Below are 57,671 nucleotides of genomic sequence, written 5' to 3'. Positions count from 1 at the left end.
CAACTACAGAGCTGACAGACTGGATTAATTTTCCGCGTAAACCCATTTTTAACGCCAGTCGCCGCGCATAGAAAGGAGAAAATTCCTGTTCAACCACAACGTGATGCATTTTTTGCCCCGCGGATTCCCAGTCGATATCCGCTTCTGTGCCGCCTAAAAGCACTGGTCGGCACACAGCAGTATCTAAGACTACTGCTAGATAAAATTCTTTTTCCCCTATATATTGGGATTCTCCTAGTATAACTTCCGGTAACTCGCCCCAAATTGGCAAATTAAATATAGTCTGTGCCGCTGCGATCGCGTCAATTGTTGTTTCTACAAACCTGACCCCACCAGCTTTCGCCCTTTCTCCCGTGTATACTTGGGACTTCAGTACAATCGGGTAGGGAATTTTTAACCTTTTCAAATCTGTAGGATGGTCAATTCGTTGGGAAGGCAATACGGGAATGCCTATTTTTCCAAACCACTCTTTAACTTGGTACTCCAATAGCTCCATATACTTGCACCCTATATTTACACTTCCAAAAGCATTTTGCCGGTGCTGGTTTTAACTGTTTATAGCACTAGAATTACATAATTAAGCTGCTTTCGTGTTATTTAAAGTAATTTATTCATTATGTATTAATTCTATCGGATTACATCCAGAATGCCAATGTATTTTTTTAGATGGGAATATGAATACTGTAATATAAAAAGTTATTATTTACTCATTAATTTAGTAAGTAAGTAAAAAACTCTGGTGTTGCCGTTGCCAAAAAGACTGAAACAATGGAAGTAGAAGCTATATTCATATATAAACTATGCCTGAACTTCCCAAAAGTCTGGAAGAAGCCATCGCTCAATCTCGCATGGCCACCCAAGCCGCCCTTACAGACGGGTACACTCGCTTACAAGTTGATTTTCTGTTCCCAGAACTAAAACTGATGCCCGTGGCGGCGGAATTTTTGCCCGTATTTGCCAAATATGATTCCCGTCTGAAAGTTTTCTTTGCCGATGCTGGTGCTGCGGCCCTGGCTAACCGTGATTGGCAGGATACACCATTTACAATTTTGGATATCGGTACAGGTAGGGCGGCCTCCCTACAATCGAAAATTCACCCAGATGATGAAATTTTCTTATTTATTTCCCCCTCCTCTGTAGAAGTTCCCCAGGTGGAAAAGTTATGCGAAGAGATAGGCGATCGCCCTTTTGTGATGTTAAATCCCCGCCTGGAAGATTCTGGGGTTGTGGGTATTGGTTATACAGCTAGGCAAACCCGCCAGCGTTTTATTAGTACCATTGAATCTTGTTACTACCTGCGTCCTGTGGATGATACCACTGCTGTATTTCGCTGCTATCCTGGACTATGGGAGGTCTGGGTAGAAACAAATGGCCAATATGAAAAAGTGGCGGAATTACCCAAAAGACCAACAGGTGATGAGTTGGATATGATTGTCATCCAAGGACAACCACAAACACTTAAGGATGGTGTACCGCCGAAAAAGCCGAGTGTGTTGAAGAGTTTACAACGCTTCTTGAAGGCTTTGAGTAGTTAATCTCAAATCAGAAAAATCAACCACAGATGTAGATTGTCTGTATCTGTGGTTGATTTTCAATGTAGTAACTCTTCTACCTGGTGCTGATGCCACAATTTTTTGTAAAGACCATCTGTTTGCAATAGTTCTGAGTGATTGCCTATTTGGACAATTTTGCCCTTATCCATCACAAAAATCCGGTCAGCCGCCGCGGCCGCCGATAACTGATGAGTGATGAAAATTATGGTTTTGCGACTGCCTTTACTGGTAAGATTACGTATAATTTTTGTAGCAGTTTGATTATCTACACTGGAAAGGGCATCATCTAAAATTAGGATTGGAGCCTCCACCAACATCGCCCTAGCTAAGGCGGTACGTTGTCGTTGACCTCCAGAAAGAGTTATACCCCGCTCCCCCACAATGGTTTCATATTCCTGGGGAAAATTCCTAATTTCGCCATCAATTTGGGCTATTTTAGCAACATCCTCTATGAGTTGTAATTCACCGACTGGGTCACCGTAGCGGATATTATTCTTAATTGTAGTGCTAAACAAAAAACTATCTTGAGGAACATAGGCAATGGACTGACGTAAATCCGCCAATGATATCTTAGTAATATCGACATCATCGAGGAACAATTGCCCCGGTGGAATATCTAACAAACGCGGTAAGGCATTAGCTAAAGTTGATTTACCAGAACCAATGGCCCCCACAATGGCCAGTGTTTCCCCAGGAAAAATAGTAAAGCTGATATGATCTAAAGCCGCAGTACTGGCACCAGGGTAGGTATAACTGAGATTAATGGCCCTGATTTCTCCTTTAATCTCATTCTTGGGCAAATGTACAGTATCCGGTGCGTCTTGAATTTTCGGTGTTACAGACAGAATAGACTCCAGGCGGTCAATACTCACTTCACCACGTTGATAAGCTGTAATCGTAAAACCTAATAAAGCTGTGGGAAACACTAAACGTTCTACATAAATCAGCAGGGCCAAAAAATCTCCTACAGCCAGAGTTCCCGTAGAGATTTGTAAGCTTCCCAGCCAGATGATTACCAGAGAACTGAGATTAGCTAAACCACCAATTAAAGGAAACAGTATATTGCGGCTTTTAGCCAGTTGTAGGTTAGCCGCCAATAGCTGCTGGTTCTTTTGACCAAACGCTCGACGCTCATTGTCTTCTTGGGCGTAGATTTTAATTAGAGCAATACCGCTAATGTCCTCTTGAATTAGTTCACTTATGTCGGATAGTTCTTCTTGTACTACAGCTTGCTCCTTACGGAGACGATTGCTAAATAGATGTACTAACCAGAACATGAAAGGATACACAGCCAAAGAAGCTAGTGTAAGATTGACACTAATTGTCAACATTATTGGTAGGGTGAGAGCATAGGCAAAGATAGTATTTGCTAAACTCAGTACAGCAAAACCCACCAACCTCCTCACATTGTCTACATCACTGGTGGCCCGATTAATTAAATCTCCAGCAGTATTAGTGACAAAATAAGCGGGTTCCAGCTTGAGTAGGTGTTCAAAAATGCGTTGTTTCAGGTCAAATTCTACCTGTCGCCCCACCCCAAACAGCCAAATCCGCGAAGCCATACGGATGAGCCACATGGCGGAAGTGAGCAAGACAATTGGGACGACATAATATAATATTTGGTTGAAATTAAACCTAGCCGAAAGTTGGTCAACGGCTGAACGAATCAACCAGGGAATATAAACACCCAGCCCATTGACAGATAATAAAGCAAGAATGCCTAATGTAGTTTCCCGCCAATGGGGACGTAAATAAGCACCTATTTTAGCCAGTCGTCGAGATTCTGCCATTAAAGCGATATTGCAACTTAATTATCCTGAGGATCAACTGCTGATAAATCTCTTATGTTATAGGAATTTCAGCAACCCGCCCTATCCTACTTTAGCGAATAGAGAAGCCAATCAAGCAGCAAGTCAATATTTTTCAGATTAAACCACAGATGCCGACGGATAAATAGGAGCAAATATCTGTGGTTCATTATTCGGTGATTCCTATTTTTGCACTTTCAGCTTTAGCGAGGTGCTTGGTCACCACGCAAGAAAAAGTAAATCTGGTTGAGATAACTTTCCCATACTTGGGTTGTCAGTTGCAGGGTTTCCGCACTAGGTACAAAGTCCTCAATTCGCAAGCCGCGAGTGCTGTCTGGACGAGTTTGGGCTAGGTAAGGTAAAACATTCACACCCAAAGAATTAAAGGCTATATTTGTATGACTTTGTTCTTGATTGAACAAGATATTATTCCCCACCACATCAGAAATTATCGGGGGTGCAGTTGCTGGTCCCAATGCCACCAGAGCCTCTACAGAATTAGTATTGGGTTTCATGGATGAAACTACTCTAGAATCCTGAATAAATTCCTGTGTTGCTAAGTTGGTATATCCTAATGTTGCTATGGGTACCCTGACCAAAAAGTAGGCGATCGCTGGTGTACTTGCTAACAGTAAAATTGTCAGCGACCAACCGAGCAAATAACCGCCTGGTTTTTCTATCCCGCCCCCCTTAATCTTCTGGGCGGCAAACATCATTAGTAAAATAGAAGCGCCCAAAGGCTTGAGGGGAAATGATACTACCTTCCACAAAGATGCCACAGCTGGTTCGTTAGGGTTAATAAACGACAAAGCTATGACAATCAAAACAACGACTAAAACTAATCTCCCGATAAAGGTTCCGGAAGGATAAAACCTCTGAAACAAGGAGTATACAACAGTGCCAATCAGCAGCCATAGCAGTACTCGGCTTAGTAATAGAAACATAGATTAACTCTCAAATTTTTTGGTGCTGTAAGCCAGTTTCAAATAGGAGTTTCCCCCATGAGCAACTGACATACACGTAATGATCAGTCTAGAGATTCACCGACAGAAGATGTATTTTATCGTCAAATTGTAATCGTACTATTACTTGAGAGCAAATACACCCAGCCTAAGACCTCGTAGTGATTTTAGTCCAATTTTTTCATACTGCCTCTATTATTTGTGATTTTTCGGATCGATAATGTGGCATCAGTAAACTAAATTAATTCAATGGTTGTCAATTCCCAAGGAGAAACTATGTCTTCTGCAAGGCCGAGCATCTTAGTCACGGGGGGAGCTGGATATATTGGTTCTCATACTGTGTTGGCTCTTAAGCAAGCGGGTTATGAAGTTGTCATACTTGATAATCTGGTTTATGGGCATCAAGATTTGGTAGAAAAGGTGTTGCAGGTAGAACTCGTAGTGGGGGATACAGGCGATCGCCCTTTGTTGGATGCCTTATTTAAAACCCGCAATATTACTGCTGTTATGCACTTTTCCGCCTATGCCTACGTAGGTGAATCGGTGACTGACCCGGCTAAATATTACCGTAATAACGTTGTAGGTACTTTGACGCTGTTAGAAGCGATGCTGGCTGCATCTATTAAAAAATTTGTCTTCTCTTCCACCTGTGCGACCTATGGAGTACCGGAAATCGTACCTATACCGGAAAACCACCCCCAAAACCCCATTAACCCCTATGGGGCTAGTAAGCTGATGGTAGAGCGGATTCTTTCTGACTTTGATGTGGCTTATGGTTTGAAGTCAGTACGGTTTCGCTACTTTAATGCAGCTGGTGCTCATCCGAGTGGCTTACTAGGGGAGGATCATCAACCAGAAACCCACTTAATCCCCTTGGTGCTGCTCACAGCTTTGGGTAAAAGAAATTCCATTTCTATTTTTGGTACAGATTACCCCACCCCTGATGGTACTTGTATTCGTGATTATATTCACGTCAGTGATTTGGCAGATGCCCATGTTTTGGGTTTGCAATATCTCTTAGAGGGTGGGGAGAGCGAAGTTTTTAACTTGGGTAATGGTAATGGCTTCTCCGTCAGAGAAGTGATTGCAGCCGCAGCAGAAGTTACTGGTATGAGTATACCAGTGGCAGAATGCGATCGCCGCCCCGGTGATCCCCCTTCTCTGATTGGTAGTGGTGAGAAAGCCAGAAAAATGCTCAATTGGCAACCTCAATACCCTGGGATTAAAGATATTGTCACTCATGCTTGGCAGTGGCATCAACAGCGACATATGTATATGTAATTACAGGGGTTTCGCGGTAGTTAGGAGGTATTGCAATACCTCCTCTTGAGGTTACCTTACCCGAAGTATCATAAATCCAATAGCCAAAGTCATAACAATTACCAGTACTAGCACGGTAATACTTAACCGTGACCTGACATTCACATCTTGAGTGGGTGTATTATTGGTTTGTTTGACTGCATTTATAGCTGTTCCCCTAGCTACAGTCACGTCAAACTCAAATTTAAATGGTTTAAAACTGCCCTCAGTGGTAGGTTTACCGATTAGCTGTAGCTGATACCGTCCTGGCTTAGGGAACATAATTTCAGCACCGGGAATACCTTGATAACGTTCAGCCGTCACCGGTTCTAAATCGGGTGCTATGAGGGCTGGTTCTCCGGGTACATAAGGTTGAGCATAAATCAATAATTCACAATCACACTCTGTCAAAGGAAGCACCTGACCACCTTTACGAGTCAAAGCAAACCAAGCTTGGGTAAGTTCCCCAGCACGAGGCTGGTCATTTGGTTCCATGTGGAGAGTAGCACCCACATCTTCAGCTATTTGCACTTGATGAGCAAACAGAGGATGAGCTGTAATTATTGATATAACTAAGCAAGTCAAAAATAACAAGTAATAGATAATTCTTGGTTTGTTACCATACCAGTAACTAGGATTTGCTAGGGGGTACATAAAACTTTTGTATATTTAACTTTGACCAGAACCAACTTGAGCGCACCAATAACACGCCCACGGTAAGAGTTCCTAGTAATACTACCGCTAATTGATTGCCCCATGTTAACTGCAAGGAACCTAAATAATGGGAACCAATCAATACAGCATGAATAGAACTTAAAAGTAAAGCTGGTAAACTCAATAGATGAATCTGTCGCCAAACTTTACCCAAATATTTTTGCAGTGATTCAAAACTTGTCAAGGCTGCGGGGGTAATTAACACTAAAGCTGCAGCACCCGCAGCCATACCCCAGCGAAAATCCGGCGGTAAGAACCAGAACGCTGCCAATTGCCACTGCAATGAATGTGCCATCATGTGGGTGGTATGCACCACAGCCAGGACAAAAGCACCCACACCCAAACCGCGACGGTAACGCAAGGGTGAAGCCCACAGGCGGCTTATAGGACGGGCAATTAGTGCCAAGATTAAGCAGAGTAAGGCGGCGTGTCCAGTATAATCTACCATGGTGTCGCCAGTCCGTAACAAAGTTAGTACGCCAATGGTGAGTGTTACCCAGCCGCCTAAGCGAAATAATTGACTGCGCTGGTCTTTATTTACCAAGGAGGTGGAAACACCCACACCTAGCATAGTGGGTAGGGTTCCCAGTCCAAAAGCCAGCATAGTTGCTGCACCCATCCATAAGTTTCCTGTTTCCGCAGCTTTAATCTGAGCAGCATATAAGAAACCACAGGGCATTAAACCCCAGGTCATGCCTAAAAGTATGGGTGTCCACCATCTGTTTTGATGGGAAAGTTGCAGCATCCCTAGACTCAGACGCTCATGTAAACTTCCTTTGAGTAACGGATGTAATACGGGGATGCGCGGTAGTAAATCCGGTGTTACTTGTCCTAAACCAAACCAAATCAGCATTAATCCGGTAATAATTGCCATCCAACGCCGGAAATCACTACCTACACCGGCAAACTGACCACCTTGGAGTAAGACAGAACCCAGGGACCCTATACCAGCACCAACTAGGGCATAGCTGAACATTCGCCCTAAGTTTAACAGGAAATGAAATTTTAATTGTTGTCGCCAGGTATTGGGTATTTTTTTTTCTGGTGTCGGTTGGGGGGGAACTGTTGGTCTGGGCTGCTGAGATAGGGAAAAGGCCACGGTTAAAGGGCCACACATCCCAAAGCAATGCCCAAAACTGCCCAGTAACCCCAGGATGGTGATCAGTGACAAATCTAGCATTATGATAAATTCCGCAGGCACTCTTCTAGTGCGGAAACTTACCGTAAGTTCTGGGATTTGTCAAAAGACGATCTGTCAAACTTGGCTGACGGGGTGAGAGAATATATTAGGTTGGTTGGTGCTATGGGGTATCTTTGGAGGGGGCGTAAGATCCCCGACTTCTTACATAATTGAAATAATCTCATATAATTTGTGCAGAAGTCGGGGATCTGTGTGACTCGAAGATCATGTATTTGATTATGTTGACGATTAGGCAGATCCTTCCATGGAATATCAACAAGCTCACGGAACTAGAAAAGCTAGGCTGAGATTTTCGTAAAGAATCCCGTATTTGTGGCCGTCTTGATTAACCCAGCCATCCAAGTAACTCCTCTTATGACCCGTCTAATTTGTGCTAGTACCGGTAAATCAATTAATCTCCTGACTGAACTGGCTAATAGTGGTGAGGCTAAAGTTTGGCGGACTGATCACAGTGGTTATTTAGCTAAAATTTATCACCAGTCCACACCGGAACGAATGCAAAAGTTAGCGGTGATGCTCGACTATCCACCCCCTGATCCAAATCGCCACATCAATCATATTTCTTTCCCTTGGCCTCGGTCAGTCCTCAAAAATGCTCAGGGTGATTTGGTGGGGTTCTTAATGGAGGAAATTCGGGGGGGAAAAGAAATTTATGATGTGTATCACCCTCTACGGCGCAACAAAATATGTAAACTACCGGCTGATTGGCGGTTTCTCCATTATACAGCCCAGAATATTGCCTCAATTATAGGGGCATTACACGATAAAGGGTATGTGTTAGGTGATATTAAGCCGCAAAATATTTTAGTCAATGATCAGGCTTTACCTTCAATTATTGATACAGATTCTTTTCAGGTGCGTCATCCTCAAACTGGTAAAGTTTACCGTTGTTTGGTGGGAACCCCTGAGTACACACCACCGGAGTTAATTGGTCAGGACTTTGCAACCATTGAGCAAACAGAAATCCATGACCGATTTCGCTTGGGGATGATTATATATAAATTATTATTCAGTAATCAAAATCCATATGCGGGGAGGTGGAAAGACCCAGGGGAACCACCAGAACCGGGTGAATATATTAGTCGGGGTATATGGCTATATTCTCACCATCAGTTACTGGAACCCGTAGATAGAACCATACCCCTAGAAATTCTCCATCCACAGGTAAAAAGTTGTTTTCTCAGATGCTTTAATGATGGGTATAAAAATCCTGATTTACGCCCCAGTGCACAGGAATGGTTCCAGGCCTTAAGAGTTGCTAGTCAAAGTTTAATACTCTGTAAGCAGATTGACAGTCATTACTATAGCCAAAGTTATGGTAGCTGCTATTGGTGCGATCGCGTTAGTAAAATTGGGGTTGAGATTTTTCCAGGGAGTGTAAAAGTCCAGCCGTCCCCTCCTAATTATGCACCCCAGAGCCAACCTGTAACCAGTGCAACGACTCAAACATCCCCATCAGCAAAAGTTACAACCTCACCCAGTGGTAACTTTTCACCCACAACCCTCACTGGTCATTCTGACTCGGTTGGGTCTGTAGGATTCAGCCCAGATGGTCAAACCCTAGCTAGTGGGAGTGGGGACAAGACTATCAAACTGTGGGATGTGAGGACCGGTAAGGTTCGCCACACCCTCACCGGTCATTCTAGCTGGGTTTATTCTGTAGGATTCAGCCCGGATGGTCAAACCCTGGCTAGTGGGAGTGGTGACGAGACTATCAACCTGTGGGATGTGCACACAGGTGAACTTCGTCACACCCTCACCGGTCATTCTAGCTCCGTTTGGTCTGTAGGATTCAGCCCAGATGGGCAAACCCTGGCTAGTGGGAGTTCTGACAAGACTATCAAACTGTGGGATATGAACACAGGTAAACTTCGCCACACCTTCACCGGTCATTCTAAATCGGTTTGGTCTGTAGTATTCAGCCCAGATGGTCAAACCCTGGCTAGTGGGAGTGATGACAAGACTATCAAACTGTGGGATGTGAACACAGGTAAGGTTCGCCACACCCTCACCGGTCATTCTGGCTATGTTAGGTCTGTAAGATTCAGCCCGGATGGTCAAACTCTGGCTAGTGGGAGTTGGGACAACACTATCAAACTGTGGAAAGTTGGGGCATTTTCTGCTACTTCGGTCAAGACAACCCCACCCCAGCGCCAACCTGTAACCAGTGCAACGACTCAAACATCCCCATCAGTAAAAGTTACAACTTCACCCAGTGGTAACTTTTCACCCAGAACCCTCACCGGTCATTCTGACCGGGTTTTCTCTGTAGGATTCAGCCCGGATGGTCAAACCCTGGCTAGTGGGAGTGAGGACAACACTATCAAACTGTGGGATGTGAACACAGGTAAGGTTCGCCACACCCTCACCGGTCATTCTAACCCGGTTTATTCTGTAAGATTCAGCCCGGATGGTAAAACCCTGGCTAGTGGGAGTAATGACAAGACTATCAAACTGTGGGATGTGACCACAGGTAGAGAGCTACACACCCTCACCGGTCATTCTAACCGGGTTAATTCTGTAGGATTCAGCCCCGATAGCCAAACCCTGGCTAGTGGGAGTGATGACAAGACTATCAAACTGTGGGATGTGACCACAGGTAGAGAGCTACACACCCTTACTGGACATTCTGGCTTGTTTTCTGGTGTTAATTCTGTAGGATTCAGCCCTGATAGCCAAACCCTGGCTAGTGGGAGTGATGACAACACAATCAAACTGTGGGATGTGACCACAGGTAGAGAACTACACACCCTTACTGGACATTCTAACTGGGTTAATTCTGTAAGATTCAGCCCGGATGGTCAAACCCTGGCTAGTGGGAGTTGGGACAAGACTATCAAACTGTGGGATGTGCAAACAGGTAGAGAGCTACACACCCTCACCGGTCATTCTAACTCGGTTTATTCTGTAGCATTTAGCCCCGATAGCCAAACCCTAGCTAGTGGGAGTGAGGACAAGACTATCAAACTATGGGATGTGCAGACAGGTAGAGAGCTACACACCCTTACTGGACATTCTGACTCGGTTTATTCTGTAGCATTTAGCCCAGATGGTCAAACTCTGGCTAGTGGGAGTCGTGACGAGACTATCAAACTGTGGCAGTTAAGGTACCAGTGAATCAAAGTTCATCTACAATCAGGGTTATTTCTACCCAAAAAAAATGGGCTTTAGCTGTGGCTGATTACATCCAAGCTATTGCCATTAATCCTAATTACCTTTTATCTTACAGCGATTCACAGCGATCGCAGTCTTTTAGACAATTACTTAACAAATCTTAATAAACCCAGGGAGAACCTGTAACCACACCCAGGAAACCACATCCCCGACTTTTATGATCATCTGTGAGCAACTGAGAATATTTTGCGCAAAAGTCGGGGATGTTGGTGAGGTCAACTGGTGGTTGAATCTTGGGAAGCACCGCAATGATGACAATGTGGTAAATATTTGTAGGTCAAATTGTGGCAATTGGGACATTCAACATATTGATAATAACCACAATGGGGACAGTAGGCATCATGATTGCGGATTTTTTTCGCACAGTTAATACAGCGTGATTCCTGGACTCTCCTGACTGCTTGGGCTTTGGTATTTAAAATAACTCTTTGAAAAACCTGGATAATGCCAAAACCTACTACGGGAATTAACAATATGTAAACATAACTAATCAGGAACAGCAACCCGCCGAGTATTCTGCTGACGATATTAAATATAAATTGAAATAATACCCCAACTTGCAGAAATTCAAAGACTTTGAGAATTAAGGGTATAAAAAATATTACCAGCAAATGCCAACTAATTAAAGATATTAACCCATATTCTCGTCCTTCAGAAAATTTATGAACTGAAAAAGCGATTAGAATTAGCGGTATCAAAAACAAAGACTGCAAAATCAGTTGAATACTGGGATACCAAAATAAAGCCCGCTGATAATTTACTTCTACCGGTTTAAAATTATTATCCTGCTTCAGAAACTCTATAAAATTAGTGCTTTCTGGTTTAGTAAGGATTTGAGTTTTTAATTGAGTAATTTCAGCTTTTAGTGTAGAAATTTGCCGGTTATTTGCATCTAAATTTTGTTTAGCTTTGGCTGCATCTACTAAGTTAATTGACTGATCCCTGGGTAATTCAGCAATTTTTTCTAAAAGTGTGGCGGGGTATTCAGCCCGAATCTGGCGATTAGTTTTTGCTAATTGATCTACCTTGGCGTGTTGCTGCTGAATACTTTTAATAATTTCCCTGTTTGGAGGGTTGTTAATTTTGTCTTGATATCTGCTATATTGTAAACAAGTTGGAGACACTTTACCTAAATGTCTCTGTTCTACTTCTTGGTAAATTTGCTCTTGGGTGGGTTGATCAAGACTTTGGGATAATGAACTGTTGATGATGTTAAAGTCTTTATCTACATTGTCTTGGTTTCTGTAATCTTGCCATGGTGAATAACAGGGATAAGCCTGGTATGGGCTGATATACCATGTACTAATATCACTCAATCCTGTAAAGACGTTGATCAATATAAAAATATCAATCACTATAATCACTACTAAACTGACTTTATTTAGTGGTTGATTGTTGACTTTTCTAGACTTACCCCAAAACTGGCGAATTTTATTCAGCATATTGTTGTTCAATATAGTAGGTGATTTTTAATGTCAACTATCACATCAGTACCATATATCTGATTTTATGGTAATTTATGTTACATTATTTAACCTTCTGTACTGCCAAGATAGGATAAATGAATATGCTTACGCAAATATGGCTGATTAATTTTTAGACTCTATTCTATGGTAATTTGATTTCTGGGGTGATTCAGCTTATTTACATTTGGGTGCAGTTATGAGGAAATTAATCAGACGTATTTTGGTATTGACTAGAGATGAAAATTTCATGCACGTGATTGAAAACGTGGAGGTGATAGTCTCTAAGCTTCTATCTATCTTTATGGTATTAGTGATTTTGGTGGCGATCCTAGATTTAGGAGTTTTTATAATTAAGGAAGTATTAACTACCCCCTATGGCTATATTAATACGAAATTATTTCACGTCTTTGGGCTATTTTTAAATATATTAATTGCTTTAGAAATATTAGAAAATATTACAGCTTATCTGAGGAGACACGTTTTTCAAGTAGAGTTAGTTATTGTCACCTCCCTAATTGCTGTATCTAGAAAAATTATTATTTTAGATTTAGAGAAGGTGCGAGGGGTTGACATCATTGGTTTAGGTTTAGCCATTCTGGCCTTATCTCTGAGCTATCTAATTATTCGTTTTAGTAATTCTCGCGGAAATTAAGCTCCATGAGACATCTGGCGGATGTGGGGTTATGGAGGAAATATGGTATTTTATCATACCAAAATATTTAATTAATCCAAATATTAAATAAATATTAAATAATTGTATATTGGTCAAAAAGTATGCTGAGTTTTTCTGCAGTTTCTGTACTACCAGCAGTTTTAGCCCTGAATGAGAATATGTACTTATTGGTGATCAGGCCGGGAGATGACAAATTCTACATACTTCTTAATAAATTAACAGAGTAATCGCAAAACGTTCTAATCTAAAGCTAACTGGGTTAATTTACTGGCAGTTTTGCAGGCGGTACTCCTAATGCATAATCACACCTATGTGTCAAGCCTCAAAACAACCCAGACTTAACACATAAATAATTATCATGGGAGTTTTACAAATTCGATGAGTGTTAAGGCAAGTGGTGGAAGCTCAGTTGCGCGTCCGCAACTGTATCAAACCCTGACTGTATCAACAATTTCCCAAGCGGAACAACAAGACCGCTTTTTGGGTAGGGGTGAACTAAGCGAACTGGCTAGCTATTTTGCCTCTGGTGCAAAACGTCTAGTAATTGCGCAGACCCTGACAGAAAACTCTGAGATTATCGTATCTAGGGCTGCTAACCGGATTTTTGTGGGTGGTTCACCCATGGCGTTCTTGGAAAAGCCCAAAGAACCAGAGCTAGCAATGGCTACTGCAGGGACTAGCGCTGAGGGAAGTGTCGCCGAAGGAATGAAACTAGGGACTGTCACCTACGTTGAAAGTCGTGGCGGGTTCCTAGAAAATCTCCGTTCTATCTTTAACTCCTCTGCTGGGGGTCCCACACCTCCCGGCTTTAGACCCATCAACGTCGCTCGTTATGGTCCGAGCAACATGGCCAAGAGCTTGCGGGATTTGTCCTGGTTCTTGCGCTATGCTACCTATGCCATTGTGGCTGGTGACCCGAATATCATCGTGGTGAATACACGGGGTTTGCGGGAAATCATCGAAAATGCTTGCTCTACAGAAGCTACCATTGTGGCTTTGCAGGAAATTAAATCAGCTTCCCTGTCTTATTTCCGCAAAGATGCTGAGGCTACAGAAATTGTGTCTCAATACATGGATGTATTGCTCACAGAGTTCAAAGCACCTACACCTTCTAACAAGGTGCGTCAACGTCCTTCCGCAGACCAACAAGGGTTACAACTGCCACAAATTTACTCTGTAGCAGCAGAAAGAAGACCTAAGTTTGCTATGAAGCCTGGTTTATCAGCTACTGAGAAAATTGAGGTCATCAAAGCAGCCTATCGGCAAATTTTTGAGCGTGATATTACCCGCGCTTATAGCTTGTCAATCTCTGACCTAGAATCTAAGGTCAAAAATGGCGATATCTCCATGAAGGAGTTTGTCCGCCGTCTCGCTAAATCTCCCCTTTACCAAAAACAGTTTTACCAGCCTTTTATTAACAGCCGTGTTATTGAATTAGCTTTCCGTCACATTTTGGGACGGGGGCCAAGCAGCCGGGAAGAGGTACAAAAATACTTTGGAATCATTTCTAATGGTGGTCTACCAGCTTTAGTAGATGCTTTGGTAGATTCTCAGGAATACGGCGATTACTTTGGGGAGGAAACAGTACCCTACTTGCGTGGTTTGGGTCAGGAAGCCCAAGAATGTCGTAACTGGGGACCCCAGCAAGACCTGTTTAAATACAGTGCGCCTTTCCGCAAAGTACCTCAGTTTATTACTACCTTTGCAGCTTACGAACAGCCACTACCAGACCAACATCCTTATGGTTCTGGTAATGACCCATTGGAAATTCAATTTGGGGCGATTTTCCCGAAAGAAACCCGCAACCCCAGCAGCAGTCCGGCTCCTTTTGGGAAGGATACCCGCCGCATCTTGATTCACCAAGGTCCTGGTATTAATAACCAATTAAGTAATCCCAAGGCGCGGGGCGAAGCTCCGGGAAGTTTGGGGCGCAAGGTGTTTAAACTTGACCAAATCCCCGCGACTCTCAGCAGAAAGGGCGGCCAGGGTGTGAGCGTCAAGTTCTCGGAAAGCTCTACCCAAGCAATCATTAAAGCTACTTACCTGCAAGTTTTTGGCCGTGATGTTTACGAAGGTCAACGGCTGAAGGTGGCAGAAATTAAGCTGGAAAATGGCGAAATTTCTCTGCGAGAGTTTGTGCGGATGTTGGCGAAGTCGGATTTATTCCGCAAGATGTACTGGACATCTCTGTATGTTTGTAAATCTATTGAGTACATCCATCGCCGCTTGTTAGGTCGTCCGACTTACGGTCGTCAAGAGAATAACAAGTATTTTGACATTGCTGCTAAGAAGGGCTTCTACGCTCTGGTAGATGCTATCCTCGATACTCCAGAGTACAGCGAGGCTTTTGGTGAGGATACGGTACCTTATGAACGCTATTTAACTCCGGCGGGTGTGTCTTTACGTCAGCTGCGGGTTGGTAGTATTCGTGAGGATGTGGGTACTGGTAAGGTTGAGAAGGTGGAAACACCACGGTTTGTGGAACTGGGTACAGTTAAGGAAAACCGCACAGAACCAGATATTCAATTCCGCATTAATCAAGGTGTCACTAAGAAGCGCGAACAAACCAAGGTCTTTAAGTTGGTAGCAAATACCATCAATAAGGTGGCGGTGCAAACTGTGATTAGTGCTGCTTATCGCCAAATTTTTGAACGGGATGTTGCACCTTACATCGTCAAGAATGAGTTTACAGCTTTGGAAAGTAAGCTGGGCAATGGCGAAATTAGTGTGAAGGAATTTATTACAGGTCTGGGTTACTCTAACCTGTATCTGAAGGAGTTCTATACACCTTATCCCAACACCAAGGTAATTGAGTTGGGTACTAAGCATTTCTTGGGACGTGCGCCAATAGACCAGGCTGAGATACGTAAGTATAACCAAATTCTGGCTACCCAAGGGATTCGCGCCTTTATTAATGCCATGGTAGAAAGTGTGGAATATAGCCAGGCTTTCGGTGAAGATACGGTTCCTTACCGTCGCTTCCCCACTTTACCTGCGGCTAATTTCCCCAATACCGAAAAGCTTTACAATCAGCTGACCAAGCAAAATAATGATTTGGTTGTGCCTAGCTTTGAGACGGTTAAGCCTCGGATAGCGTCGGTAAATACCCCCATTTTAGCTAAGGCGATCGCAGATTTGGCAGCCCAAGCCAAGCAAATGGATAAAACCAAGCCGTTATTCATTGAGTTGGGTCGTTCTTTCAATGACGGTCGCGGTCAGTCTGTGGAAGTGGGTGTAGGTACAAGTCGCCGCAAACCTGCACGGATTCACCGGATGACTGTAGATGGGAACCCAGGGGAAAAACAACTAGTAATTGATGCGGCTTACTGTCAAGTGTTGGATGTATTTAGCGGTCAAGTCCCCCAAGACTACCGCCGTTCTAACTTAGACAGCAAACTGCGCAACGGGGAAATCTCTGTGCGGGAGTTTGTCCGGGAACTGGCTAGTTCAGAAATCTACCGCAAGCGCTTCTATACCCCTTATCCTAATACCAAGGTGATTGAGTTCCTCTTCCGTCACCTATTGGGACGCGCACCAGCTACCCAGGGGGAAATCCGCCAGTATAACAAGTTGCTGGCTGATAGCGGGTTAAGAGCAGCTGTAGAAGCAATTGTAGATAGTGCTGAATATGCTCGCTACTTCGGTGAAGATGTAGTACCTTATCAGCGCTACCCATCACTACCTGCGGGTAACTACCTTGGTAGTGTGCAAGCTGCTGCTGACTTGGTGAAACAATCTTGGTCTAGTTTATCACCTGCGGTCTTGACAGGTAGACCAAGCGATCGCTAGGTATTGAGGAGGGAGCCGGGAGATGATAGTTAATTTTCCCCAATCTCTCCCTCATATCTTGTATAATCAAGCTTTCCGGCAAAAATCACTGTTCAAACTAAGAATTAATATTACAAAGTATTAACAAGAGTGATAAATGGTGAACATAATGCCGGAAAATGTTTTGCGGAAGGTAGTTGATTTCTCGGCAGGTTCGCAGTGCCATAGCACTGTTGAGTCTGGAAAAACCAAAAAACTCAGCTACTGCCAAACTTAAAATCGTACCAGTTTAATTAAATTCTGGTTTCATTAGTACTGGAGGAATCCATTAATGAGTATCGTCACGAAGTCCATCGTGAATGCTGATGCAGAAGCCCGCTATCTTAGCCCCGGCGAACTAGACCGCATCAAGAGCTTTGTTTCCGGTGGTGAACGTCGCCTCCGCATCGCTCAAATTTTGACCGACAACCGCGAGCGCATTGTTAAGCAAGCTGGTGACCAGTTGTTCCAAAAGCGCCCTGACGTTGTATCTCCTGGTGGTAACGCTTACGGTCAAGAAATGACAGCTACCTGTCTGCGTGACCTAGACTACTACCTGCGCCTAGTAACCTACGGAATCGTTTCCGGTGATGTTACCCCCATCGAAGAAATCGGTGTTGTAGGTGTACGGGAAATGTACAAATCCCTCGGTACTCCTATTGACGCCGTAGCTGGTGGCGTTAACGCGATGAAGAATGTTGCTGCTACCTTGCTGTCTGCTGAAGACGCTGGTGAAGCTGGCGCTTACTTCGACTACCTCGTCGGTGCGATGCAGTAAGCTGAAGCGGTTTTTACTTCTGCTGAAACGTAAGTATTGCAATACGATTGGAAATAAGGAAATAACAACATGCAAGACGCAATTACCTCTGTCATTAACGCTTCAGACGTTCAAGGTAAATACTTGGACACTGCAGCTCTAGCAAAGCTCAAAGGCTACTTCTCCACCGGTGAACTGCGCGTCCGTGCTGCTACCACCATCAGTGCTAACGCCGCCGCGATCGTTAAAGAAGCAGTAGCTAAATCTTTGTTGTACTCTGATATCACCCGTCCCGGTGGTAATATGTACACCACCCGTCGCTATGCTGCTTGTATCCGCGACTTGGACTACTACCTACGTTATGCTACCTACGCAATGCTAGCTGGCGATCCTTCCATCCTAGATGAGCGCGTATTGAATGGCTTGAAAGAAACCTACAACTCCTTGGGTGTTCCCGTAGGTGCTACAGTACAAGCTATCCAAGCCATCAAAGAAGTAACCGCTAGTTTAGTAGGCCCCGACGCTGGTAAAGAAATGGGCGTTTACTTAGACTATATCTCCTCTGGCTTGAGCTAAGACCCAATTGCACTTAACACATTAGGTGCGGGTTGATTAAGGTCTGGAAATTAATTATGAGTGCTAGAACGTTCTACCGCTTATCTTGTGAATGAGTGTTAGCGGTCTGGTATTGATAGTTAATTTCCAGACTTGGAGTGATTGATTTAAATGTTTTGATAGAATATACACTCCCATTTTTTTTTCAAATAAAAAACTTTTCACAATCACCATAGGAGACTATAAGATATGGCGCGTATGTTTAAAGTTACTGCTTGTGTCCCTAGTCAAACTCGAATTCGTACCCAAAGAGAGTTACAAAATACTTACTTTACCAAACTAGTTCCTTACGAAAACTGGTTCCGGGAACAGCAACGCATTCAAAAAATGGGTGGCAAAATTGTCAAAGTGGAACTAGCAACCGGTAAGCAAGGTACTAATGCTGGGTTGATGTAATTAATATCAAAAAAAAACATCATTCTAGGGAGTTGTCAAGAGGTCAAGATAGACCTCTTTTTTTACTAAATTAGAGAACGGGGAACAGGTAACAAATTGGGGTGTACTTCATGAGACACACGGAAAAAGTTTAATAACAACCCTACTTTGCCAGCAGTCCAGAAAATTTTGAGTTATAAAAGTGAACAACTACCAAGTTTATGTCTAACTTTTAAGTTACCTCATCGTGAATCTACGTTTCCTGATTCCCATTTTTGATAATTCTGTCTCCACCTGGGCCTTAGAAGCCAGGTTGCTGCGCTGGGTCACATTTATCTGGCTGTTTGTGGGATTAATTGTGCTGTTTTCAGCCTCCTATCCCGTAGCTGAAATGCGTCTGGGAGATGGACTGTACTATTTTAAGCGTCAATTAGCCTGGGTTTTCTTTGCCCTGATGGGATTTAACATCATTGTCAATCTTCCCATCCGCAGAATGTTGGGAAATTCTCATTGGTTTATAGCCCTGTTTCTCCTGTTAATCTTCGGGACATTAATACCAGGAGTCGGTAAAAAAGCCTTTGATGCAGCGCGGTGGATAGCCATCGGACCCATTCCCCTACAACCATCAGAATTAATTAAACCCTTCTTAGTGCTGCAAAGTGCGCGACTGTTTGGACAGTGGGAAAAGTTGAGTTGGTCAATACGCTTAAGTTGGTTAGCTGTGTTTTGTCTAGTGCTTTTAGGTATCCTAGCCCAGCCTAACTTAAGTACAGCTGCACTTTGTGGTATGACTATTTGGCTGATTGCTTTAGCAGGGGGAGTCAGTTACAAGTATTTGGCCGGTACTGCAGTCGGTGGAGTACTATTAGCCCTGATAAGTATCAGCATCAAAGAGTATCAGCGCCGCCGTGTGATGTCATTCCTCAACCCTTGGGCTGATGCTACAGGTGATGGCTACCAACTAGTACAAAGTCTGCTAGCAATAGGTTCCGGTCAAACATCGGGGGTGGGGTTTGGACTTTCTCAGCAAAAGCTATTGTATTTACCTATTCAGGACACTGATTTTATTTTCTCCATCTTTGCTGAAGAATTTGGCTTTCTTGGCAGTATTTTACTGTTGCTCCTCTTAGGTTTATTCGCCACCCTAGGATTAATCGTAGCATTAAAGTCCAAGAATATCATCAACCGACTGGTAGCCATTGGCATTACAACTGTAATTGTCGGACAATCATTACTACATATTGGCGTAGCCACAGGTGCATTACCCACCACAGGCTTACCCTTACCCATGTTTAGCTATGGTGGTAATTCTATCATTTCCAGCCTAGTTGGTACAGCCTTGCTGATTCGGGTAGCCCGCGAGAGTAGTGAAGCGGATATACTACCACTACACAAACCCCAGCCTGATAAACCTCGCCAGCGCCGGATGTTGCAGAAAAGGTAAACTACTTAAATTCGTAGTCCCATAATTATTAAATCCCTTTCTATGCCGTCAAGTTCTGCAACTTGCGGCAAATATCCCCATTCTTTAAACCCGAATTTACCAAACAGGTTTAAACTCGGTTGATTATGGGCGAAAATAAAACCTAAAAGCGTTTTTATTCCCAAGTTCGGACTTTCCTTAACTGCTTGGTCTAGGAGTTTTCCCCCTAAGCCACATCTATGCACAGAAGGGGAAAGATAAATACTAATTTCGGCTGTGGAATCATAAGCTGGCCGCCCATAAAATGATTTAAAACTTAGCCATCCTACAACTATCCCTTCTACTTCTATCACCCAAATTGGTCTTTGTAAACATCGCCCTCGAAACCAAGTGAGGCGACTTTCCACGGAAACTGGTTCTAAATCAGCCGTTGCTGTGCGACTGGGAATTGCTGCATTATAAATTGCTACTATTGCGGGTAAATCATTGATATTCGCATGGCGGATGGTCATGGTTACTTTTAGAGGATGTTTGATAGGTTTTCCACAGGTAATTTTTATCTTAGGGAACACACCGAACACACCCAACACACAAAAAACAATCAAATCCAGTCCCCTTTCCCTTTATAAGGGAAAGGTGAGGGAGGGGTCAAACAATACATTATCTCAAGTAAGGTTCCGTGGCGCTGTGGGCGCGTAGCGCCCGCAAACTTGAGGCGATCTGCTTGCAGCAGCGCTTCGCTATCCCATGATTCATACTTGGATTCAGCAACGCCAAATAAACTATATAATATTTGCAGAAATTACTCCCCCTGCAACAGTCTTTAATAATTTGCACTCATTAAGTAGCGAGGAATGCTATGACAAATTCGGAGTCTCTGCTTTCCAATTATCAAGCATTGGTACAAAATCATGCCAGCCAATTTGACCCAGAGATTGCATCTCTACGACAACTAGTACAGGCACGAATGCAAGAAATTCGTCATTCTGAACAAGCACTTTTGGAAGCACAGGTAATAGAACTGAAACGCATCACTGATGCCCTGGCTACAGATGCTCGTTGTTGCCTACCAACACCGGAATTGAAGGCATTTGTGCAGGAGTTGAAACAGAACAAAAGCAATAACTGGTACACTCGGAAATCTGAAACTATCATCCCAGAAGACCCAACTACCTGGTTATTGGCAACACTTGAACTACCAATAGGTATAAGCAATTATCAAACTCTGGAAGACCCTGACGCCTATGATGACGAACGCACCCATATCTTGTACAGCTATTCTCTGTCTTTAAAGTTAGGCGATACGGAATATCGCATTGAAGTGCCTTACAAACGTATCTACAACCTCAATGAATCCACAGAGTCTTCTTTGAAAGAACAAATTGACTACTATATCTCAGGTGATGTGGAGGGTTTGTTGAGAGAGATAAATTATCCAGAAGCCGAAACAAACCAGTTGGCTCAGGAATTAAGCATCTTGGTGGGGTATGTCACAAAACTGTTTGCCCTTAAGCCCAGAACAGCAAGCTTTGAATATATATCAACACAGCAGTAATCTCCTATTACCTCATTCCCTGATCAAATTGAATTTGTACACTCTCTTATGAGTGGAAGGCACGCCCGTGGACAAAAAGTAGCCGTCTACCTTGGTGGAAGCTGGAAATAAATAATAATTGTATAAGTTTTATGGAGCAAGACTGTGATGGAGTTATATCTGAGTTTGTCTGCTTATGGTGGAGTGCCAACCCGTGAAGCTTTGAGGGTGTTGTGGCAAGCAGGCATTCGCCATGTTGAACTGGCAATCGGACCTCGACCTGATGCTGATGCAGTGCAGGCAATTCAAGATTTTCAGCAACAAGGAATGGTCTATCGATCGCACCATGCCTTCGTTTGGGGGGAGCGCCACCAAACCTTCAATCTAGCGCAACCCCAAGACTGGAAATATTTCCAGCGCATGACAGACTGGTTAGCTGATTTAGATATTACAGCTTACTCTGTGCATGGAGGACATTTCCCCATCGGCACAGAACGCGCCCAAGCTTATGCTAACTTTCTCGAAAACGTCCATCACCTCCACCAACTTTGCCAAACGCGGGGGATTGTTCTTGGTGTGGAAACCATGTATCCAACCTTACCCACTAGCGGTAAGCAGTACCTTTTAGACAATGCTTGGGAAGTTGCCCAGTTTTGTCACGATGCCCCCCAAATTAAAATAGTTGTTGACTTAGCACACCTCAACATCTGGCAACACGACAGCTTACCAGCAAAGCTGCAATGGTTGAAACTGCCATCAGAGCGACTTTTGGAGATTCATATCTCTGACAATGATGGGCGGCAGGACATCCATTCTCGGATTACACCTCATACTTGGTGGGTATCGCAGATTACTCAATTTTCACCCGGAGTTCCCATTGTCCTAGAGAGCCGATTGAATCGGTTGCCTGTCTCGGTGGTGCGGCAAGAGTACATACACGTGCAGCGCCTTGTCGCTAACATCGGATTGTTGCCCTGATTAGATTCGCTTAACATTTTTGCCTTCTCACTCACCTGAATTACAAAGCGCACTACACCCCCATAGTTAGAAACCAGGGGCACTGTGCGCGGTTTCTGGTAGACCTAAGAACGAGCTAATAAGGGAGCGGATGCTAGTAAGGTTTGAGTGTAGGGATGTTGAGGATTGGTAAATATTTCCTTTGTACTACCCATTTCTACAATTTTACCATTATGCATAACGGCAATGCGATCGCACAAAAACCGCGCTAACCACAAATCATGAGTAATAAACAAATAAGTTAATTGAAATTCTGCCTTTAATTCTAACATCAAATCCAGCACTTGGGACTGTACACTAGCATCTAACATACTCACAGGTTCATCACAGATTAACAGTTGGGGACGGGTAATTAAAGCCCTAGCAATGGCGACTCGTTGCTGTTGTCCCCCGGATAAATCTGATGGATAACGTTGATAATAAAGTTCTGCAGGTGTTAATCCCACCCTTTCCAGCATCCATAAAACTTCTGATTTTGCTTTTTGTGCATCAGCTAGCTGATGGATAAATAAGGGGTCAGCTATACTTTGTCCCACTGTCATTACAGGATTAAGACAAGCATGGGGGTCTTGAAAAATCATCTGCATTTGTCGCCGTGAAACCCGGATTTCCTGGGGCGATAAACTCGTTAAATCCTGTCCCAAAAATTCCACTTTCCCCGCAGTGGGACGAATCAGCTGTAATATTGTCCTGGACAGTGTACTTTTGCCACAACCTGATTCCCCAACTAAACCGAAAATCTCCCCGGGATAGAGTTCTAAGTTAACCCCATCTACGGCTTTAATTGTTTCCCCTGGTTTATTCAATAATCTTTGGATAAAATTCGGTTCTATAGTGTAGTGCTGCTTTAGTTGTGTAATCTGCAAGATTGGTGATGGTGAAGCTTCCCCACTTGCTGGTACAGAAGGCATAGTTTGTGCATCTACACTTTGAATATGTAAAGCTGCTTGTAATAGCGATCGCGTGTATTCATGTTGGGGTTGTCTCAATACAGTTTCCGTCGCCCCCATTTCTACCATCTTCCCTTGATACATCACACCCAGGCGATGGCAATACTCCCCCACTATAGCCAAATCGTGAGAAATTAGCAACAAGGCCATATTTTCTTCACTGCATAGACGGCTTAATTCTTGTAAAATTTGCGCCGAGACGGTGACATCTAAACTAGTGGTGGGTTCATCAGCGATAATCAACTTGGGATTGAGCAGTAAAGCCAAAGCAATGGCTACCCGTTGACGCATCCCACCGCTAAACTCATGAGGGTACTGATACCAACGGCTTGCAGGGATGTTCACTTTTTCTAAAGTGGCGATCGCTCGTGCTTTGGCTTCCCTAGGTGATAATTTTGGTAAATGGGCTTGTAGGGTTTCCATGCAATGGTCACCAATGGTCATCAATGGGTCAAGGCGTGTCATGGGATCTTGAAAAATCAAAGCCAAAGACTCACCCCGAAATTTACGCAACTCCTCACGCATTAAATCAAACACTGATTTACCCTGAAACCTTACCCGCCCCTGAATGGTACTATCCGGGGGTAACAACCCCATTGCAGCCCTTCCCAGAGTCGATTTACCACACCCCGACTCACCCACCAAACCCATTCTTTCCCCTGGTTGTAAGGTGAAAGATACATCATCAACCGCCCAATTTACTACCTCCTCATTACTTTGAGGATAAGCCACACGGAGATTTTCAATGGTCAATAAAGCTTCACTCATGTAATTTCTGTTAAGATCATGTTTTTGACACTCACGGCTATACCTTTGACCTCGGAAATTCCTGTTTGGGGAAATGGTTACAAAAATAACTGTCAATTGTCCCACAAATATGAGATCATGTCAGGAGTAGAGCAAAAGGTAAAGAATTGTTATGTTTGCGCCTCTGGTGGTGGTTGCACAATAGCCTCACAGTATTGCATGAGAGTCTGCAAGCGATCGCGAATCAACTTGAGTCTCTCATTAGTCGTGGATGCTTGCCGTGCTCCCTGGAGGAACAAGACATCAATTTCCAACAAGCGCAACTGCTTACTGATCTCAGTCTGATATGACTGTACCCGGTAACCCCCATCAGGTAAAGGTATAATCTCCTGGCGAAACACACGCTGCAACAAAGCCACACCCTTTTGCAGTTCAGGTGCATTGACAGGGGTGACACAGGTATCAGAGCGTATTTGCTCGAGTAAAGTTGCGAGTGTCTGATATTTCTCAAGATTTAGAGACATTCAGTGCTAGTTAAGATAGTATTAGTTTCAATAAATTATCTTTTAAAATAAACTTTCTCAACTTCTGATGACAAACCGCAGTGCCTCAACTCATGCTTTGAGGTTTTGCCATAATATAGATTTATCATTCCTGTATGGATAATTACCACAGGCAACTAGAAAATTATCCTCATTTTTCTTCTTAACTGTAGCAGATAGGATTTTCCGTTCATCCTGCTACCCATAATCTTCATCTGTCACTTATCTACTGATCACATTTAATCCCTAATTGTATGAGCAGCACACTTGTAACTTCCACAACTGAACTCGCCCTTCCGGAATGGCTTGACAAATGTTTACGAGAGTCATCAGCATATAGGGGTGAACCAGAAGAACACCAAAAGTATAGTGATGAAGTTTTAATTGGTAAGGCCTTTGAATTTGCCTATCAACTCCATGAGGGTCAATACCGCAAATCGGGAGAACTATATATTAGTCATCCCGTGGCCGTAGCCGGATTACTGCGAGATTTAGGTGGCAGTGCTGCCATGATAGCAGCTGGATTTCTTCATGATGTAGTGGAGGATACAGATGTCACAAGTGAAGACATAGAAAAACACTTTGGAGCAGAAGTACGCCAATTAGTAGAAGGTGTCACCAAGCTTTCTAAAATAAATTTCAACAGCAAAACCGAAAGCCAAGCGGAAAACTTCCGGCGGATGTTTGTAGCTATGGCTAAGGATATTCGGGTAATTGTGGTGAAACTGGCAGACCGTTTGCATAATATGCGAACTTTACAATATATGTCAGAGTCTAGTCGTCTGCGCACCGCCCAAGAAACCAGAGATATTTTTGCCCCCTTAGCAAATCGCCTGGGGATGTGGCACATCAAGTGGGAACTTGAAGATTTATCCTTCAAATACCTGGAACCGGAAGCCTTTCGGCAAATGCAGGATTATGTTTCCGAAAAACGGACGGCCCGGGAAGAAAAATTGGCTAAAGCTACAGAGATACTGCGGGAGCGTTTGCAGCAAGCGGGTATTAAATGTCAGGATATCAGTGGTCGTCCTAAGCACCTTTATAGCATTTATCAAAAAATGCAAAGGCAGCAAAAAGAATTTCATGAAATTTATGATTTGGCCGCCCTGCGGATTATTGTCCAGACTAATGAGGAATGTTATCGCGCTTTGGCAGTTGTTCATGATGCTTTTCGCCCTATTCCCTCTCGATTTAAAGATTACATCGGCTTGCCCAAGCCTAACCATTACCAGTCGTTGCATACTGGAGTAATTGGGCTGACTGGCCGCCCTTTGGAAATCCAAATTCGCACTGTGGAAATGCATCATGTGGCTGAATATGGGATTGCAGCCCATTGGAAGTACAAGGAAACAGGTGGTTCTACTAGCCAACTCACCAGCGCTGATGAAAAGTTCACTTGGTTAAGACATCTGCTGGAATGGCAAAGTGACCTCAAAGACGCTCAAGAATATCTTGATAGCGTCAAAGATAATTTATTTGGAGATGATGTCTATGTCTTCACCCCTAAGGGGGATGTTATATCCTTAAGTCCTGGTGCAACCTGTATAGATTTTGCTTATCATATTCACACCGAAGTCGGTAACCACTGTGCCGGAGCCAGGGTAAATGGCCGCATGGTACCTTTGTCAACTCCTTTGCAAAATGGCGCTATTGTAGAAATTATTACCCAGAAGAACAGCCATCCTAGTTTGGATTGGCTGAATTTTGCCAGAACTTCTGCAGCAAAGTATCGCATTAAACAATGGTACAAGCGATCGCGCCGCGATGAAAATCTGGATCGGGGACGGGAATTATTGGAAAAGGAACTAGGTAAAACAGGTTTTGATAACTTGCTCAAATCACAAGCCATGCAAACTGTGGCCGAAAAGTGTAATTATCACAGCGTCGAAGATTTACTAGCAGGTTTGGGTTACGGTGAAATTACCCTCAACTTAGTTCTCAATCGCTGGCGAGAAGTAGCTAAAGAACAACAACCGGGTAACGTTGTTTCTTTATTTCCCGGTAAAGAAATACCAACAACATCAAAAATTGTCCGCGATACCCCTCCCCTGAATACCCGTCCCTGTGATTCACCCATTATTGGCGTAGAGGGATTGGTATATCATCTAGCTGGTTGTTGTACCCCCCTTCCCGGTGAAGCAATTATTGGTGTGGTCACACGGGGTAGAGGAATTTCTATTCATCGTCAAGGGTGTAGTAATCTCGAAAGTGTGGAGTTTGAGCGCTTAGTACCCGTCAGTTGGAACTGTGCTGTTGAACATATCACTCGTCCCCAGACTTACCCGGTAAATGTGCAAATCGAAGCCCTTGACCGTGTGGGAGTCCTCAAGGATATTTTATCCCGGTTGAGTGACCAGGGAATTAATGTGCGTCATGCACAGGTGAAAACTTCTATTGATCAACCCGCTTTGATTGATTTAGGAATAGATATACGCGATCGCTTGCAACTAGAGCAAGTATTTACTCAAATTAAGAAAATGAGCGACATTTTAAATATCCGTCGCCTTGGTCAAATTGACGAATAGTATTTACTAGGCTGTGTTAGAGCAGATTATAAAACTTAGCTGGGATGACTAACATTCATAGACTGCAACATTTTTTCCCGCTTCTTGCGGGCAATTTCTTGTAAATCAACTGTTCTATCAGTCTCATCGACAATTTCACCGGTGATCACTTCTAGTACATCTTCCAATGTTACCACACCAGCCACATCTCCATATTCATCAACCACTACAGCCAGATGTTCCCGCGCTGCGATGAAATTCTTCATCAGTTTATCAGCTCGAATTATTTCGGGAACAAAGTTAACTTTTCGCGCTAAATTAGCAATTTTTTCCTGGTTATTACCTTCAACCATAGCTGTGAGTAAATTATGCTTTAAAGCAAATCCAATTACCTGGTCAATCGACTCATCAACTACAATAATACGGGTATGTTGAGAAGCAATAATATCTTTTTTTGCTGCTTCAAGAGTGAGATTTCCGCGGATGTAAGTTAACATAATCCGGGGTGTCATCAAGTCTGCTGCTGTGACATCATTTAATCTAAATACCCGTTGAATCATTTCTGCTTCATCGCTTTCAATAATCCCCTCTTGTTGACCAATATTCGCTAGCAACTTGATTTCGGCCTCATTTGTGGTTGGTCGCTTTTTGGTTTTAAAAAAGGGTGCAGTGACGTTTTCTATAATCCAAACCAGGGGTGTGAACACTAAAGACAGTCCCGTCACAGGTAAAGCCGTCACCATAGCGATTTGTTCACAATAGCGCTCTCCAATTGTCTTGGGAATGATTTCTCCAAACATGATAATCAAAAAAGTAAGTATTGCCGAAAATATTCCCAACCAAGTATCTCCCAGGACTTGACTAGCAATACTACCTGTCAGAATACTGCCAACAATGTTAAAAATATTGTTCATGATCACAATTGTGGCAATCGGTCGATTCATATTTTCCCGAATTGCCAACAGTGCAAGGGCAGCCGGATGGTTGGACTGCGCTAATTGTCTGACTCTCAGGGGAGAAACAGAAAACAACGCCGTTTCCGTAGCAGAACAAAGCCCTGAACCGAAAATCACAACAAATACAATTATTATTAGCTGCAACATAAAAGCTAGGAGTTATTACCCATTTTATCAAAATCCACAGCAAGATTCCCACTCCAATCAACAGCATCCTGTTTTAAGGTATTTTGGGTCAATATGAATAATAATAGTTTGAGATTCTTATGTCACAAATATTTCCAGGAGAGGTATTCGCTAACACTGCCGATTTTGACAACGGTATTCGCCAACTCTTACCCCGCTATGATGAGATGTTGGGGGTAATTACCGAGTGTTTTCCAACTACAACTCGTCGGATTTTAGAACTAGGCTGCGGTACAGGGGAACTAACCCTGAAAATCTTCCACTGCTGTCCCAATGCGGAAATCACAGCCTTAGATTACTCACCCCGCATGTTACAATTTGCTAGGGAGAAAATCACCAATGCTGGATATCAAGAACGGTGGACTGGCATACAAGCAGACTTTGGTGAATGGGCCAATCATCCCGAAAAGTTCGATATAAGTAGCGAATTTGATGCCTGTGTCTCATCTTTGGCAATTCATCATCTCCATGATCAGATGAAGCTGAAGTTATTTCAACGCATTGCCGGGAGTCTTCGCCCAGGGGGTTATTTTGGCAATGCAGACCCAATATTACCAGAATCACCTGTGCTGTCACAAGTTTATCAGGCGGCACGAGAAAAATGGGCAGCACAACAGGGAAATACTTTAACCGAGGTACGGGCTAGGCTTGGTAGTAGTACTCAGCAAGGATATTCTAGCCAAGACCAACTCGCTACTTTGGAGACACATTTGCAAATGCTCACTCAATCTGGATTTAAAACAGTAGCAGTACCTTGGAAATATTACGGTTTAGCTGTTTTTGGCGGCTGGGCTTAACCCATTTAACCGCTTCCGGATGCTGCGTTTAGAGCGTATCCCAGGCGGTTCCTTTATAGCCATAATCAAAAATTTCTGGGTGTAAAATTTCTGCTAAAATCTCTAAAGAATCTGCAAGTCTTGGTCCGGGACGATTGAAGAAAGCATTGCCATCAGCAACATAAACTCTACCACTCTGGGCGGCGTGAAGTTTTTCCCAGTCTGGACGTTGAATGAATAACTGGGCGGCTTGACGAGTCCGATTTAAATCAAAGCCACAGGGGATGAAAATGATGATGTCTGGATTGCTTTTTAACAGTGCTTCCCAGGATATAGAACTAGAAGGCTGACCTGTGAAGCTAAATTGTGACTGACCTCCTGCTAAGTTCACCAATTCGGGAATCCAATTCGCAGCAATTATTAAAGGATCTGTCCACTCAATACAGGCTACTGTGGGTAACTCTGTTGAGGAAAGCCCCTGGAGTCTTCGCTGACAAATCGTGACACGAGCTTCTAAATTTTCCAAGACATGAACTGAGTCTACACCAAAGATATCACTTACTCGCTCAATATCTTGCCAAACATCCTCAAGAAGATGCGGTTTTAAGGAAATAATTTGAGGTGACGTGTGGAAAAGACTAGCAACGGCTTTTTCCACATCTGCAAGGGTGACTCCACATAAATCACACTGGTCTTGAGTAATAATGTGGGTGGGTTGTAATTTCTCTAAAATATCGGTTTTGATTTCATATATACTTAAGGCGGATTTTAACAATTCGTTGATATCTTCATGAATCTTACGACTTTGCCGATGGTAATTCCAGCGTGCTTGAGTACAAACCGGGCGATTTTTGATTTCCGGAGGGTAGTCGCATTCATGCGATCGCCCGACAATGTGATTAGTCAGGCCTAGTGCGTCCAAAATTTCCGTTCCACCAGGAATCAAAGAAACAATCCTCACACTACTATTGGCCATCGGGCTACCTCCAGAACAGCTACTATAATTTCAATTCTGGCAAACTTTAACTGTTGGGGTATCTTTCTTTAGGTGAACACCTGTGTTCAGTCATAAAACAAAATCACATATGAAGTATTTCACGGACTAAAGAAGCTAACTTGTCAGCACTATCAGGAACTGCGACCGCTTTGGCATTTTCTGCCATTGTGGCTAATTCATGGGGCGATCGCAATAAATGTAAAACTTGAGTTTGTAATGTCTGTGTTGTTAACTCCGATTGCCGAAAACTTAAAGCCGCGCCAGCTTGAGTAAATACCTCTGCATTGTATGCTTGATGGTCTTCGGCAGCAAAGGGGTAAGGAATTAATATCGCTGGCGTTCCACATACTGCTAATTCTGTTAAACTGCCCGCACCAGCGCGACTAATGGCTAAATCGGCTCGTTTTAACAAAGCCGCCATGTTGTCGTAAAAGGGTAATGAGATATATTGCGAATGCTGGAGACTATCCGCCTGGGGATCTTGATTCCCTGTTAAATGTACCACATAAGCACCAGCATCAAACCAGGACGGAGCCGACTGGCGCACTAACTGATTCACCGCCACCGCCCCCTGACTCCCACCAAAGACTACAATTAAAGGCACACCATCAGGAATAGGTAAATCCAGCAATTTATCTAGTCCTGGTTCCAGGAATTGAGAGCGCACGGGAGTACCCACATAAACATTTTTGCAGCGAGGTAAATACTGACTAGCGACCGCAAACCCTAAGGCCACCGCACTACACCAGGGGCCAAAAAACCGGCTAACTTTACCAGGTAAGGCATTAGATTCATGGAAAACTACAGGTAACCCCAGGGAACGCGCCGCAATGACGCTAGGAGCCGCTATATAACCCCCAGTCGTGAAAACACCTTGAAAATTCCCTTCTGTGAGGATGCGTCTGACCTTCAAAATCGCCGCCACCATACCGGCTATGATCCGGAGTGTAGACAATCCAAATCCTTGCTGAAACCCCTCAACTGCAATAGTATTCAATAGATACTGTGTGGGCACAAGTTGAGTTTCTAAACGATTGGAGACACCCAGCCATTCAATCTCATAATCTGGTAATTTCTCAGCCAGTGCGATCGCTGGAAACAAGTGTCCACCAGTCCCACTAGCAGCTATTAATAATTTTATCGGTGCGTTTGCCATGAACAATCTAACGTTTAGCGCCTAGCATATCTAAAGATAAAACAATTTCCTGACCTTCTCTACTTAAATCAGCAAACTCTTATCAAATGACTAACATTACTGCCTTCTTACTGAAACACCAACAGAAATTTCCTCATACTATTGGGTTCTTTATATCACTAATACTAATGAATATAACTAGTAATTGGCAACCGGCTCAAGCTAGGACAATACAACCATTACAACCTGTGTCTACTGTTGTCCAAAGCGGTGAGATGTCCTTAAAAGACAGGCTACGCCAATGGCAAATAGCCAACAGCTTATCTCCCATCATTTCCAGCGGTACAGCCACTGAATTGAGCAATCTGTTAGCACAAATGGATGCAGCAGCTACCCGTGGTAACATCAAAGAAGTCATGCAATTTTACAGTCCCAATTTCAGCAATACAGATGGTTTAAATTACCAATCCCTAGAAAAATCCTTAATCGCATTCTGGAAACGTTATCCAAGTTTGCGATACAGTACAAAGTTGCAATCTTGGCAAGTTGAAGGCAATACCATCGTCGCCGAAACGGTAACTAATATAGTTGGTTCACCATCTACCAACAGCAGTAATTTCGCTCTCAATACCACCATTACATCCCGTCAACGGATTCAGGGCACAAAAATAGTCGAGCAAAAAATCTTATCAGAACGTAGCCTACTTACTTCTGGCGAGCAGCCACCCCAAATTGATATCAATTTACCAGATCAAGTAAAAGTAGGACAGAAGTATCATTTCGATGCCATCGTCCAAGAACCACTCGGCGATGAGTTTCTACTGGGAACAGCAATAGAAGAACCAGTCCACGTCAGTAAATATCTCAATCCCACATCTGTAAATTTGGAAAGACTCAAATCTGGGGGACTTTTTAAAATCGGACGCGCCCCAGTTATTCCTGGTCATCGTTGGGTGTCAGCAGTGATTGTCAGATCTAATGGGACTACCATCGTCACTCAACGTCTGCAAGTGGTTAGATAGTTAATATTCATTGTACCAAAAAGCTTGTTTGTGTGTACACTCCGCCCCTAGCGGCGGAGTTTCAATTCTTCCATCACATCAGCCGGAATCTCAGTCACTAAACGAATGGGAAATCCTTGGGTAGATGCATATTGGGCGTACTCTGGGGTGAGGAAGATTTTATATTGCTCCCTTTGAGGAGTCATTTGTGCCGCAAATGCTAAAGTAATAACTTTCATATACCTATGAATTTCAGCAGCTTGGGCACCAACGACCTCAACACCCCCCTTCTCCTCCCTCTGTGCAGTAGAAATGGGATCTTTGATACTACCGTGAGTTGCTCCCACAATTCCAATTAGCCATTTTGGTGCAGGGATTTTGCTAAAACCAATGATTTGTTCGGTTAACGCCGGGGTTACTTGATCGGCTGATGATGCTAAAATTAGGATGGGAATTTCCATATTTTCTAACCCAGTTTCACCGAACATGAGGGAAGTTGTGGGGTTAAGAGCGATCGCCTGTTTAATGCGAGGGTCTCGTAATATGTAGCGCTCTTGTGGTAGAGTTTTGGCAACACACTGCAAACCCTCCCCGAAATTAACAGTAGTATCTAGGAATTGAGCACAGCGTTCTCTTAAAGAATCTACTTGTAATTCTCCCCCAGCAATAGACATCGCTGTCCCACCCCCAAAAGAATGACCGATCACCATAGCGTTATTGGTTGTTAACTTACCTTGTAGCTGGTGTTTGTCTTGTTGGTTCCACTGTGCCAACTGGTCTAAAATAAAACTGATATCTTTAGGGCGCTCCAAAAATTCCTGGGGTTTCATCAGCAATGCAAGACCCCCCTGCATTGGATCTATTCGGTAATCTTGATTACTACCAATATGTTCTAGCGCTGCTACTACATATCCATGAGATGCTAAATGTTCTGCTATGTAGCGCATATCTGTGCGATCAGAGGAATAACCATGTGATAAAATGATTACAGGTTTAGTAATTACGGCAGCATCTGACCAATAAATGTCAACAGGAACAAGACGTTGGCGTTGTTCATCTTTTAATCTTGGTAAGTTGATCACCTGTACTTTCCCAGTTCCTGCTTCCCCAGGATCAAAGGGTAAATTCAATTCTGCAGGCTTTGCAGCCAGTTGGGGAGTAATGGCTTGTATAAACCGGTTACTTTGCTGATAGGACAGGTTAAAGTTACTAAAAACCCCAGGTACTTCCGCCACATTAATCACAAGGTTTTGACTGGGGTAATTTTGGATAAAGCTAATAACAGAAAGTCCTTCTGAAGTTTTAGAACCATGTACCAGCGCAGTTCTCAGGGCTTGCATTCCCGCCTCATCTTTGCGGAATGTGAGTTTAGAGAAGTCTTGGAGGATACTACTACCAACCGGAGTATATAATAATCTACTTAAGTTCACAAAATTTACGGGAACTTTCTTACGTAGTACTTCTAAAAATTTTTGCCGCTCTTCAGGGGGAAATTTATTCGTATAAACTTGATATTGCCGAGGTACTATTCCTGTTTCGGCAATTGTTTGCAAGTCTTCAACCGATATTGATTCTTCTAAAATACCATAACGCAAAATAACATTCTGTGCAGCATTTGCCGGTTTAATTCTCAGGAAGAAATATGTGTTAATAATAGTGATTAATAAAAAAATATTTATTGTAATCTTTGATAGTAGTGTATATCGCATAATTTGACACCGAACGACATTTTTATTTATGAGTTAGAAAATTTTGAACCGGTTAAAGCTTTTTTGATAATTTTACCATAAATATTCAGAGAATTACCGGCTGAAATTTAAGGTAATTCTATACCTAATGCACCCTACAGGCTCAAGTGAAAGTCACCGAGAAGCGATCGCCTATTCAGCATTTAAGCTTTTGAGAATTTTCTTAGCTAACAATTTTTATAGAACTCTACTATATTTGAAAGGATGATTCCTTGCCAGATCAGCGATAGCGCAAGCGCTGCTGCTAAAGCAGATCGCCTATTTCACATTACCATCATTTCACTTTCAACACTATCGATTAGTATCAAGTGATGTTACAGTTAGATTAGTGTAAATACGTACTAAATGACTATTTCCAGGGAATCTTTGCATAAACCATCCTATGGTTTGGGGGTTAGTCCTGGCTGTAAGTAAGGATAGTAATTTTATTATGCCACCCATAGTTATTAAGATATTATTAAAAAGTTTAATAGTATGAGATGATAATTAAACTAAGTATTATTCATTAGATATCCGATGACAGATGAATTTCCCTGGCTGAGTGTGATTGTCTTGTTACCATGCATTGCTGCTCTGGCGATCCCTGTGCTTCCCGATAAAGACGGTAAGTGGATACGATGGTATGCGCTAGGAGTGGGAGTTGCCGATTTAATCTTGATGTGCTACGCCTTTTGGCAGCATTATGATGCCAGCACTGCTGTATTTCAACTAGAAGAAAATTATGCCTGGATGCCTCAGTTAGGCCTAAGTTGGGCGGTTGCTGTGGATGGTTTATCAGTTCCCTTTGTACTTCTAGCCGGACTGGTAACAACACTGTCAATTTTTTCGGCTTGGCAAGTTGACCGCAGGCCTCGTCTTTTCTATTTCCTAATGCTAGTGCTCTACTCGGCCCAGATTGGAGTATTTGTCGCCAAAGACCTGCTGCTGTTTTTCATTATGTGGGAAGTGGAGCTAATTCCCGTATACCTGCTGATTTCCATTTGGGGTGGACAAAAGCGTCGCTACGCTGCTACAAAATTCTTGATATATACGGCGGCAGCTTCTATATTTATTTTGGTAGCAGCATTGGCAATGGCGCTCTATGGTGGCGGTAATATCACTTTTGACTTAGCACGGTTGGGATTGAAAGATTACCCACTAAATTTAGAACTTTTACTATATGCAGGATTGTTAATTGCCTTTGGTGTCAAGTTGGCTGTGTTCCCCATGCATACTTGGTTACCTGATGCTCATGGAGAAGCATCATCTCCAGTATCAATGATTCTGGCAGGTGTGCTGCTGAAGATGGGAGGATACGGGCTAATTCGCCTGAATATGGGAATTTTGGCTGATGCACATATTTACTTTGCACCAGTTCTGGCAATTCTGGGGGTTGTTAACATTATCTATGGTGCGTTGAATTCCTTCGCCCAATCTAATATGAAGCGGCGGCTGGCCTATTCGTCCATTTCTCACATGGGATTCGTACTGCTAGGTATTGCATCCTTCACTGATTTGGGTATTAACGGCGCCATGTTGCAAATGATTTCCCACGGTTTAATTGCGTCCGTGCTGTTTTTCCTGGCAGGTGTCACCTACGATCGCACTCGTACAATGATTATGGATGATATGGGCGGTATTGGTCAGGTAATGCCGAAAGTATTTGCATTATTTACCATCAGCGCCATGGCCTCCCTAGCTCTCCCTGGTATGAGCGGCTTTGTGGGGGAACTTGCCGTATTCGTTGGTATAACTAGCAGTGATGTCTACAGTTCCGCCTTCTGTATTGTCACGGTTTTCCTGGCTGCCATAGGAGTTATCCTCACACCAATTTATCTACTTAATTTGCTGCGTAAGGTGTTTTATGGTACTAGTGCTGCAGTCTCCTGCGACGTTAATAATGCAACCTTGGAGAATCAGGAGGACGAGGGAACAGCTTGTTTTGGTACTGACTGTCTGCTGCCAACTCAAACCATATATAGTGATGCTAGACCCCGTGAAGTATTTATTGCTGCCTGTTTTCTGTTGCTGATTATCGGTATCGGGTTTTACCCCAAGTTGGCTATGCAGATGTATGACGTGAAGACCGTGGCTGTGAATGCTCAGGTGCGCCAATCTTTGATGACTATCTCCCAAACAAATCCCCACATCTATGCTCAGGGATTGTTGGTTCCTACTATTCCCGCATCTGAAATAAAACCCGTTTTGGGAGTTGTTAAGTAACTTTATTGACTTATGAAACGTCGCGATTTTATCAATTGGGTAGGTTTAAGTACAATCGCTAGTAGTTTACCTGTAGCTATAGCTGCTTGTGCTTCTAAAAAAGTATCTAGAGATTGGCAAACTGTGGGTACTGTGACGGATTTGGATAAAGATGGCCAATTGCTAGTTCAAAAATCCCCTACTTTCAATGTTTTAGTAGTTGGTACATCGGTCAGTGAAAATCTCATCGCTGTTGACCCTACCTGTACTCACTCAGGTTGCACAGTAACATGGGAAGGGAAAGGTAATAAGTTTGCCTGTCGTTGTCATGGTGCAGAATATAACAGTAATGGTCAAGTGCGAAGAGGACCAGCTAGAGAACCACTCAAAACTTACTCAGCTAAGATTGAGAATAATTCAGTATTAGTGAAGCAAAATTAATAATTTCATATCAAACAACCTCTGAGAGAATGGTGGATGCTCTCAAAAACAAGGCTGGAAGACCCATTAAAAAAAACGCTCAATTTTTGGCAAAAATTGAGCGTTTTATAGTTAAATTTCGTCAGGTGATCGGAATACCTATTTATTTAGTATTAATCAACACTACTTTAATTCCTCCTAAAGATAGATAAATACTACGTCCATGTTTTCATACTTCCTGAAAGTTTTGCTAGGCAATGGATGGAACAATAGTATCAATTTTAATTACCATCTTATAAATTTCATCCTCAGTTGTCGTAATTAAGCCGCATGATTACAAAAACCTTCTGATAGTATTTATTTTTGACACCCTAGTTTTGCTTTGTTACATCAAATATGCGACTTCTGGGTATTTAGTAATTATTGATACTAATATTCTTATGACTTCATCTCTACTACCTAGTAGACAGTATGTTGATCAAGACTTCTGTCTACTTAAGGATGTAATGGTGATTTTATGATGTTACAGTTTAAATATCGCCAAATTTGGTGGAATCATCGTACACAATGTCCATAGCGGCAATATTTTGTCAGGAGTGAATGTGAATATTATTTCCCTTGTCTACTACAAGCTAGGCAAATGCAAAAGTTTGTTTTACCTACCCAGCGTAGCTGCTCTGACAATGTTAAGTAGTGGTGTGTCTGCTATTGCTGAAACAGTAGATACTCAACTGTTTCATGAGGCTTCTGTGAATGCAATATCTATGGCTACGCCCTGCGAGGTAGAAGTTGCTAATGAAACATTCACACCTGTACAGGGGACGGTGGAAACCTCATCAGCATACCTGATTTCTCAATCAACACTTACTTCTCATCATCAGATAGCACAAGCAAATATAGATTTTGGTAGACCTAGCCGTGCCGGTAGAAACTATGTCGGTATTGCTGGTAACCTTGGTTTAGAAGGTAGCAACTCATCTTTAGGTGATGGCAATGTTGCCGTTGTCGGTAAGGTGGGATTGACAAATACCATATCTGTAAGACCATCTGCTCTATTTGGCAACAACACCACTATCTTGCTTCCCGTTACCTATGACTTCAGCTTACAGCAGCCAGGTCCGTTTGACGAGCCCTTAGCGATCGCACCTTATGTTGGAGTAGGTGCAGCTCTTAAAACAGGTGATAATTCTAAGACTGCTTTATTAGTATCTGTTGGTCTTGATTTTCCTCTCAATAGTCGATTTACCGCCACAGCTTCCGCTAATGCCGGATTTTTTGACCAAACTGATATCGGTTTATTATTAGGAGTTGGTTACAATTTCAGCGGTTTTTAACTGAATCATCTCAAACATAAAAGGCAAAAGTGATTCTCACTCTTGCCTTTTACCTATGGCGATTGGAAAGGCACTTGATTTTTATTACTTACACAACTATAGCACTACGCATACACCTTAGGACATCATAATTGTGGTTTTAAGGGAACAGGGAACAGGGAATGGGGAACAGGAAGGATTGGGAAGGATTGGGAAGGATTGGGGAACAACAAGCAGGGAAATGTCCTAACACTTGTGGTTACTGCTGTACAAGAGAAAATTTTTTTTAATTTTTGTTTGTATTGATTGCTATTAGCGGATATATTCAAAGGAATAAACTCTTGAGTAATAGCGAGGGTATTACAATCTATTACGTAACTGCTGATTGTGAGTAAGAGTGAATAGATGAGGGAAATCTTATAGTGATATCGGCGACATTGTGAGTATCACTCAGAAATATAGCATTTCCCATGCTCGTGAGGTACAAAGTTGTTTAGTTTCAGGGAATAGGGAACAGGGAATAGGGAACAGGGAATAGACAATTGATGTGTACTTCATTAGCCTGAAAAAGGCTTTATATAGTTTCTTATCTTGATGAGATGGACTAAATTCTGCCATAATAATTATTATATTATCAGTAACAGTGAAAGCATTGGTTGCTAAATAATGCAACTTTGTATTTGGGGATGTAATCTTTATTTTTGCAGTAATTATTGCAGTTTACATAACAACAAATAATTCTTTCAGCTAAAAATAACCCTTATATTATATATGAATAAACAGCGGCAATCATCAAATCAGACTAAAAATATTATAAAGGAAAAGGAAAAAGAACAAGAACTCATGCATGATGTTCTTGTGTTGCTGGAAAACTTGATTTCAAGGGAAGAGACTACAGTCAAGTTAATAATGGATTCTCTCTATGATGTAGGGTCAATTAACCTGATTAACCATAAGTTTCATTCTCAGACTCTCAATAGACTTCTCAAACTCATTTCCAGAACATCCAAGCCAGTATTTAGAATTTTTGCTTGGCGGTGGTTTCAAAATAATGGTCCTCAATTAATTACTAACTGGATACAAAGCAAGATTACTTTCAAAAGCACCCAAACAGCAAAAATACCCACAACACAAGTTGTGCTGGCAAATCCAGACACAAATGTTAATCCTCTAACAAAACCTCAGTCTCAACTTCAGGAAGTAAAACATCTTCGTTCCCAGGTGACATTACTAACTGGTATTTTGGCTGGGTTCGTCACTGTGTTTGGTTGTAGCTTTGTTTGGTTAAGTTATTCTCTAGAGCGATCGCATATGCAAAGAATTGTAGAATTACAAAATCAGGTGAAAACTCTGGAGGCCAGCTTCCAAGAACATTAGCTAAATCTGGAAGTAGCCCGGTAATAATTGTGGCGGACTACCCCTATGTCGTTGCTCTTTCCTTGGCAGAGACTATTGAGGATTAGGACTAACTTTATCGATCACCCTAATTTTACCATCTGCTTCTACAGTCCAAACATCGTAAACACCCACAACATCGCCATTGGCATCAATATCCACATTACCACTTGCCCCTTGGTAGTTAATGTCTTGACCCTCTCGAAGTAACTTCAGCCCCTCGCATACATTAGTAACTTCTATACCAGGTGCATTAGCAACATCACGCATTTTACTAGCAATACCAACCCCTGTATTTTCCTGGGCGGCTTGGGCGGCCAGTACCAACAAAGCCGCAGCATCCCAGGCTTGGGGGGCATATTCCCCCGGTGAAACGCCTTTTTTTTCTTGCCACAGTTGATTAAAAGCTGCTAGGGCTTGGCCATCAGAACCGGGTACTGTACCCAGGGCTCCCGCCAAGAGATATTTCCCATCTCCACCTTTACCTACTTGGTTTGGGAAGGTAGATGATTTTACTCCATCAGTTAGTAAAATTTGCACCCCATCAGTTAACCCTTGCTGATAAGCAGTTTTGAGGAGGAGACTACCTGTTTCAGCGTAGAGAACCGCTACGACTGCATCCGGTTTACCAGCGAAAGCTGCAGCAGCTTCAGTATCAAAAGTTTGGGCTTTGGGATCGTAGCGGACAGGATTATTTTTATTAACTACAGTTCCGCCCAATTTCTCAAAAGCCTCTACAAATGCTTTTTCAAACCCCACGCCATAGTCGTTATTAATCACAACTGTAGAAACTCGCCGAAAACCTTTTTGATTAGCTAGTTCAGCTAATGCTAATGCTTGGTAGGTATCAGGAGGCGCTGTACGCGACCAAAAGCCTTTAAATTCGCCTTTTTGGGCTTTTTCTGTAAAAACTGGACTGGTACTACCAGGAGAAACCAGCATAACTTGATTCGGCACAGCAACTGAGACAGCAGCAGTAGAAACGCTACTAGCAAAGGAACCAACTACCCCAGCTACCCGGTCTAAAGTTGCCAATTTGGTCATACCCGCCGCACCAGCTCTAGGGTCAGTTTGGTCGTCCACTTCTATGAGGGTAACTGGTTGTCCATTCACTCCCTCGCAAGCGTTAACGGTCTCTACCAGCAAGGGAATGGAGCCTATCATTTGCTGTCCAACCGATGCTAGGTCACCAGTACTTGGTAGTAAGGTACCAATTTTTAGTCCAGAACTACTCTCCCCAGTGGTATTAGTGTTATTCGCATTTTCGCAAGCTCCTAAAAGGAACCCTGTTGTTAGGGTAGCTATACTCAAGCCTACGGCAGTATTAATTTTTAGCACAGTTTACTTTTTCCCCTGAGGTATTTAAGACGATAAAAGTAAGATTCAACCTAGCTTCTTCTTAGAGACAGAGGAGAACTGCTGGTTTAATTACTCAGATACATAATAGCATCTACCCACGGGAGTAAAACTTGTCACTAGAACATCAATATTTGTTGATGTATAACATAGGTAGTTTTCAGGACTATACCTAACATTAAGAAAAAAGTAATCACTTTGTTCTCAAGGGTTTTCGGCATTTTCGTTATAAATATAGCATTTCCCATGCTCGTGAGGTACAAAGTTGTTTAGTTTCAGGGAACAGGGAACAGGGAACAGGGAACAGGGAACAGGGAACAGGGAACAGGGAATAGGCAATTGATGTGTACTTCATTAGCCTGAAAAAGGCTTTATAAGAAGGCTTAATTTTTAACCTAGGCGTATCGCTAAAACGGAGAGAGAGGGATTCGAACCCTCGGTACGGAGTTACCTGCCGTACAACAGATTAGCAATCTGTCGCTTTCGACCACTCAGCCATCTCTCCAGATGGGCTACAGATTTTAAATATAGCAGAGTATTTTTAATTAGTCAACTATCATTTATAAAATTGTTTGAAGTATCGGAGGTCAATATAGAATCTCCTGACTTATAGTCAGGAGACTGGCAGGTGTTGCAAAACTTACAGATTACGAATTATTCTGAATATTGAGTTAACTAAAGAACCTGCGATCGCATCCACGCCCCTGGTAAAGAAAGTAATTTTTGCCACTGAGGTACATAGGCGCGTTGGGTAAACGCGTTGTAATCGTTACGTTCAATGATGGTTAAAATTCGACTGTAATGCATGAGAGCCGCCCATACAGGCCAACGAGCATCAGGGGATAGATAACTAATACCTCTTTCAGCTTTAGTATAAAATTCTCTAGCTCTGTTAATTTGAAACCGCATTAGGGAGCGCCAGCGGTCATCAACTACACCTTTGAATAAATCTTCCTCAGTGTAATTGAATCGTGCCAAATCCTCTAGAGGAATATAAATTCTCCCCCGTCGTGCATCCTCCCCTACATCTCTGAGGATGTTGGTGAGTTGCTTGGCTATTCCCAAGGCGATTTCTTCAGCAGTGGGCAGATAAGGCTGTTGTTTACAGTTCCACGGCGCTGAATTTCTGGTTTCATCCAGTCCCATAATCGAGGTTGACATTAAGCCAACAGTACCGGCGACGCGATAACAGTAGAGGTATAAATCCTCAAAGGTTTCATAGCGACTGCGATACAAATCCATCTGCTGACCAGCAATCATATCCCGGAAGGGCTGAATGTCGATGGGAAAGCGTCGAACAGTATCAGCCAAAGCTACATCATAATCTTCCACTGGTTCCCCAGCGAAAATTGACTCTAGCTGCTGCTCCCATAAATCTAGGGTTTCTGGCGTAGTCATGGCACATCCAGGCCCATCTACCAATTCATCTGTGCGGCGACACCATGCGTAAATCGCCCAAATAGCGGGACGTTTTTCTTCGCTCAGGAGCAAAGTGCTTAGGTAAAAAGTCGCGGAATACTTGGCTATAAGTTGCCGACAAAGTTTGTAGGACTCGTCTACAGAGACCAGCGTTTTCATGCGCGGTGGGGAATCAGGCAGTTGCAGCATTCGTTGCGGGCGGTCGGGTTGGCGTTTGCAGGTCTGAGGAATTTTCTACCGGGGGGGCTTCCGAGATTGCTTGCGCTGTCAGCTTACCAGAAAGTACAGCACCTTCCATACTGGCTAAGTAGCGCTGCATGGTGTAATCCCCAGTTAGATAAAAGTTGTTGATGGGGGTTTGTTGTGAGGGGCGGTACTGTTGGCGACCTGGTGTCGCTTTGTAAACTGAGCGCGGTGTTTTGACCACATGATACTTTAGTAATTTAGCGTTATTTTCTTGCCCAAAATGGTCAGGGAAGAGTTTCTCTAACTCAGCAAGAGTGGCGGTAACAATTTCCTCATCTGATTTAGTGATCCAATCTTTTGCCGGAGCTAAAACTAATTCCAACATTGAACGATCTGGATTAGCATATTCACGACAGGCATTGCTCATATCAGCATAAACGCTCAGGAGGGGCGATCGCGAGAATAATAAGTGATCAATCTCTGTCAGTTTACGATCAAACCACAAATGGACATTAATTACAGGTACGCCTTCTAAACCTTCTAGCTTTTGGAAAAATTCCATTTCCTGCCAAGGTTTTGGTAGCATTACCTTTAACGGGTCAACGGGCATAGCTGACACATACAAGTCAGCTGTAAATATTTCATCTTCAGCCCCATTTAACCCTCTGAGTAGGAATCCTTTAACTGTACCGTCAGGGTTGAGCAAAATTTCCTTGAGGGGAGCATTTAGCCGCACTTCCCCACCACGCTCAGTGATGTGATCTACTATCGGCTGACACAATCGTTCGGTGGGTGAACCGTCTAAAAATGCCATTTTAGAGCCGTTCTTTTCCTGAAGGAAGCGATTCAGCGCTGTCAGCAGAATGGTAGCAGAGATTTCATCAGGTCCAATGAAGTTCAATGACTTGCACATAGCAATGAAAACTTCTGTGTTCACCCGTTCCGGAATATTCTGTTTACGTAGCCACTCTGTCCAAGAGTATTTATCCATCTCCTCAACATATTTTTGCCCCTGAACCATTGCTGGAATCAGTCCTAGGCCAAATTTAATTTTTTCTGGCCATGTGAGCATATCGTTGTTTCTGAGAATCGCCACCACACCATTTAAGGGCGCTGGCAAATCCGGGAAGTCAAAGCGGCTGTAGGTTCCTGGTGCATCGGGCTGATTGAAGATCATTGTGTGTTCTTTCCACTGCAATCGATCTTCAATATCCAGTTCTTTAAATAGCTGCAACATATTGGGATATGCGCCAAAAAAGATGTGCAAACCCGTTTCGTACCAGTCTCCATCAGCGTCTTTCCACGCGGCCACTTTACCACCCAATACATCCCGGCGCTCCAAGATAATGGGAGTGTGACCTGCGTCTGTGAGATATTTCGCGCAGGATAGCCCTGCTAGACCAGCACCCGCGATCGCGACTCGCATTTAAACTTACTGCCTTTTAATATTTCTTTATGGTTTTGTCGTTCTCATTATACGTTGCAATCCGTTACATTTGGCAGCAGTTGTGCGATCTGTTCTCAAAAAACTTCTCTCAGGAATGCTCTTAGTCACATCCCAAGGTGCTAACACCATCACAATTGAATGTTTTCCTGATTTCCTCCATCTGACTTAATTTATGTAATTTTCCTGAACATAAATTAAAATGTTAAGTATATTTTATAGTTCTTTTTTTTCCTATGGTCACATCTCAAAAGCTAGAAACCTTTGGTAATCATTTAATAGTTGGTATTTCTGGGACGACATTAAGTGATGATGATAAACATATACTGAGTGACTTAAACCCAGTTGGGGTGATTTTTTTTGCTAAAAACTTTGAGGATGGTAAACCTTACGAAGTATGGCTAGAAACTTTCGAGCAACTTAACCACCAAATCCGAGAATATGCTCAACGTGACTCTATGTTTATGACATTAGACCACGAAGGAGGAAGGGTCGTGAGAACACCATTACCAATTACCAGATTTCCTCATGCCTTACTGTGTCGATCGCGTTCCTACGAAGTAGCAAAAGCCACAGCATTAGAACTGAAATCATTGGGCATAAACTTATCCTGGTCTCCCGTAGCAGATATTTTTTCTCATCCTCAAAATCCCATTATCGGACCTCGTGCCTTTGGTCACACCCCAGAAACCACAGCTAAAGCTGTATGTGAATACTACAGAGGACTTAAACAAGGGGGAATATTAGGATGTGGGAAACACTTTCCTGGACATGGAGACACTAGTAAAGATTCTCACATTGAATTACCCATACTCAATCTGACCCTAGAAGACCTGCACAAACGGGAGCTAATACCATTTAAAGCCCTGATTGCCGAGCAAATTCCCCTAATCATGACAGCTCATATCTTATTCCCCCACATAGACCCCAAATTACCAGCCACACTTTCCCCAGCTATCCTCAAAAGCATACTCCGGGACGAATTGGGCTTTGAGGGTGTAGTTGTATCCGACGACCTGGATATGAAAGCTGTTTCAGATATGTTTACCCACAGCGGTACAGTAGCCCAAGCCTTTGATGCTGGCTGTGATTTATTTATTGTCTCCCGTAATCTTAATTCCTTATCCATAGAACGTACCTATGAGATGGCTGAAGATTTTGCCGATTCGTTAAATCAAGGTAGTCTAGATCAATCAACAGTAGCCGCAGCCAGAAATAGAATCGAGAAACTACTAGCGGTGACTCCTCAATATACCATTCAGACTTTGGATCAAAATACCCTACAGGAACACGCCCAACTAGCGATCGCCTGTTGTTACCAGGAGAGATAAAATTAGTACTAAGGCAAAAACCGATCCAAAGCAGCTTTTAACTGTTGAATTTCCACCTCCATATTCCCCTCTTGAGCCGCTCTAGCAATACACTCAGTTAAATGTTCATCCAAAACAATTCTCGCTACCTTATCCAAAGCGCCCCGCACCGCCGCAATTTGTAATAAAACATCAGGACAAGGGGTATCTTGCTGCACCATTGTTTTAATACCGCGAACATGTCCCTCTATCCGTGACAACCGATTGACAATTTTCCGCAGTGACTCTTGACTATGAACGTGAGCATGAGCCGACTTTCCATGGTTATGCTCCATTGGGGGATGGGATATAGATAAAGATTCTTTTGCTAACCGATTGGATGTATTCATGAGCCATCTAAGTACTGTTAATAGTTAAATCCTAGCCTAGAGGATCACAAATCAAGGAAAAAGTCCTACCAACTTTTAGCCAGGAACCGGCAAAAACAATGCCAAGGCCAATACACAAGGGTTATCATCGATTTTGTCAAAATAAATGTAAATAGATGTTTCAAAACGTCTCACAATTAACCTTCTAGATTAGGTTGTGATTATGCGATTTTCTCAAGTAGGCGGTTTTCTACGTCAATTCAGTTCTTATCTGTTAGCCATGATTGTAGGCGTGGCGCTAACGTTGGGTACTTTTCATGTGTTACCCTCCCAAGCAGACCCAGCGCCGACTGTGGTCAGGGGTGAGGATGATATGACTATACCAACCCAGCCATCAGATATCATCCCTCAACAGGAATCCCCAGCAAAAGCGGCTATAGGTAGCACTAGCTTTGTCACCGCAGCTGTAAATCGTGTGGGAAATGCAGTGGTACGTATTGACACAGAACGCACCATTACTCGTCGCATCGACCCATTTATGGAAGACCCATTCTTCCGGCGATTTTTTGGTGATAGTTTCCCCCAACAGTTACCCCCTGAACAGTTGCGCGGTTTAGGTTCTGGGTTTATTATTGATAAACGTGGTCTGATTTTAACCAATGCCCATGTAGTAGACCAAGCTGATAAAGTTACGGTTCGTCTCAAGGATGGTCGCACTTATGAAGGCAAAGTTAAGGGGATTGATGAAGTTACAGACTTGGCAGTGGTCAAAATTAACCCTGACCAGGATTTACCTGTGGCGGCTTTGGGTTCTTCAGATACAGTACAAGTGGGAGACTGGGCGATCGCAGTGGGTAATCCTTTAGGATTTGATAATACTGTGACTTTGGGAATTGTCAGCACTCTGAAACGTTCTAGCGCCCAAGTTGGTATCGCTGACAAACGCTTAGACTTTATTCAAACCGATGCGGCGATTAATCCTGGTAACTCCGGGGGTCCACTATTAAATGAGCGCGGGGAAGTCATCGGCATTAATACTGCTATTCGTCCTGATGCTATGGGTATTGGTTTTGCTATTCCCATTGATAAGGCTAAGGCGATCGCTTTAAAATTGCAACGTGATGGCAAAGTGATTCACCCCTATTTGGGTGTACAAATGATTACTTTAACCCCCCAGCTAGCAAGGCAAAATAATCTTGACCCTAACTCTCCTATTCAAATCCCAGAAGTTAATGGTGTTTTTGTGATGCGAGTTATACCAGATTCACCTGCGGCAATTGCGGGTATCCGACGCGGTGATGTCATTGTACAAGTTGACCGGGAATCAGTCACCAGTGCTGATAATTTACAGAATCTTGTAGAAAATAGTCGCCTCGGTCAGGTTTTACAGGTTAAGGTGCAACGCGGTAATCAGATACAGGTAATTTCAGTCCGCACGGCTGAGTTACAAGATGCTGCTTAGTAGGTGTCAGCTAGGGTGGGCATCATGCCTACCCTGGAAGATGGATACTTGGAGTGAGAATTAATTGACCACAGATAAACCCAGATAAACACAGATTAATCCTGATTTGGGGCTATATGTGGGAAATTTTTGTACATTTGAATTGGTAGTAATTTCAGAATTAACTAATGTTATATAGAAGGTTTGGCCGCACGGAATTACAGATGCATGTTTTTTCTTGTGGGGGTATGAGATACCAGTTTAAATGGCAAGATGTGCCAGACTCGGAAATTCCTGCGGATAGTCAGGCTAATCTGGAAGCAACTATTCGCCGCGCGGTGGAACTAGGGATTAATCACATTGAAACGGCTCGCGGTTATGGGACATCAGAAATACAATTGGGAAGGATATTACCTCAGTTTCCCCGGGAGGAGATAATTGTACAAACGAAGGTCTGTCCGGTTGCAGATGCCGACGAATTTCGCCAAACCTTTGAACAATCACTACAAAATCTCCAGTTAGATTACGTTGATTTACTGGGATTACATGGTATTAATCATGGGGAATCTTTGGATTATAGCATCCGTCCTGGTGGCTGTTTAGAAGTCGCGCAGCAATTACAAAAAGAGGGAAAAGTCAAATTTATCGGCTTTTCTACCCATGGTTCTAAGGACTTGATTGTAGAAGCAATTAATACCAATAAATTTGATTATGTCAATCTACATTGGTACTACATTAATCAATGGAATTGGGAAGCAATTACAGCTGCTCAACATCACGATATGGGGGTATTTATTATTAGTCCCTCAGATAAAGGGGGGATGCTATATAAACCACCACACAAGTTAGTTAATCTTTGCGCTCCCTTAAGTCCCATGGTGTTTAATGATTTGTTTTGTCTGAGTCATCCAGAAGTCCATACTTTGAGTTTAGGTGCTGCTAGACCCCAAGATTTTGATGAACATCTCAAGAGTTTGGAATATTTAAACCGGGCGGAGGAAATTCTGCCGCCAATTTTGCGTAAGTTAGAACAAGAAGCGATCGCTACTTTAGGAGAAGACTGGGTAAAAACTTGGGATAGTAACTTACCTACCTTTGAGGAAACACCAGGACAGGTGAATATTCCTGTGATTTTGTGGTTGTTAAATTTAGCGATCGCCTACGATTTAATTGACTATGCTAAAATGCGCTACAATCTCTTAGGTCACGGTAGTCACTGGTTTCCAGGTAATAGAGCAGACCGCTTAGAGGAACTAGACTTACGACCATCTCTGGCCAATAGTCCCCACGCGGATAAAATTCCTCATAAGTTAGCACAAGCCCATGAAATGTTAGCTGGTGCGGAAGTCAAGCGGTTATCTAAGAGTTAGGAATTACTCATTAGCAAGCTCATCATCATTCTCCCTCATCTCTACCTCGTCATCTAACTTTGGCATGACCAGGACTTTATCAACCCGGTTGCTGTCCATATCCATAACTTCAATACGCATCCCCCGCCATTCAAAATGGTCTGCGACCGCGGGAATCCGACCCAGATGATTGATCACAAAACCACCCAATGTTTGATAGCTACCTCTTTGGCCAATTTCCCACTCTTCAAGATGAAAAAGTTCATAAAACTGATCTATATATAACATTCCATCCAAGAGCCAGGAACCATCCTCCCGTTGTACTGCTTGGGGTTCTTCCTCCCCCGGTTCCTCTGGAACATCACCGACGATTTCGCTCATGATGTCGTTAAGAGTCACTAATCCTTGAATTACACCATATTCATCCACTATCAAAGCCATGTAAGTAATGGTTTGTTTAAACAATTCCAAGACTTTTAAACCGCGTGTGATTTCTGGTACATATACAGGCTGCCGCAATCCCACTGTTAAGTCCATGGGTTCACTGCGGAAACACCTGGCTAGTAAGTCGGTAACTGGAATTATCCCCAAAACATTGTCTAATCCTCCCTGACAAACTGGATACCTAGAATAGGCACTTTCAATGATCTTTTGGCGGTTTTCTTCTAGTGAGTCCTCTAAGTCCAGCCAAACAATATCAGGACGAGGTGTCATAAAAGAACTCACAGGACGATCGCCTAAACGAAAAACTCGCTCAACCATATCTTGTTCCGCCTCCTCAAAGGTTCCGGCTTCCGTTCCCTGTTCAATTAAAATCTTAATTTCTTCCTCCGTAACTTGTGGACCAAGATGGGGTGTCATCCCCAATCCTCGCACTATTATATCAGTAGAAGCACTGAGGAAATACACCAATGGTGAAGCAAATGCCGCTAGGCGTTGCATGGGAATAGCGATAAACTTGGCAATTGCTTCTGGGTGATTTAATGCCAGACGTTTTGGTAATAATTCACCAATAATCAGGGAAAAATAGGTAATTATTACAACTAATACCGCGAAAGCTAGGGGTTGACTATAAGATGCCAAGAAGGGAATCAACCGTATATATACTGAGATTCTAGATGTAATGATTGCTCCTACCCAAGCCCCTGTGAGGATAATTGAGAGGTTAATTGCTAATTGAATGGTGGAGAGAAAATCATTTGGCGACTCAGCTAGTGCTAAGGCTACGCGGGCTTTGGTATCCCCTTGATTCGCCAGCTGCTGTAACCTGACTTTACTTGCTGAGACCACTGCCATCTCCGCCAGAGAAAACACACCATTAGCTATAATTAGCGCCAAAAGGACCAACATTTCAAACGTGATGGAGGACATTTTTGAGAATTGCCACTGAATCTAGGTGAAGGTGAGAAGCTCATACACCTTTTAGTATTTAGTAATCATAGGAGGGCTTTTATCGCTGTGTTGGTGATTGTCGAGAATTAATGAGAAAAATTAACCACAGATGCCCCTCTGGCTCCCGGTAAGTATGAGGATAATTCTGTAAGTGAAGTTAATAACGGCTGGAACACTCTTAAAATGGTGAATATAAACTAACTGTAATTTCTGTGATTTTTAAGGACTTCCTCCTGTAGTAAAACTTATGGCATTTTCTTCTATTGTGCGCGCCTTGGGGCGATCGCCTCTCAACACTGAATTACTTTCTCAGTTAAATCGCCAACAAGAATTGCGGTTAAATGGCATTTCTCGCCTACCCAAAGGTCTAATAGCTTCAGCATTGGCCCAAAATTCTGGCAGAAATTTATTGGTAGTAGTTCCAACTCTGGAGGAAGGCGGACGCGCTTATGCACAGTTGGAGGCTATGGGATGGCAGACGGTGCATTTTTACCCCACTTCCGAAGCCTCTCCTTATGAACCCTTTGACCCGGAAACGGAAATGACCTGGGGACAGATGCAAGTTCTGGCTGATTTGGTAAATGGGAAGGGGGAAAGTAACACCAATCTTGCAATTGTCGCTACTGCTGGGGCGTTACAACCCCATTTACCACCACCAGCAGCTTTTATACCTTTCTGTCTGACTGTGAAGCGGGGGATGGAGTTTGACCTGGATACCTTCGGGGCAAAAATTACCAATTTGGGGTATGAAAGAGTACCACTGGTAGAAACAGAAGGTCAATGGAGTCGGCGCGGTGATATTGTCGATGTCTTTCCTGTTTCTTCGGGAATGCCAGTTAGATTAGAGTGGTTTGGTGACGAGATTGAGAAAATACGCGAATTTGATGCTGCTAGTCAACGTTCTGCCCTTGATAAAATTGACCAACTTACCCTGACTCCTACTAGTTTTGCTCCTATTGTCTGGGAAGCATTACAAGATCAGGTTGAGGGGAAATCAGACTCGGAACTTCTAGAAGGGAGTCGTCGTTTTCTGGGGTTGGCTTTCACAAAACCAGCATCACTCTTAGATTATTTAAGTGAAAATACCCTGATTGCTGTTGATGAACCAGAACAGTGTCGTGCACATAGCGATCGCTGGGTAGAAAATGCCCAGGAACAATGGGGTATGAGTCATAGGGAAGAATCTAGCCCGATTCTCTCAGAATTACCCAAAATCCATCGGTCTTTTGATGAATGCCTCATAGATGTAACTAAGTTTAAAACTTTATATTTATCTGAATTAGCCGAAGAGAACAGTGGTATAAATCTTGCTAGCCGCTCATTGCCCGTAACACCACACCAATTTGGCAAGCTGGCGGACATTCTGCGACAAGAACGCGATCGCAATTTCTCCATTTGGCTGATTTCTGCCCAACCTTCCCGTTCTGTCTCTCTACTACAAGAACACGATTGTCCAGCGCAATTTGTCCCCAATCCGCGAGACTACCAAGCAATTGATAAATTACAAATTAACCATATACCTACAGCCATAAAGTATTCCGGTTTAGCGGAACTGGAAGGTTTTATCCTGCCTACATTTCGACTGATAGTCATCACTGACCGGGAATTTTACGGACAGCATTCCCTGGCCACACCGGGATATATCCGCAAGCGTCGCCAAGCCACTTCCAAGCAAGTAGACCCCAATAAGCTGCGTCAAGGTGATTATGTAGTGCACAAAAGTCACGGAATCGGTCAGTTTATGAAGTTGGAAAGCTTAACTATTAATCATGAAACCCGTGATTATCTGGTGGTGCAGTATGCTGACGGTATCCTCAGAGTTGCTGCTGATCAAGTCGCTGCTTTATCTCGGTTTCGCCGCACGGGGGACAAACCACCAGAACTGCACAAAATGACTGGTAAGGCTTGGGAAAATACTAAAAACCGAGTTCGTAAGGCCATCAAAAAGTTGGCGGTGGATTTGCTAAAACTGTATGCAGCTCGATCTAAACAACAAGGCTATAGTTATCCCCAAGATATGCCTTGGCAAGAAGAAATGGAAGACTCATTCCCCTACCAAGCCACTATAGATCAGCTCAAAGCTGTACAAGATGTCAAACGAGATATGGAAAGCGATCGCCCCATGGATCGTTTAGTTTGTGGGGATGTGGGTTTTGGTAAAACAGAGGTAGCAATTCGGGCTATTTTCAAGGCTGTCACCGCGGGTAAGCAAGTTGCACTACTTGCACCCACAACAATTTTGACTCAGCAACACTACCACACCCTCAAAGAACGCTTTGCTCCTTACCCGGTAACTATTGGCTTACTGAATCGGTTTCGTAGTGCTGAAGAACGCCGCACCATTCAAAAGCGATTAGCCACGGGGGAATTAGATATAGTTGTCGGTACACACCAAATTTTAGGTAAGAATGTCACCTTTCGTGATTTAGGACTGTTGGTGGTGGATGAAGAGCAACGGTTTGGGGTAAATCAAAAGGAAAAAATTAAAACCTTAAAAACTCAAGTTGATGTCCTCACACTTTCGGCTACTCCCATTCCCCGTACCTTATATATGTCTTTGTCAGGAATTCGGGAAATGAGTTTAATTACCACACCACCTCCTACCAGAAGAGCTATTAAAACCCACCTAGCGCCATTAAACCCGGAAATGGTGCGCACGGCAATTCGTCAGGAATTAGACAGAAGAGGACAAATATTTTATGTAGTTCCACGGGTGGAAGGCATCGAAGAACTGACAACTAATTTACGGGAAATGATACCGGGGGCGAGGTTTGCGATCGCTCATGGTCAAATGGATGAAAGCGATTTAGAATCAACTATGCTGACTTTCAGTAATGGTGATGCGGATATTCTCGTCTGCACAACAATTATTGAATCTGGTTTAGATATTCCCCGAGTCAACACAATCTTAATTGAAGATGCTCACCGTTTTGGTTTATCTCAATTATACCAACTGCGTGGTCGTGTGGGACGGGCGGGAATACAAGCCCATGCTTGGTTATTCTATCCCAAGCAAGAAAATTTATCCGATGCAGCACGGCAAAGACTGCGGGCGATTCAGGAATTTACCCAACTTGGTTCCGGGTATCAACTGGCGATGCGCGATATGGAAATCAGAGGTGTGGGTAACTTGTTAGGTGCAGAACAATCTGGTCAAATGGAAGCCATCGGCTTTGATTTGTATATGGAAATGTTAGAAGAGGCGATTCGGGAAATTCGCGGACAAGAAATACCCAAAGTTGATGATACTCAAATTGACCTCAACCTCACAGCATTTATCCCATCTGATTATATTCCCGACGTGGATCAAAAGATGAGTGCTTACCGAGCAGTGGCGGCGGCAAAATCTCCAGAAGAATTAAAGTATATCACGGCGGAGTGGGGCGATCGCTATGGTGCCATACCAGTCCCGGCTAATCAACTTTTACGGGTAATGGAACTCAAACAGGTAGCGAAAAAGTTAGGATTTAGCCGCATTAAACCAGAGAATAAACAACACATTCTTTTAGAAACTCCCATGGAAGAACCCGCTTGGAGTTTACTAGCAGCCAACTTACCAGAACATCTCAAGAACCGCTTTGTTTACTCTCCGGGTAAGGTAACGGTAAGGGGTTTAGCAGTCTTGAAAGCCGATCAGCAACTGCAAAGCTTACTGGATGCAATGCATAAAATGCAAGGTGGTGTTGCAGAGGTGGTTGTGGTTTGAGTCCTTGGGAAACAATAACTCTAGAAACTCACAATCAATAAAATTAACCTGCAAATTTTATGGTATTTATAGCTACAATCGAACTGGTCAAGTAAGCTATGTATGTGCAATCAAGGTTCTATTCATCTTGTCATTTTTGGCTGACTAATGTAGGATATATAGTGGACTTTTTTAGCCCAGGGGATATATGCGATCGCATAGGTGAGGTGCTGGAACATCCCAACAGAATGCAAAAAATACGGGACAATGCGCGACAGGAAATCGTCAGTCGCTACGACGTGCGACGAGTCTGTTTACCCCAACACCTGGACTTAATTCACAAAGTCATGGGCACAGGACGTAACTAAGTACAAGTATTTTTTTCCGGATGAATCAGTGGTCAATTTAGAGAAACAGGTGTACATTAGTTGAGGTTAGTTATCTCATCCTCACCTTGAAAGCATCCATCCATGGATAGAAAAACCAAGCGCCTGTTGTTGCTCGTTTGTTCCTGTAGTCTCGCGGGTGTAATCCTAGGGGGTACATCCAGCTGGGCAGAAAGTAATTCTTGCTTGCAATCTCAGACTGTGACTAGTGATTGTCTCACACAAGACCCCATACAAAGAACTATCCAAGGAATGGCTACAGGTTTAGTAGCAGGCGCAGGGGCGGCGGCCGGTGTATCATGGAATTTACGCCATGAGGATTAAAGGCGATAATTGCGATAGCCGCGATCGCCGTAAGCATCGCGCACCCACAAACTAACGGGTACAGCATTACCTTGAGGGTCTACTTTGACTCTAACGGTAATTGGTCGAATTTGTGGGGGTCTATTTCCTCTAGTTTGCCGGACGCTTTGGAAAATATCGTTACTAACTTGCTGCATTTGTTGTTCTGGGAGGTAGTATGTTTCTATTCCGTAGATAATGGCATTATCTTGATACACACCTCTTAAAGCGACTTGATTGCTGGGAAGAGATTCGGGTAAATTGCTAGTCACCCTGATGGGTCGCCAAGGACTGGGAACACCACGACCGGAGGAGATTTGTTGCTCTTGCAATATCACGTATAAGTTAGTCCCTGGGAGAAGTTGTCTGTTTCTCCCCTGATTCCTTCTGAATAAATCATTCCAACCGGGAAGCCTTCTCAAATTGTCCACGCGGGACATATTGTATTCCAAGGTGAGAAAAAAATCTTGAACCACATTATTAGGGTTTTGACTCAGTGTTTGCAGGATTACATCCCTACCAGCAATGCTAGTATACATTGCTTGGGTGGGAACGGCCAGGATAATTCCAGTTTGAATTAAGAGGGGAACTAATAGCCGCCAAAAAGGTAGAGGCTGGTTCGCTTTTTGTTCAGTAGCAGTGAGGTAATCTTTAAAACTCAGCTTCTCAGAAAATTCAACTTCAGGGGATAATGTTTTAGGTGATTGCTTTGCAGTCGATTCAGAGGAATCATTTCTCATGAGCCTAGTCCTAAGATGAAGAGTTATTAGTCAAAATTATGTCTGGATGAACTACCAGAATTAGGACTGACGCAGAGATTCTCTAAAAAGGGTAAACCACCCACCCACTTGAATGTCCCTAATTGTGACCAAACTTTAATTAGGAACTGGACTTACTAGGTAAGCGACGTTCAAACCAAAGTCCGGCAGTAATTAATGCCCAACCGCAGATCACAAATACCAGGGACTGAAAAAGTCGGTCTGTGTTATACTCTATAACCCTACTAATAATTTGTAAGGTTAATAATAGCATACCTCCCCAAAATCTGCTCCTGTTGTTTAACTTTAATCCCTCTCGGATTAACCCGAATGCTAAGAAGGCGAAAAGTACATTAAAGATGAAACTGCCTAATTCATCAATGCGGGTAATAGCTAAATGCCAGAAAGGTGTAATAATGATGAAAGCCAAAAAGGTAGTAACAACAGCAAGAGTAAAAATCACTTCCCTGCGGGGGGGGTTATTTCGCAGACGCAGCATTGATAACCATTGTAATACTGCTAAACCACTGAGAACCCCTAAATCGATTACAGGCAGAGACATGAATAGATTATTGTTACTATTTGGCATCAAGGTATTCAATGTTGGGGCTACCCATTGCCAACGGAAAGACAGCACATAAAAGACTAGTCCAAAAAATATCAATGCCAGGTTACGCGCCAGAGGTTGAAATAACCTGTAATTGACTGTGGGGAAAAGTAAATCGTCATAACTCCAGAATAATGCAGGTGGCAGTGCAAAGGCAAAGGAGGCCACCCAAGGGGCTATATTGTCCAGATTCAGCAGTGGTAGGGGATTGAGATTCAACTGCAAAGTACCAGCAAAGACAAAGGCTGCTACCACAAAAATCAAGCGAGAGCGACAAAAATATGCTAAGGGTACAAATAGTAACCATGACAATAAGGGCATATGTCGAACTGCCAAACTTACCCAATTCCAGTCAACTGTGGAAACCCCAAAGTCTTGTCTTCCCGCCCAGTAACCGATTTGGCTGAGGATAATGGCCATAATTCCCAGGGAGTTTAAACACAAACTGTAGGCCATGACCAGAACGCCAAATCCCCAGGCTAAAAACAGTTCTGCCATGGAACCGCTAATATTGAAAATCTGTGCCATCAGCAATATGTTTGCACCTAAAACGAAGGCACTTAAAATTAGTAATCCCTCTCCCAAAATACGTTTACTTTGTTGCTGTTTTCTCTTTTCGTTGTTCCCAGATTTAGCTTCTAGCCATGTATAAAAACCCGTGATACTAGTGGAGACAAATAAACTGATCATCAAGATAAATTTGACTTCTCGTGACCATGATTGCCAATTTGTGGCTATGAAGGTAACTATACCTAAACACAACAGGATACTACCTATACCAATCACAGTGACCACAAAGCGATCGCGTGATGCTGCTTCCAGGTTCTTAAATCGATAACGTTCTGCTAAGTTTTCGTACTGCGAAGCGCTAATTAGCCCTTCATCTCGCCATAATTGCGCTTCTCGGCGTAATTTATCCGGGAAATTATCGAACATTTATCATCATCTCCGAACAATTTTGGCGACTTGACTCCCTCAACCCAGGACTAATATCCTGACTAGGAGCAAACATTCTTGATTCAGTTGGATTAACCGGTCATGATATTTTCAGTATGCAGCCAAGACCATCTATAGCATTGTTCTTCTGTCACATTTTTACTAATGGAAAAACCATCAAATTTATTACTTAAACTCTCGCGCCGGTTGTTTGAAAACCCTGATAAACAAGAACAGTTTATTGATTCATTAATGAATCCTCAACCCTTTAACCCTGCAATTATTTGGTGTAAAAATCAGCTTAATTTATCACCTTTCACCGTAGAATCATCAATAAATTGGCAACCAGATTTTGTGCAGCGTTTATCATTAGGAGAAAAGCCTGGTAAACATCCTCTGCATCAACAAGGTGATTTTTATTGTTTAGATTTTTCTTCTGTGTTTGCGGCTACAGTTTTATTAATGATTCCCCAGTCGGTGAATTTGGTTTTTGATATGTGTGCTTCCCCAGGGGGTAAGAGTATTTTTGCTTGGAAAGCTTTGCAACCTAATTTACTAATTTGCAATGAGGTCATTGGTAAACGTTTAGGGATGCTGATTTCTAATTTAAAGCGTTGTCAAGTTAGCCCTTGTACTGTGGTGAGTCGAGATTCAAGTATTTTTACGGAGCAAATCCCATTATCTAGTGATTTAGTTATAGTTGATGCGCCTTGTACTGGACAATCTTTAGTAGCTAAAGGTGAAAAAGCCCCTGGCTGTTTTCATCCCACAGCGATTAATAAAAGTGCTAATCGACAAAAGAGGATTCTAGCTAATTCGGCTCAATTAGTTGCACCCCAGGGCTATCTTGCTTATATGACCTGTACTTACTCTCCGGAGGAAAATGAGCAGGTTTGTCAATGGTTTATGTCACGGTTCCCTGATTTTCAACCAGTTACAGTCAGTTATTTAGGGGAATATCAATCCCATTTAACTGATATTCCTTGTTATCGGCTGTTTCCCGAATATAGGCTGGGTGCTGGTGGGTTTACGGTGCTGTGGAAAAATACCAGGGAAGGTCAAAGAAAAGAAGTAAATTTAGATACTTTGCCTCCGGTGTGGAGGAACGGGAAGGATTAAAATCAAGGCGCAGTACCTCTTTTTGAGGATTTGAAATCTATCTTTAGAGGTATTTTTTTATTTATACCCAAGATGCTAGTCTTTTTAAATACTGGAGTTAATGAAGTTGTGTGATGGAGATAATAATTAAAAAACTAGCTAAGGTGATGCTAGGTGAACACCATAATTTACCTGACTCACCAGGTATTTACTTTATATGTGATGGTGCGATTCGTTCTTCCTAAATGAGTAGAAATGCTCAGGGACGGAAGGTAAGGCTGGTGAAAACCAGATTCTTATAACTGTGTGTTCATGTAGGTGTGAATCCTACCCCCTAGGTGCAAGGGTGACAGCATCTTCCTTAC

Annotated in this window: 46 protein-coding genes and 1 tRNA gene (1 of these 47 running past the window's edge); 26 read left to right on the top strand and 21 right to left on the bottom strand. The window is 43.0% G+C overall.

Annotated elements, in window-relative coordinates; all coding sequences use genetic code 11:
- A protein-coding gene (locus PN447_RS05090; protein WP_271761335.1) for a succinate--CoA ligase subunit beta crosses the window boundary here: on the bottom strand, positions 1-496 show its beginning. 719 nt of this gene lie to the left of the window's left edge; the window shows 496 of its 1,215 coding nt (coding positions 1-496); its start codon is at positions 494-496; its stop codon lies off the left edge, out of view.
- Between the two features lie 304 nt (positions 497-800).
- Here PN447_RS05090 and PN447_RS05085 point away from each other — a divergent pair, with 304 nt between their 5' ends.
- Entirely contained in the window at positions 801-1,535 is a 735-nt protein-coding gene (locus PN447_RS05085; RefSeq protein ID WP_271761334.1) for a DUF1995 family protein, read from the top strand.
- 56 nt (positions 1,536-1,591) lie between these two features.
- On the opposite strand, the gene PN447_RS05080 is transcribed toward PN447_RS05085, so the two are convergent.
- The gene (locus PN447_RS05080; protein WP_271761332.1) at positions 1,592-3,343 is read right to left on the bottom strand and encodes an ABC transporter ATP-binding protein; all 1,752 of its coding nucleotides are present in this window, start codon (positions 3,341-3,343) and stop codon (positions 1,592-1,594) included.
- Positions 3,344-3,564: 221 nt separating this feature from the next.
- Positions 3,565-4,305, bottom strand: coding sequence for a hypothetical protein (locus tag PN447_RS05075; RefSeq protein WP_271761330.1), 741 nt, complete (start codon positions 4,303-4,305; stop codon positions 3,565-3,567).
- 294 nt (positions 4,306-4,599) lie between these two features.
- Here PN447_RS05075 and galE point away from each other — a divergent pair, with 294 nt between their 5' ends.
- On the top strand, positions 4,600-5,604 hold the full coding sequence (galE, locus tag PN447_RS05070) for a UDP-glucose 4-epimerase GalE (RefSeq protein WP_271761328.1): 1,005 nt from the start codon (positions 4,600-4,602) through the stop codon (positions 5,602-5,604).
- A 51-nt stretch (positions 5,605-5,655) separates the two neighbouring features.
- Here the strand turns inward: galE and PN447_RS05065 are convergent, their stop codons facing one another.
- Together PN447_RS05065 and PN447_RS05060 are read right to left on the bottom strand one after the other, a co-directional pair.
- Complete coding sequence (locus PN447_RS05065) at positions 5,656-6,276, bottom strand: hypothetical protein (protein ID WP_271761326.1); 621 nt, start codon at positions 6,274-6,276, stop codon at positions 5,656-5,658.
- Positions 6,254-7,516 (bottom strand): urease accessory protein UreH domain-containing protein, encoded by a 1,263-nt coding sequence (locus PN447_RS05060; RefSeq protein WP_271761323.1) that lies wholly within the window; start codon positions 7,514-7,516, stop codon positions 6,254-6,256. The genes PN447_RS05065 and PN447_RS05060 overlap by 23 nt, the downstream gene beginning before the upstream one ends.
- 375 nt (positions 7,517-7,891) lie before the next feature.
- Here PN447_RS05060 and PN447_RS05055 point away from each other — a divergent pair, with 375 nt between their 5' ends.
- Together PN447_RS05055 and PN447_RS05050 are read left to right on the top strand one after the other, a co-directional pair.
- A complete protein-coding gene (locus PN447_RS05055; protein WP_271761321.1) occupies positions 7,892-10,654 on the top strand; it encodes a protein kinase domain-containing protein in 2,763 nt (920 codons plus the stop codon).
- Complete coding sequence (locus tag PN447_RS05050) at positions 10,633-10,815, top strand: hypothetical protein (protein WP_271761319.1); 183 nt, start codon at positions 10,633-10,635, stop codon at positions 10,813-10,815. The genes PN447_RS05055 and PN447_RS05050 overlap by 22 nt, the downstream gene beginning before the upstream one ends.
- A gap of 111 nt (positions 10,816-10,926) precedes the next feature.
- Here PN447_RS05050 and PN447_RS05045 read toward each other — a convergent pair whose 3' ends face one another.
- Positions 10,927-12,153, bottom strand: coding sequence for a hypothetical protein (locus PN447_RS05045; RefSeq protein WP_271761317.1), 1,227 nt, complete (start codon positions 12,151-12,153; stop codon positions 10,927-10,929).
- Positions 12,154-12,373: 220 nt separating this feature from the next.
- Between PN447_RS05045 and PN447_RS05040 the strand changes: the two genes are divergently transcribed.
- From PN447_RS05040 to PN447_RS05015, 6 genes are all read left to right on the top strand, one after another.
- A complete protein-coding gene (locus PN447_RS05040) occupies positions 12,374-12,829 on the top strand; it encodes a phosphate-starvation-inducible PsiE family protein (RefSeq protein ID WP_271761315.1) in 456 nt (151 codons plus the stop codon).
- 399 nt (positions 12,830-13,228) lie between these two features.
- Complete coding sequence (locus PN447_RS05035) at positions 13,229-16,639, top strand: phycobilisome rod-core linker polypeptide (RefSeq protein ID WP_271761313.1); 3,411 nt, start codon at positions 13,229-13,231, stop codon at positions 16,637-16,639.
- A 310-nt stretch (positions 16,640-16,949) separates the two neighbouring features.
- Positions 16,950-17,435: an allophycocyanin subunit alpha gene (gene apcA / locus PN447_RS05030; RefSeq protein WP_200988400.1), complete on the top strand. Its 486-nt coding sequence runs from the start codon at positions 16,950-16,952 to the stop codon at positions 17,433-17,435.
- Between the two features lie 69 nt (positions 17,436-17,504).
- Positions 17,505-17,990 (top strand): allophycocyanin subunit beta, encoded by a 486-nt coding sequence (gene apcB / locus PN447_RS05025; RefSeq protein WP_271734166.1) that lies wholly within the window; start codon positions 17,505-17,507, stop codon positions 17,988-17,990.
- Between the two features lie 228 nt (positions 17,991-18,218).
- Positions 18,219-18,425 (top strand): phycobilisome linker polypeptide, encoded by a 207-nt coding sequence (locus tag PN447_RS05020; protein WP_200988402.1) that lies wholly within the window; start codon positions 18,219-18,221, stop codon positions 18,423-18,425.
- Positions 18,426-18,651: 226 nt separating this feature from the next.
- The gene (locus PN447_RS05015) at positions 18,652-19,848 is read left to right on the top strand and encodes an FtsW/RodA/SpoVE family cell cycle protein (RefSeq protein WP_271761311.1); all 1,197 of its coding nucleotides are present in this window, start codon (positions 18,652-18,654) and stop codon (positions 19,846-19,848) included.
- 5 nt (positions 19,849-19,853) lie between these two features.
- On the opposite strand, the gene PN447_RS05010 is transcribed toward PN447_RS05015, so the two are convergent.
- Positions 19,854-20,339: a GNAT family N-acetyltransferase gene (locus PN447_RS05010; RefSeq protein WP_271761309.1), complete on the bottom strand. Its 486-nt coding sequence runs from the start codon at positions 20,337-20,339 to the stop codon at positions 19,854-19,856.
- 347 nt (positions 20,340-20,686) lie between these two features.
- On the opposite strand from PN447_RS05010, the gene PN447_RS05005 reads away from it, so the two are divergent.
- On the top strand, positions 20,687-21,382 hold the full coding sequence (locus tag PN447_RS05005; RefSeq protein WP_271761307.1) for a hypothetical protein: 696 nt from the start codon (positions 20,687-20,689) through the stop codon (positions 21,380-21,382).
- Positions 21,383-21,529: 147 nt separating this feature from the next.
- Positions 21,530-22,339, top strand: coding sequence for a sugar phosphate isomerase/epimerase family protein (locus PN447_RS05000; RefSeq protein WP_271761408.1), 810 nt, complete (start codon positions 21,530-21,532; stop codon positions 22,337-22,339).
- 104 nt (positions 22,340-22,443) lie between these two features.
- On the opposite strand, the gene PN447_RS04995 is transcribed toward PN447_RS05000, so the two are convergent.
- Together PN447_RS04995 and patD are read right to left on the bottom strand one after the other, a co-directional pair.
- Complete coding sequence (locus PN447_RS04995) at positions 22,444-24,096, bottom strand: dipeptide ABC transporter ATP-binding protein (protein ID WP_271761305.1); 1,653 nt, start codon at positions 24,094-24,096, stop codon at positions 22,444-22,446.
- A gap of 149 nt (positions 24,097-24,245) precedes the next feature.
- Positions 24,246-24,599 carry a heterocyst frequency control protein PatD gene (gene patD, locus PN447_RS04990; RefSeq protein ID WP_271761303.1) on the bottom strand — a complete coding sequence of 118 codons (354 nt, stop codon included), beginning with the start codon at positions 24,597-24,599 and terminating at the stop codon, positions 24,246-24,248.
- Between the two features lie 272 nt (positions 24,600-24,871).
- Between patD and PN447_RS04985 the strand changes: the two genes are divergently transcribed.
- Complete coding sequence (locus tag PN447_RS04985; protein ID WP_271761301.1) at positions 24,872-27,142, top strand: RelA/SpoT family protein; 2,271 nt, start codon at positions 24,872-24,874, stop codon at positions 27,140-27,142.
- Positions 27,143-27,177: 35 nt separating this feature from the next.
- Here PN447_RS04985 and PN447_RS04980 read toward each other — a convergent pair whose 3' ends face one another.
- A complete protein-coding gene (locus PN447_RS04980; protein WP_271761299.1) occupies positions 27,178-28,224 on the bottom strand; it encodes a hemolysin family protein in 1,047 nt (348 codons plus the stop codon).
- A 119-nt stretch (positions 28,225-28,343) separates the two neighbouring features.
- Here PN447_RS04980 and PN447_RS04975 point away from each other — a divergent pair, with 119 nt between their 5' ends.
- On the top strand, positions 28,344-29,060 hold the full coding sequence (locus PN447_RS04975; protein WP_271761297.1) for a class I SAM-dependent methyltransferase: 717 nt from the start codon (positions 28,344-28,346) through the stop codon (positions 29,058-29,060).
- Positions 29,061-29,088: 28 nt separating this feature from the next.
- Here the strand turns inward: PN447_RS04975 and PN447_RS04970 are convergent, their stop codons facing one another.
- Together PN447_RS04970 and murG are read right to left on the bottom strand one after the other, a co-directional pair.
- Entirely contained in the window at positions 29,089-30,015 is a 927-nt protein-coding gene (locus PN447_RS04970; protein ID WP_271761295.1) for a cobalamin-binding protein, read from the bottom strand.
- 103 nt (positions 30,016-30,118) lie between these two features.
- Positions 30,119-31,192, bottom strand: coding sequence for an undecaprenyldiphospho-muramoylpentapeptide beta-N-acetylglucosaminyltransferase (gene murG / locus PN447_RS04965; protein WP_271761293.1), 1,074 nt, complete (start codon positions 31,190-31,192; stop codon positions 30,119-30,121).
- Between the two features lie 86 nt (positions 31,193-31,278).
- Here murG and PN447_RS04960 point away from each other — a divergent pair, with 86 nt between their 5' ends.
- A complete protein-coding gene (locus PN447_RS04960; RefSeq protein WP_271761291.1) occupies positions 31,279-32,193 on the top strand; it encodes a nuclear transport factor 2 family protein in 915 nt (304 codons plus the stop codon).
- A 47-nt stretch (positions 32,194-32,240) separates the two neighbouring features.
- Here the strand turns inward: PN447_RS04960 and PN447_RS04955 are convergent, their stop codons facing one another.
- Positions 32,241-33,881: an alpha/beta hydrolase gene (locus PN447_RS04955; RefSeq protein WP_271761289.1), complete on the bottom strand. Its 1,641-nt coding sequence runs from the start codon at positions 33,879-33,881 to the stop codon at positions 32,241-32,243.
- Positions 33,882-34,436: 555 nt separating this feature from the next.
- Between PN447_RS04955 and PN447_RS04950 the strand changes: the two genes are divergently transcribed.
- The 4 genes from PN447_RS04950 to PN447_RS04935 all read left to right on the top strand — a co-directional run bounded on the left by PN447_RS04950 (position 34,437) and on the right by PN447_RS04935 (position 39,211).
- Positions 34,437-36,122, top strand: a complete 1,686-nt coding sequence (locus tag PN447_RS04950; protein ID WP_271761287.1) for an NAD(P)H-quinone oxidoreductase subunit 4 — start codon at positions 34,437-34,439, stop codon at positions 36,120-36,122.
- A 12-nt stretch (positions 36,123-36,134) separates the two neighbouring features.
- The gene (locus PN447_RS04945; protein ID WP_271761286.1) at positions 36,135-36,542 is read left to right on the top strand and encodes a QcrA and Rieske domain-containing protein; all 408 of its coding nucleotides are present in this window, start codon (positions 36,135-36,137) and stop codon (positions 36,540-36,542) included.
- 581 nt (positions 36,543-37,123) lie between these two features.
- Positions 37,124-37,855, top strand: coding sequence for a hypothetical protein (locus PN447_RS04940; RefSeq protein ID WP_271761284.1), 732 nt, complete (start codon positions 37,124-37,126; stop codon positions 37,853-37,855).
- Positions 37,856-38,605: 750 nt separating this feature from the next.
- Entirely contained in the window at positions 38,606-39,211 is a 606-nt protein-coding gene (locus tag PN447_RS04935; RefSeq protein WP_271761282.1) for a hypothetical protein, read from the top strand.
- Positions 39,212-39,283: 72 nt separating this feature from the next.
- Here PN447_RS04935 and PN447_RS04930 read toward each other — a convergent pair whose 3' ends face one another.
- The 4 genes from PN447_RS04930 to pds all read right to left on the bottom strand — a co-directional run bounded on the left by PN447_RS04930 (position 39,284) and on the right by pds (position 43,616).
- Positions 39,284-40,567 (bottom strand): ABC transporter substrate-binding protein, encoded by a 1,284-nt coding sequence (locus PN447_RS04930; RefSeq protein ID WP_271761281.1) that lies wholly within the window; start codon positions 40,565-40,567, stop codon positions 39,284-39,286.
- 431 nt (positions 40,568-40,998) lie between these two features.
- A tRNA-Ser gene (locus tag PN447_RS04925) sits at positions 40,999-41,090 on the bottom strand.
- 170 nt (positions 41,091-41,260) lie between these two features.
- Positions 41,261-42,193, bottom strand: coding sequence for a 15-cis-phytoene synthase CrtB (gene crtB, locus PN447_RS04920; RefSeq protein ID WP_271761280.1), 933 nt, complete (start codon positions 42,191-42,193; stop codon positions 41,261-41,263).
- Positions 42,177-43,616, bottom strand: a complete 1,440-nt coding sequence (gene pds, locus PN447_RS04915; protein WP_271761279.1) for a 15-cis-phytoene desaturase — start codon at positions 43,614-43,616, stop codon at positions 42,177-42,179. The genes crtB and pds overlap by 17 nt, the downstream gene beginning before the upstream one ends.
- A 254-nt stretch (positions 43,617-43,870) precedes the next feature.
- Between pds and nagZ the strand changes: the two genes are divergently transcribed.
- Positions 43,871-44,965 carry a beta-N-acetylhexosaminidase gene (gene nagZ, locus PN447_RS04910; RefSeq protein ID WP_271761278.1) on the top strand — a complete coding sequence of 365 codons (1,095 nt, stop codon included), beginning with the start codon at positions 43,871-43,873 and terminating at the stop codon, positions 44,963-44,965.
- Between the two features lie 8 nt (positions 44,966-44,973).
- On the opposite strand, the gene PN447_RS04905 is transcribed toward nagZ, so the two are convergent.
- On the bottom strand, positions 44,974-45,333 hold the full coding sequence (locus PN447_RS04905) for a metal-sensitive transcriptional regulator (protein WP_271761276.1): 360 nt from the start codon (positions 45,331-45,333) through the stop codon (positions 44,974-44,976).
- A 202-nt stretch (positions 45,334-45,535) separates the two neighbouring features.
- On the opposite strand from PN447_RS04905, the gene PN447_RS04900 reads away from it, so the two are divergent.
- Both PN447_RS04900 and PN447_RS04895 read left to right on the top strand, forming a co-directional pair.
- Entirely contained in the window at positions 45,536-46,774 is a 1,239-nt protein-coding gene (locus PN447_RS04900) for an HhoA/HhoB/HtrA family serine endopeptidase (protein WP_271761274.1), read from the top strand.
- A 167-nt stretch (positions 46,775-46,941) separates the two neighbouring features.
- Entirely contained in the window at positions 46,942-48,123 is a 1,182-nt protein-coding gene (locus PN447_RS04895) for an aldo/keto reductase (protein ID WP_271761273.1), read from the top strand.
- Between the two features lie 3 nt (positions 48,124-48,126).
- Here the strand turns inward: PN447_RS04895 and PN447_RS04890 are convergent, their stop codons facing one another.
- The gene (locus PN447_RS04890; protein WP_271761271.1) at positions 48,127-49,473 is read right to left on the bottom strand and encodes a hemolysin family protein; all 1,347 of its coding nucleotides are present in this window, start codon (positions 49,471-49,473) and stop codon (positions 48,127-48,129) included.
- A 268-nt stretch (positions 49,474-49,741) separates the two neighbouring features.
- Here PN447_RS04890 and mfd point away from each other — a divergent pair, with 268 nt between their 5' ends.
- From mfd to PN447_RS04875, 3 genes are all read left to right on the top strand, one after another.
- Complete coding sequence (mfd, locus tag PN447_RS04885; protein ID WP_271761269.1) at positions 49,742-53,200, top strand: transcription-repair coupling factor; 3,459 nt, start codon at positions 49,742-49,744, stop codon at positions 53,198-53,200.
- A gap of 98 nt (positions 53,201-53,298) precedes the next feature.
- A complete protein-coding gene (locus PN447_RS04880; protein ID WP_271761267.1) occupies positions 53,299-53,547 on the top strand; it encodes a hypothetical protein in 249 nt (82 codons plus the stop codon).
- Between the two features lie 102 nt (positions 53,548-53,649).
- Entirely contained in the window at positions 53,650-53,889 is a 240-nt protein-coding gene (locus PN447_RS04875; protein WP_271732467.1) for a hypothetical protein, read from the top strand.
- On the opposite strand, the gene PN447_RS04870 is transcribed toward PN447_RS04875, so the two are convergent.
- Both PN447_RS04870 and PN447_RS04865 read right to left on the bottom strand, forming a co-directional pair.
- Positions 53,886-54,647 (bottom strand): GDYXXLXY domain-containing protein, encoded by a 762-nt coding sequence (locus PN447_RS04870; protein WP_271761265.1) that lies wholly within the window; start codon positions 54,645-54,647, stop codon positions 53,886-53,888. The two genes, PN447_RS04875 and PN447_RS04870, sit on opposite strands and share 4 nt — an antisense overlap.
- A 139-nt stretch (positions 54,648-54,786) precedes the next feature.
- Positions 54,787-56,208 carry a DUF2157 domain-containing protein gene (locus PN447_RS04865; RefSeq protein WP_271761264.1) on the bottom strand — a complete coding sequence of 474 codons (1,422 nt, stop codon included), beginning with the start codon at positions 56,206-56,208 and terminating at the stop codon, positions 54,787-54,789.
- A gap of 165 nt (positions 56,209-56,373) precedes the next feature.
- On the opposite strand from PN447_RS04865, the gene PN447_RS04860 reads away from it, so the two are divergent.
- Complete coding sequence (locus tag PN447_RS04860) at positions 56,374-57,327, top strand: RsmB/NOP family class I SAM-dependent RNA methyltransferase (protein WP_271761262.1); 954 nt, start codon at positions 56,374-56,376, stop codon at positions 57,325-57,327.
- The last annotated feature ends 344 nt before the right edge of the window (positions 57,328-57,671 follow it).

Source organism: Anabaena sp. CS-542/02, from assembly GCF_028331085.1.
In the GTDB taxonomy this organism is placed as follows: domain Bacteria; phylum Cyanobacteriota; class Cyanobacteriia; order Cyanobacteriales; family Nostocaceae; genus Anabaenopsis; species Anabaenopsis arnoldii.
The sequence above is the reverse complement of the archived record's forward strand: the minus strand, read 5'-3'. Positions and strand labels throughout refer to the sequence as shown.

Bases quoted from the DNA above. Each gene is read 5' to 3' on its own strand.
- PN447_RS05085 (WP_271761334.1), top strand. From the start codon at position 801: ATGCCTGAACTTCCCAAAAGTCTGGAAGAAGCCATCGCTCAATCTCGC.
- PN447_RS05080 (WP_271761332.1), bottom strand. From the start codon at position 3,343: ATGGCAGAATCTCGACGACTGGCTAAAATAGGTGCTTATTTACGTCCC.
- PN447_RS05075 (WP_271761330.1), bottom strand. From the start codon at position 4,305: ATGTTTCTATTACTAAGCCGAGTACTGCTATGGCTGCTGATTGGCACT.
- galE (WP_271761328.1), top strand. From the start codon at position 4,600: ATGTCTTCTGCAAGGCCGAGCATCTTAGTCACGGGGGGAGCTGGATAT.
- PN447_RS05065 (WP_271761326.1), bottom strand. From the start codon at position 6,276: ATGTACCCCCTAGCAAATCCTAGTTACTGGTATGGTAACAAACCAAGA.
- PN447_RS05060 (WP_271761323.1), bottom strand. From the start codon at position 7,516: ATGCTAGATTTGTCACTGATCACCATCCTGGGGTTACTGGGCAGTTTT.
- PN447_RS05055 (WP_271761321.1), top strand. From the start codon at position 7,892: ATGACCCGTCTAATTTGTGCTAGTACCGGTAAATCAATTAATCTCCTG.
- PN447_RS05045 (WP_271761317.1), bottom strand. From the start codon at position 12,153: ATGCTGAATAAAATTCGCCAGTTTTGGGGTAAGTCTAGAAAAGTCAAC.
- PN447_RS05040 (WP_271761315.1), top strand. From the start codon at position 12,374: ATGAGGAAATTAATCAGACGTATTTTGGTATTGACTAGAGATGAAAAT.
- PN447_RS05035 (WP_271761313.1), top strand. From the start codon at position 13,229: ATGAGTGTTAAGGCAAGTGGTGGAAGCTCAGTTGCGCGTCCGCAACTG.
- apcA (WP_200988400.1), top strand. From the start codon at position 16,950: ATGAGTATCGTCACGAAGTCCATCGTGAATGCTGATGCAGAAGCCCGC.
- apcB (WP_271734166.1), top strand. From the start codon at position 17,505: ATGCAAGACGCAATTACCTCTGTCATTAACGCTTCAGACGTTCAAGGT.
- PN447_RS05020 (WP_200988402.1), top strand. From the start codon at position 18,219: ATGGCGCGTATGTTTAAAGTTACTGCTTGTGTCCCTAGTCAAACTCGA.
- PN447_RS05010 (WP_271761309.1), bottom strand. From the start codon at position 20,339: ATGACCATCCGCCATGCGAATATCAATGATTTACCCGCAATAGTAGCA.
- PN447_RS05005 (WP_271761307.1), top strand. From the start codon at position 20,687: ATGACAAATTCGGAGTCTCTGCTTTCCAATTATCAAGCATTGGTACAA.
- PN447_RS05000 (WP_271761408.1), top strand. From the start codon at position 21,530: ATGGAGTTATATCTGAGTTTGTCTGCTTATGGTGGAGTGCCAACCCGT.
- PN447_RS04995 (WP_271761305.1), bottom strand. From the start codon at position 24,096: ATGAGTGAAGCTTTATTGACCATTGAAAATCTCCGTGTGGCTTATCCT.
- patD (WP_271761303.1), bottom strand. From the start codon at position 24,599: ATGTCTCTAAATCTTGAGAAATATCAGACACTCGCAACTTTACTCGAG.
- PN447_RS04985 (WP_271761301.1), top strand. From the start codon at position 24,872: ATGAGCAGCACACTTGTAACTTCCACAACTGAACTCGCCCTTCCGGAA.
- PN447_RS04980 (WP_271761299.1), bottom strand. From the start codon at position 28,224: ATGTTGCAGCTAATAATAATTGTATTTGTTGTGATTTTCGGTTCAGGG.
- PN447_RS04975 (WP_271761297.1), top strand. From the start codon at position 28,344: ATGTCACAAATATTTCCAGGAGAGGTATTCGCTAACACTGCCGATTTT.
- PN447_RS04970 (WP_271761295.1), bottom strand. From the start codon at position 30,015: ATGGCCAATAGTAGTGTGAGGATTGTTTCTTTGATTCCTGGTGGAACG.
- murG (WP_271761293.1), bottom strand. From the start codon at position 31,192: ATGGCAAACGCACCGATAAAATTATTAATAGCTGCTAGTGGGACTGGT.
- PN447_RS04960 (WP_271761291.1), top strand. From the start codon at position 31,279: ATGACTAACATTACTGCCTTCTTACTGAAACACCAACAGAAATTTCCT.
- PN447_RS04955 (WP_271761289.1), bottom strand. From the start codon at position 33,881: ATGCGATATACACTACTATCAAAGATTACAATAAATATTTTTTTATTA.
- PN447_RS04950 (WP_271761287.1), top strand. From the start codon at position 34,437: ATGACAGATGAATTTCCCTGGCTGAGTGTGATTGTCTTGTTACCATGC.
- PN447_RS04945 (WP_271761286.1), top strand. From the start codon at position 36,135: ATGAAACGTCGCGATTTTATCAATTGGGTAGGTTTAAGTACAATCGCT.
- PN447_RS04935 (WP_271761282.1), top strand. From the start codon at position 38,606: ATGAATAAACAGCGGCAATCATCAAATCAGACTAAAAATATTATAAAG.
- crtB (WP_271761280.1), bottom strand. From the start codon at position 42,193: ATGCTGCAACTGCCTGATTCCCCACCGCGCATGAAAACGCTGGTCTCT.
- pds (WP_271761279.1), bottom strand. From the start codon at position 43,616: ATGCGAGTCGCGATCGCGGGTGCTGGTCTAGCAGGGCTATCCTGCGCG.
- nagZ (WP_271761278.1), top strand. From the start codon at position 43,871: ATGGTCACATCTCAAAAGCTAGAAACCTTTGGTAATCATTTAATAGTT.
- PN447_RS04905 (WP_271761276.1), bottom strand. From the start codon at position 45,333: ATGAATACATCCAATCGGTTAGCAAAAGAATCTTTATCTATATCCCAT.
- PN447_RS04900 (WP_271761274.1), top strand. From the start codon at position 45,536: ATGCGATTTTCTCAAGTAGGCGGTTTTCTACGTCAATTCAGTTCTTAT.
- PN447_RS04895 (WP_271761273.1), top strand. From the start codon at position 46,942: ATGTTATATAGAAGGTTTGGCCGCACGGAATTACAGATGCATGTTTTT.
- PN447_RS04890 (WP_271761271.1), bottom strand. From the start codon at position 49,473: ATGTCCTCCATCACGTTTGAAATGTTGGTCCTTTTGGCGCTAATTATA.
- mfd (WP_271761269.1), top strand. From the start codon at position 49,742: ATGGCATTTTCTTCTATTGTGCGCGCCTTGGGGCGATCGCCTCTCAAC.
- PN447_RS04880 (WP_271761267.1), top strand. From the start codon at position 53,299: ATGTATGTGCAATCAAGGTTCTATTCATCTTGTCATTTTTGGCTGACT.
- PN447_RS04875 (WP_271732467.1), top strand. From the start codon at position 53,650: ATGGATAGAAAAACCAAGCGCCTGTTGTTGCTCGTTTGTTCCTGTAGT.
- PN447_RS04870 (WP_271761265.1), bottom strand. From the start codon at position 54,647: ATGAGAAATGATTCCTCTGAATCGACTGCAAAGCAATCACCTAAAACA.
- PN447_RS04865 (WP_271761264.1), bottom strand. From the start codon at position 56,208: ATGTTCGATAATTTCCCGGATAAATTACGCCGAGAAGCGCAATTATGG.
- PN447_RS04860 (WP_271761262.1), top strand. From the start codon at position 56,374: ATGGAAAAACCATCAAATTTATTACTTAAACTCTCGCGCCGGTTGTTT.